Source organism: Janthinobacterium sp. BJB301 (assembly GCF_002735685.1).
Classification (GTDB): Bacteria; Pseudomonadota; Gammaproteobacteria; order Burkholderiales; family Burkholderiaceae_D; genus Janthinobacterium; species Janthinobacterium lividum.
The window spans coordinates 2,230,920-2,284,708 of the sequence record NZ_PDZJ01000001.1 but is presented as its reverse complement, the minus strand read 5'-3'; the positions used below and the strand labels follow the sequence as shown (position 1 = coordinate 2,284,708).

Here is a 53,789-nt window from a genome sequence, read left to right as displayed (position 1 = left end):
TCAGATGGCAAAGTCTCGGTGTACCTGTTCTTTTTGGCAGGTGGTTTTGCTCAGGCATCGTTCCAATTGATGGGAATGCAGATCGCTACCTATACCAGCCCAGTAGCGGTGGACACAGTGACTGGCACGCCAGTATGGGATAGTTCCGCAAGCCCATCGGAGCCTTTGTATCGCTCCCCTCGTTCGCGTGGTATGGGTAACGCCCCAACCACTCTGCAAGGTACGAGCTTTGACAGCATTGTCGAAGTGCGTGCGCAAGACGGTAACACGTCTTCAGTGTCGTACCTTGCAGGCGCGCCAAAAGCGCACTCAATGGCAGCTAAACAAGAGGCAGAAGCCCTTCGTATTGGTGTATCCGGCAATACGGGTATCTCATACGCCGGCTTCTTCAATGCTGTGGTATCCGTAGGTGAAAATGCCAGCCCATTTGCGCTGGGATACAAACTGACGCTAAAGGCTCGTGACGTGGGTTCGGGAAACTTTACCCCACCACTGTTCTCTATTACAGGCAATGGGCAGGTGTATGTACCCTTGCTGAAAGCAGGCAGTTCTAATACCTCGCAGCTAATTCATAACATTTCGTGCCCATCTACGTCTGCCACAAACGCGGAAATCATCTACATTGGCAAGGAAGGCGCTGGACAGCCGTGTGTTGGGATTCGGGCATCTAGCGGTGTAGGTGGTTGGGCCGGTTCGCCGTCGGTTTTCTATGTAGGCGTACATCCACCTACAGGCCGCAGTGGTAACTTTGCAGGTACTGTAAATACAGGCGGTAACGATTATGCCGAATACATTTTCAAAAGCCTGCGCTGCGGCGTTGTCGCCGCCGGCCAAATAATTGGCATCACTGCGGATAACCAGATCACCGACAAGTGGGTCGATGCCGTCATGTTCTCGATCAAATCGACCGCGCCCTCGTTCGTCGGTGGCGATTCCTGGGCCAGTGACGTAGGATCGCGCCCATCGCCCCAGGCAGGACCAGCGCCGACCCAACCCTTGCGGCGCGTCGACGTGCTCGCGCAGCAGCCAGTGCCCGGCACCAACCCACCGGAATATGAGGACGTGGTAACCGAACCCGGCGACACCGATGAAGAATGGGCGGAAAAGCACGCCGCCTACACCGCCGCGCTGGCCGCCCACAACATCGCCGTGCAGCAGGATGCCGAGGCCATGGCCACCTTCGACGCGGCGCTGGAGGTCGAGCGTCAAAAGGTCGACCGCATCGCCATCGCAGGCCGCGTACCGGTCAACGTGCTGGGTACCCAGCCAGGCGACTACATCGTGCCCGTGCAGGACGGCGCGGGCATCCAGGGCATTGCTGTGCACAAGGACGATATCACCATGAAGCAGTACCTGCATGCAGTCGGCCGCGTGATCTCGATCGAGCCGGATGGCCGGGCTTATGTGATGGTCAAGGCCGTGTGACCAGGCAGTAATCCCTCTCAAACCCGCTTCGGCGGGTTTTTTCATTTCCACCACCTGAAAGGCAACCATGGCCCTCGAAACCACCGCCGCCGGCGGCGCATTGATCAAACTGTTTGGCGTGCCCGTGCTGGCAGGCGCCGCTGCCACGTCGTTGGGCTTCATGTTCATGTGGCCCCAATCCACCAAGGAGGCATTTATCCGTTTTTGTTCCAGCATCATCATTTCCACCTTTCTCGGTCCCGTGCTCGTGGCCGCCGTGCTGTCGTGGTGGCCCAGCCTGTTCGACAGCGCGAAGACCGTGGCGGGCTTGTATGGCGGCGATCCGGCCACGGGGTTTTTATTCATCGCCGCGCCGCTGATGGTGGCGGCCGGCTTGCCCGCCTGGTGGGTACTGGGCGCCTGCGTGCGCTGGTTCGATAAGCGGCGCGGCAAGGATATCGGCGAACTGGCGGCTGATGCGGCCGCTGCCGTCAAGGATGTGCGGGGCATGCTGTGACAGGCGCCCAATTGATGCAGATCATGCCATTGGCCGGCCGCCGCGCTACGCTGTTCCTGGCACCTCTGAATGCGGCGATGGCCGAGTTCAGCATTGATACGCCGCAGCGCCGGGCGTCATTCCTGGCGCAGGTGGGCCACGAATCGGGACAGTTGCGCTATGTGCGCGAACTGGCCAGCGGCGCGGCCTATGAAGGGCGGGCGGACTTGGGCAATGTGATTGCTGGCGATGGCGTGCGCTTCAAGGGACGCGGCTTGCTGCAGGTGACGGGGCGCGCCAACTATGCCGCGTGCGGCGTGGCGCTGAACCTGGACTTGCTGGCGGCGCCGCAGTTGCTGGAGCAAACGACTGCCGCTTGCCGCTCGGCGGGCTGGTTCTGGCAATCGCGCGGCTTGAACCGGCTGGCCGACGCGGGCGACCAGGAGCGCGTTACGCGCCGCATCAACGGTGGCGTGAACGGCCTGGCCGAGCGCCTGGCTTTGTATGCAGCAGCACGCAAGGTGCTGGCATGAAGCCGCCCTTGCTTGTGCTGGCCATGCTGCTGTTGCTGGGGGCCGCCGTGTTTTGCGCCCAGCGCTGGGGGCATGAGGCGGGTCGTGCCGCATGCGCGGCACAGGTGCTGGAGGTGCAAGCCGTGTTGAAGCGCCAGACCCAGGCCCTGAATGCGATGCGGGAGGAGGGAGCGCGACGGTCGGCAAGTGCCCGGCAGGCATTGGCCAGTGCGCAGGCTGGGCAAGCAGACGCCCAGGCGGCAGCGGCGCGCATTCTGGCGCTGCAGCCGGATGATGATGCTTGCCAGGCGGCCGAGGTGCTGATCGCCAGTGAAATGGCTGGAAGACCCGCTGGCGGGACGCCATGAGGGCGGCAATGACGAGTGCGCCAGCGCTGCTGCGGGTCTGGGGCTACTTGCAGGCTTGTTTATGGGCTGGCGCACGGGCTTGCTCATCAGCCTGCTCACTGACCAATACACCGCCCCATTCACTGACCTGTTCATGGGCCTGTGTATTGGTCTGCGTGCTTGCTGGGCTGCTGGGTGGCTGCGCGGCCGGTGGGGCAAAGCTGGAAGCCGCGGCGGAAAGGCTGCCCATCGGCGTGCCCTGTATCGCCGTTCGTCCTGCGGCACCCGTCTTGCCAACCGTGCCGCAGCATGGCATTTTTGAACAAGTGCAAGCCTTGCTGGCGCGTGAACACTTGCGCGCGGCCTATGTGCGGCAGCTGGAAGCGCTGATGGATGGCTGTGCCGGCAGCTAGCGTCGATTGTTGCGCAACGACGTCGGCGGCTGCTCTACGGCTGGCCTGCGGCTGTTTGCAGTTGGCTTGCAGCTTGCTTGCGCCGCGCGTGATCCCCTGAGGTCGTCGCCTGGCGCCACTCGCCATGCCAGAGTCCCATAGACCCAGAGTCCCAGACCTTGATGCCGCTTCGTCGTGCCAGGTCTGGACGCCGCTTCCGATGCTGCCTTCTGGTGCGGCCGCGTGCCGGCGCGCCAGAAAACAGTGCACGGCAGCGCGTCCAGCCGCGGATTTTTTCAGCCGCGATGCTATTTCGGCACAATTCCTGTATACAATTTACCTGGCACGATGCATGCATGGTATTCCTTGGTCGTCCCATCCAAGGAGCTTCGCATGCATCATCCGCCGCTAGTGCGTTCCTGTCGTCCCGTTTCTCTCTTGCTTTTCCCTTTCATCTGCGCCCATCCGGGCCGCGGTAACCCAGGAAATGGAGCGTAAATGGCCACTCCCCATCTGAAATCCATCCACCGCGGCGTGCCGGGCGCCACGCCTGCCGTGCTATCGCCCGTCGATGAAATCCTGCCAGCCGGCAAGCTGTTCACCCTAGGTTTGCAGCATGTGCTCGTCATGTATGCGGGCGCCATCGCCGTGCCGCTGATCGTCGGCCGCGCCCTCAAGCTGCCGCCCGAGCAGGTGGCGGCGCTGATCAGTGCCGATCTTTTCTGCTGCGGCCTCGTGACCCTGATCCAGTCCCTGGGGATAGGCAAGTACTTCGGCATCCGCCTGCCCGTGATGATGGGCGTGACCTTTGCCGCCGTCAGTCCCATGCTGGCCATGGCGAACAATCCGGCCTTGGGCATCACCGGCATCTTTGGCGCCGTGATCGGCGCCGGCGTCGTGTCCATGCTGATCGCTCCCTTCATCAGCCGCCTGCTGGCCCTGTTTCCGCCCGTGGTCACGGGCAGCATCATTGCCGTGATCGGCGTGTCGCTGATGCGCGTGGGCGTCAACTGGGCCATGGGCGGGCCGCCGGCCATGGCCCAGATTGCCGATCCTGCCTTCGTCAAGATGGCCGCTGCCGCCACGGCGGCCGGCTTGCCCGCGCCAGCCGGTCCCGTGCCCATGATTGCCAACCCCGGTTATGGCGCGCTGGATAACATGGGCATCGCCTTCTTCGTGCTGGCTGTCATCTTGTTGGTGGCCAAGTATGGCCGCGGTTTCCTGTCGAATATTGCGGTATTGATCGGCATCATCGCCGGTACGGCCCTGTCGTTTGCCCTGGGCAAGGCCGATTTCGCCAAGGTGGCCAGCGCCAAGGCCTTTGCCATCGTCACGCCATTCCAGTTCGGCATGCCGACCTTCGACGTGGTTGCCATCGTCACGATGAGCCTGGTGATGATCGTCGTCATGATCGAGTCGCTGGGCATGTTTCTGGCGCTGGGAGAAATGACGGACAAGCACATCACGCAGGCCGATATCAGCCGCGGCTTGCGCGTCGATGGCCTGGGCACCTTGATTGGCGGCATCTTCAATACCTTCCCGTACACCTCGTTCTCGCAAAACGTGGGCCTGGTGGGCGTAACGGGCGTGCGCAGCCGCTGGGTCTGCGTCGCGGCCGGCATCATCCTGCTCGTCATGGGCGTGATTCCAAAGATCGCGCAGACGGCCGAAGCCGTGCCGGCGTTCGTGCTGGGCGGGGCAGGGCTGGTGATGTTCGGCATGGTCGCCGCCACCGGCATCCGCATCCTGGCTGGCGTCGACTACAAGAGCAACCGCAACAACCTGTTCATCGTGGCCCTGTCGATCGGCTTCGGCATGCTGCCGCTGGTGGCCGAGCAATACGCGCAGCACATGCCCAAGGCCCTGTCGCCGCTGCTACACAGCGGCATCCTGCTCGCTGCCATCGTCGCCGTTCTGCTCAATCTGTTCTTTAATGGAGTGGCGTCGCAGGAAAAGGCGCAGGAGCAGGCGCGCGCGAACAGTCATGGCAGCGATTGAGGAGCCATCCCGTACCGTGAATGCCGGTCAGCCAGGCGGCAGAATCCGCTGCACCACGCAATTGCGTCCCGCATCCTTGGCCTGGTACAGCGCGGCATCGGCCAGGCGCAGCAGGGCGTCCGGATCGGCGGCGCCCGGCGCCAGCTGGATCGCGATGCCGACGCTGATCGTCACCTGTTGCGTCTGCGTACTCGCGTGGACGATGCCCAGATCTTCAATGGCGCGCCGCAGCGCTTCGCCGATCTGCTGCGCTTCGTCCGTACCGGTATTTGGCAGCACGATAGAAAACTCTTCGCCGCCGTAGCGCGCCGTCAGGTCGCCCGCGCGCCGCATGCCGGCCGCCAGCGCCTGCGCGACTCGGACCAGGCAGGTATCGCCAGCCTGGTGGCCGTGACGGTCGTTGAATAGCTTGAAGTAGTCGACATCGAGCATGATGACGGCGAGGGGCTGGCCGACGCGCGTGGCACGCGCACATTCGGTGCGCAGCACGTCGTCGAAATGGCGCCGGTTCGACAAGCCCGTCAGGCCATCGGTGATGGACAGGGTCGCCAGTTTGCGGTTGGCGTCTTCCAGCTGTTCCGTGCGTTCGGCAACGCGCCGCTCCAGGCTGTCATGCAGCCTGGCGCTGGAGATCGAGATCATCGCCTGTGCGCCGAGCATGCGCAGGAATGCGACGCGTTCTTCCGTAAACGAGGCGTCGGCCAGCCGGTTCTCGAAGTACAGGATGCCGTCGATCTGGCCGCCGTGCCGTATCGGCAGGCACATGACGGCGCGCGGCCGCTGCAACTGCACGTACGGGTCGGCGGCAAAGCGCGAGGCGCCCGTGATGCAATCCTCGATCACCTCGGCGCCAGTGCGGATGACGTAGCGCAGCAACGACAGCGGAAATTGCGGATCGCTGGCGGCGTTCAGGTCGATCTGCCGGGATTGCAGGACGGTGGTGGCGTCGCCATCGAGATTGGCCTCCAGCCGGTAGCTGCCTTCGGATAGCAGCAGCAGGCGCGCTACCTGGCCGCCTGCGTTCTCGCACACGATGGAGATCAGGCGTGTCAGCACGTTGCGCAGGCCGACTTCGTTCGACAGGATTTGTGCCGCCTTCAGCAGCGATACCAGGTCGAGCGCTGAACTGCCGTGCGTGTGGGAGACGGAATGCCGCTGCGTGCTGCGGCCGTCCATCCTTGACAGCAGCGCGGCGTGGCGCCGCTGCAGCTGCGCCACTTTGCCCTCCGCGCCCCACTGGCCGTAATGCGCGATGGCGTCGCGGATGAATACGGCGGCCACGCGCGCCTGTCCCTGGTCGTGCCAGCATTCGCCGCATAGTTCGTTGCCCAGCGCTTGCATGTTGACGTAGCCTGCCAGGCCGGCGGCGTCGATCGCCTGCTGATAAAGGCGCGTGGCCAGCGGCAGATCTTCGCGGTAGCGTGCCATCTCGGCCATCACCAGCAGATGTTTGGCGTCGCTATTGTCCGAGCCTTGCCTGGCCCACCCGGTGAGACTCGCCTGCAGCGTGCCGATCACTGTCAGCATATCGCCCGTGTCGGCGCGCGCAGGAGCGCGCCGCAACGCGCGGATCAGGATCAGCGCGGCGTAGAAGCTGCATTCGGCAACCTTGGCCTGGCCGCGCATGATCTGCGTGACGATGCCCAGCTGGCCGGCCAGCAGTTCGGCGTCGGCGCCGTCGAACAGGTAGGCGTTGCGGATCTTCCCTTGCAGGAAGTAGGCGCGGTACAGGTGCGACTCGCCATATTGTGCGAGGAAGCGCGCCTCGCTGAAGGCCGCATCGTCGTAACTGTCATGGCGGGGCAGGAGGCCCATCAGGCACTTGATCGGCTGGACCGCGGCAGCGACGCAGCAATCGGCCATCGCCTGCTGGCCATTGGCGCGCATCAGCGCCAGGTCGTGCTCGATGTCGTGCATCAGGTGCGGCAGGTAGTCGCCGAGGATGATCCGGTCGGTGGCGCGCACGGCGGCCACCACGCCGACCTGCACGAAATCGGCGATTTCCAGCGCCCAGCCAAACGCTTCTTCGTACAGGGCGTCCGAGCCGCGCAGCGGTTGCGTCCAGTGGTTGCTGAGCGCGCCGAACATCAGGCCCGTGAGGGTGCGCGTCTGCAGGTTGGCGCGGCGCCTGGCCAGCGCCATCGCCATCGCGCCGAAGTGATAGCCGCGCGCGACGTCGCCGCTGTACAGCGCCAGCATCATCGCGTAACCGACATAGGCGACAGCGCTGAAATCGCTGTTCCCCCGCTGCATGGACAGGCGCGTCATCGACACCACCATCAGCGCGCTGAGATCCTGCTGGCCGGCATAGTAGCTGGCCATCCACAGGCCCTGCATCATCTGCATCGCGGCCACCGCATCCGGCTCGCACATGTCGCCGGCTTCCAGCAAGGTCGCGGGCGCATGCGCGCCTGGCTGCCGCCCGATATCGGTGAGAATGTCGGTGAAGCGCGCCTTCATGTGCGCCACATCGTGCGGAATGTCGATGTGCAGCAGCGCCAGGCCGTCGCGCTGCACGGCGATGGCGTCGAGCAGACGGCCCTGCAATTGATACTGGTGCGCCTGGATGGCAATGCAGCGTACCTGCTGCAAGGAGTCCAAGGCACGGGCGCGCACCAGTGGATAGATCGCCTCGGCGGCATCGAACTGGCCACACAGGTAGGCCGCTTCGGCCGCGCCCAGCTGCAGTTCGATCCAGAGGCCGGCGTGGACGTTCCATGCGTCCGCCGGCAGAAGGTCGAGACCGATGCGCATGTGTTCCAGGGTGGACTGGAACGCGGCAGAACGCCGTGCCTTGACGCCGGCCTGGAGATTGAGCGTCGCCAGCTGCGCGCGCTCGCCCGCATCGCCGATCAGCGCACGCCCCGCGTTGAGCTGCTCGACGATGTCAAACAGTGTCTCGTCCTGGCGCTCGGGTGCCGTATGCCGCAGGAGCAGGCGACCGATGAGAAGATGGTTGGCCACGCGCGTAGCGGCATCGGCGACCAGGTAGGCTGCCTGCTGCACCCGGTCGTGCAGGAAGCGGTAACTGACGCCGCTGTTGCCCGCAGCGGTGTCGCCATTGACGTATTTATAGCGCTCGTCGAGCGGCTGGATCAATCCCGCCCTGAGTGCTGGCCACAAGTCCTGCTGTGTTTGCCGGGGAGCGCGCTCCGCTGCCAGCGCAAGCGCGTCGAGCGTAAAGTGATTGCCGCTGGAGGCGGCCAGTTGCAGCAGGTGCTGCGTTACGCTGGGCAGGCGGCGGATTTTTTCCAGCAGCACCTCGACCACGTTATCTGTGTATTTGGCCTGTTCAATCGCGGGCAAGTCCCAGTCCCAGCAGTCGTCGGCGGCCCGGTAGCGCAGATGCCCTGTCTCATTGAGCGCAACGAGGAACTGGTTGAGGAAAAAGGGATTGCCGGCCGTCTTGCGGTAGCAGATGCTGGTCAGTGGCGCGCAATCGTGGGCCGCCACGCGCACCGTGGCCGATACCATTTGCGCCACCTGCGGCTCGGTCAGTGCGTTCAGCAATAGCGTCGACAGGCGTACGTCGCGGGCGAGCAGCTTGTCGCGCAGCGCGATGAGCGGGTGCGCGGCGCCTACTTCGTTGTCGCGGTAGGCGCCGATGACCAGCATGCAGCTCCTGTCGCAGGAGACCATGAGCCGTTCGATCATCCGCAGCGTGGCCGCATCGGCCCATTGCAGGTCGTCGAGGAACAGCACCAGAGGATGCCCGGCGCAGGCGAAGACTTCGACGAAGCGGGGGAACAGCCGGTCCAGGCGCAGCTGGGCTTGTGCCGGCGCCGATGCGGGCATCGCGTCGGTGGGGCCGACGATCAAGGCCAGTTGGGGAATCAGCTCGACGATCACGCCCACGCCGCTGCCCAGGGCCTGGTGCAGTTTTGCGGACCACTGCCGCAGCGTTTCCTCGGGCTGGCCGAGCAACTGGCGCACCAGCCCCTGGAAGGCCTGGATCAGCGAGGCATACGGCACGTCGCGCTGGAGCTGGTCAAATTTGCCCGACAAGAAACAGCCGCGCCGGGCGATGATGGGCTTTTGCACCTCGTTGACGACCGCCGACTTGCCGATACCCGAATGGCCGGCCACCAGCAGCATCTCGCACGTGCCTGCGGCACTGCGTTCAAACGCCGCCAGCAGCACGGCGATGGCATCCTCGCGCCCATGCAGCGTTTGCGGAACGAGAAAGCGGCCGTCGTGGTCGGACAGCTTGAGCGCTTGCGCCGGCTTGTTCGCGCGGCATGCTGCAAGGTCGCTGCGCAAGCCTTGCAGGCTCTGGTAGCGCTGATCGGCATTTTTTTCCAGCAGCCGCTGGATGATCGGCAGCAGCTGGCCAGGCAAGTCTGCGAACGCCGGGTGCGACCAGTCAGGACTGCGCGCAATGTGGCAATGCACGAGTTCCATCTCGTCGCCTGCCTCGAACGGCGCCTGGCCGGCCAGCAGTTCGTAGAAGGTGGCGCCGAGCGCATAGAAATCGGCGCGCCAATCGACTCGCCGGTTCATGCGCCCGGTCTGTTCCGGCGCCATGTAACGCAGCGTGCCTTCCAGCGTCTGGAGATTGACGATGCCATGGCTTTCAGAGGGCAGTTCACAGGCGATGCCGAAATCGATCAGTTGCAGCAGGCGCCGGGTACCGTTCCACACCAGATTGGAGGGATTGATATCCTTGTGGATCACGCCCTGACGATGGACCTCGTCCAGCGCCGCGCACAGTTGCAGCGCGATGTCGAAAAAATCGTCCAGCGCCAATGCGGGCTGCGACGGTGTCCTGCGCGCCGCCACCTGCGCGCGCAACACCTGGTCAAGCGCCAGGCCGCCGGCATCTTCCTGAATCATCGTCCAGTGCCCGCCGTGCAGCTGCAGTGCCAGCGGACGCGCCACGCCCGGATGGCGGCAGCGGCGCGCGATCGCATACTCGCGCTTGAACTGTGCCAGTTGCTGAAATGAGGGGAACGGCTGATTCGGCATCTTGACGATCAGCGCCGTGCCATCGGCGGCCCTGGCGCGGTAAACCCGCGAGCGGGCACCGCTGTGCAGCTGTTTGATGATCTCGTGGTCGAAAAGGGAGCGCATGGGCTGGGCTTGGCGGTACACAGACAGTTGCGGGAGCCCTGAGGCGCACATTACGGAATATTAGTTGATTGTTAGTATTATATCAGTAGGGAGTGTTGGAGTGAGCGCGGGCACGTGGTGCGATGGGCTGTGTTGTATAAAAGCCGGCAGGGCTGTGACGGCCGCATGCTGGGCTTCACGCAGCAGGCTGACCAGATGTTCGTTGCGCGTTGCGGCGATGGTTACGAATTCCGGCACTTCCACTACGCAGTGGTGCCGGCAACCGGCCTGGTCGATGGGTGCGCGTGCGACGCTTGCTTGTTTTACGGGCACGGCCAGGATGATGGCTTGGCCGGACAGGTCGGCGTTCATGCAATGCATGATGCCGACATTCGCGTGCGTACGCACACGGTGGCGGGGTGCTTTAGCTCTTTATCATCCTTACAAAGCCGATTAGGACAATGAAAAAGGCAATAAGGCTGATCCATTTATAGACGTTATTGGTTTTTGTAACGTTATCTAAAAGTTGATTGGCAGTTTGTGAATTAATGGCAATGGTCTTGTCGATCGAGGCTTGGGTAGCCGCATTCAACTCCTGTTCGTAGAGAGCGGAGAATTTTGATCCATCTTCATGCGGCAGAGTTTTGATGAAGGACTCTATTTCATCGCTTTGATCAAGGGCTAGTTGATGAGTATTCTTCCCAGCGATGGCGGCTGCCTGTAGCGCCTCAAAGTTTTTAACAGCCAGGTTTCTGACAAATGCTCTATCTACAGCAGGAGCGATGCTGCGATCGGCGGATGATGGCATTTCTTTTTCTAAATTCATACTTTCCTCAGATTGCTATTGTGAAAAATCATTATGTTTGCCGGCGCCTTGTCTTCCGACCATGCTTCGTCACAATGCCGATAGTGACCAGGCCTGTTCATCGTTTCAGAGCGTTGGATAATCCATATTGAGCGGAATCAATTCAAAAACGACTTCGCCGGTAGCAACTATGCCACGTTGCCTGTATTTTTTGAAGGTGACTTCCCCCAGGCCCATTTTTTGCGGTCAAATACTCGCCAGTTTGTGGTTGCCATTCGGGGGCGATACAAGGACGCAAAATCATCAGGCAGGAAATGGGCGACTTTGTATCGCTCGAAGGCTTGTTCACTATTGAGGGGGAGGCTGGGGCCTTGTGCATCACCTGGTCACAATCCTTGTTAGGGGAAGTTCAGGGGCAACATGCGAATCCGTAGTTGCGATCCGTTGTTTAAGCCCGAAGTGGCAATACTGAAGGGCAAAGGCCTAAATTTAGTGAGGCCATGAGATCGAATCGGTCGACGAGACGCAAATCCAGTATGTTCAGTTGTGGATTGCCGTCGGCCAGCGGCACGCGCTGGCCGGCCTCCCAGGCGAGAGCGGCCGCCTTTGTTTCAAAGGTGCCGGACACCCGAATACCCTTGACCATGAGGCGATGCCGCCAAATCTTGCCATTCTTGACCGGAGCTGCGATTTTGGTAAATCCATTGGTAAATTTTGGCAAATGGTAGCAGTATTTCGGTGCCCTATGCTGCATTTTGCGTTTCGTTTTCTACAGACGAAAAAAACCCGCTTCCCCTATGAAAATAGAGAAAAGTGGGTTTTGTACTACTATGCGATTTTTGTTCTGAGTGCGGAGCCGGAAACTCAACCTATTGAATAATGCGGCTTTCCGGGGCGTTGGCGTAATTTTGGCGTAAACGAAATTAATTCTTTTCTCGGTACGATTCGGCCCAGGCGATCACGTCCTTTGCATTATACAGGGGCTGCGCATGCCCCTTCGACGTTGGCAGCCGGATAGCTTTCGGGAAGCTTGGAAGGCACGCCATGCGTTCCCGCACGGTCCCCGGTTCGCGCTTCAAGTACTGCGCGATGGTGGCGATATCCCACAGGTCAATCGCCAGCGGAATGGCGGGGCGTTGTAATTTATCGATGGCCACAGCCAGTTTGGCGACGAATTCCGTTTCGTTCATATTCATTGTGTGCTCCTGGCTGCCGTAGTGGCAGCGATAGTGGTGGTGGGGTTCGGGAATGCCTTGACCGGATGTTGTTCTTTTGCAACGCTGGCGAACAGCGCATGTTCATTTCTTAAACCGCGCAGGATTTCGGCATAGTTCCGAAATGCGTTGCCACCCTCGTCCGGGGTGCGCGCTTCGGCAAATTCCTCAGCCATCAGAATTGCGCCATCGAGTACCGACTCATGCCGCGCGGCCAGGGCCATGTATCGCTGATCCGCATATCCAGCTATCGCCGACGCGAATGCTTCGGTTTCGGTGTGTTGCGGCACTTCTGCGCCGGGCTGGCGGTAGTCGCGCAGCCGGCAGAATTCCTTGTATTGATCCATTTTCGTAATCTCCTTCTAGTCCGTACATCCACAGTCAGTTAAAGCGTCGTCGAACGGGAACAGCTCCCCGTGATTCATCGCCATGTCATACATCGCCTGGTAGCTGGGCCTGTCCTTGCGGAACCAGCCGCCAGCACCCGATCCGGCCGTTTGGGCGTTCTTTTCCTGCTGTATCCACCACAGCGCGCGGCTGGGCTTTTCCCGGATCAGGGATAACACCTGGTTGCCGCCTTTCAGGAAGCACAGGTCGCAGTTGCCGTGCATCGTCTTGCCGCTCATATTCGGTAGGCCCAGGTCAAAATCTTGTGTTGCCCAAAACGCGCTGACATCGGCCACGGTCAGGCCGGCCGCCGCCAGGGGCGCTTCTTTCACTTCGTGCTTGCCGTAGTCCTGATTCGCCAGCCGCGCCACGCGCATGGGCTCGTCGGCGCGCATGCCGATAAACGTGGTCCACTCGACCAGGCCTATCGACTTCAAATAGCGCTGCATCGGCCTCACCTTGAGTTCTGCCGTGCAAAAGCGCGCCACAGGATTCGGGAGGAATTTCTTTTCGTCGTGCAGATCGGCGAACGGCTCGCCGTGGTGAAGTCCACGATGGCAAATTCCTTGCCGCGCGCTTCGTTGCGAGGACGGTTTTCTATCCAGACGATTGGAACGCCCCAGCGCTCGCCGCAGTCGCGCACAAATTCAAGGGTCGCTTCCTCTTCCTTGCCGGTGTTGGCGAAGCAAACCACCACGTTAGCCGGCAGCGTGCCGCCGTAGGCCTGAATCGTCATCCACAGCATCATGCCGCTGGTGCGGCCGCCGCTGAACGAAATGACGCCCGGGCCGTCGAACAGGAATGGGCTGTTCATGCGGGCACCATGCAGCGTCGCGCCAGGGAGACCAGCCAATGCGCCAGCTCGGGCGGCGTGTGTTCGCGTTCTGCCTTGCCACATTCCGGCCGCCAGCCCGGATCGCCTTTCCGGCGCCGCTCGCCGGCGCGGTTGCGGCCGGATGGGGCGATCACATGCGAGGCGTCGCCCAGGACGATGGGCATGGCCGGTATTTGAGCCGGCGCACAGCCGACGATGTACAGCAAGGTGGCCTTTTCCGCGCGGTGACCAAACGAGCTTTGGAAAATCGGCAACGTCCAGCCGCCAAATTTGTCCCGCTCGCCGATCGCTGGCAGGTTGCAGTGTGGCCAGAGGGTCGAGCGCTTCGGGTGCTCGAGCACGCCGCCGAACTTGCGGACTTGGGCGACGGCCCACACCGCGAGTTCCTTTTCGTCCGGGCGCGGCTTGGCCAGATGGCGCAGCGTGCCCCAGGAGCGGCAAGGCGGATGCGCCACCACCGGCACGCCACCTGGCCAGGCGCGGGCGTCGCGCTCCGCGTCCCAGGCGTCCACCGCCGGCATGGTCTTGTAGATCGAATTGGCGCGCACAAACAAGGCCGCCACGGCAGGTAATGAGCGTTCCGCTGTCATGTTGGGCACCCGACAGGCGCGGCTGATTTCTTGATCGCCTCGATGGCGCCCAGCGGCACCGCCCGGAACATGCCCGGCCACTGGTGGTCCAGTTCCACCCAGGCGTGCAGCTCGCCATTGCCCACGTCGCGTCGCAGGTCGTTGACGGTGCCGGCCTGGTAGCCTTCGTCGGTATCGAATGTCACGCGGTCGCCCAGGGCGATTTGCCGCGGTAAATTGGTCAGGGTGTTCAGCATTGCGGTGCTCCTTTCAGTTTGGCGGTAACGCCGCACACGCCGAAGTGGTCGAGGGCGGCCTGGATCGCGTCGCCGCTGGAAGCGGCAATCGCGGCGTATTCAAAGCGTTCGGTTTGCGTGCGAACGATCACGGCATAGGTGCTCATGTGCCATTTCCTTCTTGGGGTGGGGTGTCGGGGAGGATCAGCCGGGGCCACGGGCATGCGTTGACGGCCGCCCAGGCAGCAATCACGGCTGTTTTTGCCTCGTCGGGCAGGTCAGGCGCGGGCGCCGCCGACGGCGTGGCCGGGGCAGGGCGGTCGGGGTGCGTACAGTTATTTACACGAGTCCGAGGAACGGCAACCCCAACAGCCACCCCGCGCCCGCCTGTGGCCTGTACCGGCGTCCACGTATGGCGCACGGACTTGAAGACCACGCCTATGAGGTCGCTGCAGCGCACGCCGTAGGGCGTGGTGCGCAGCGTTTCGCCGTAGCGGCCGATGACGGTTTTTTCGTCCTTGGCCAACGTGACGACCAGTTCCTTGCGCGGCACCAGGGCGCCGCCCTGGGCGCGCAGGTACTCGGCCCAGCAGGCGCGCTTTTCGCCGTCGATCTTTTGCACGGCATCCCAGGCGCGGCGCATGGCGGCCGGGGCTTCGTTGAGCATGCTTTCCTCGATGCGGCGCAGTTCGCGCCACACGGTGACGGGCGCACCGCCCCATTGCTGGAATTGACGGATGCCCCAGCAGGCGGCCCAGGACTCGACGCGCGCCGATGGCGTCAGCTCGACATCGCCTTCGGTGTCGGCCGTGACGACATAACCTTCTTTCGTTTTGTGGTCGGCCACGCCGTCGATGTTCTTGGCCACGTACTTGGCGATGTAGCCGGCGGCGCTGCCCTTGGCCCAGTCGATGCGTTTGACGTCCAGGCGGCGCGCGAAGGCGCCCGGTTCGCCACGGTCCACGCGCCATGCGTAGCGCTTCATGATGCGGATGGCGCGGCCGGCCACGTCCTGCAGGTGGGCCGTCTTGTATTTCGCGGTGGGGCGCACGAACAGCAGCAGATGCCAGTGCGGGCAGCCATCGTGATGCGGCTCGGCGATGCGAAAGCCGTACAGGCCGATGCCCCGGCGCGCCAGCGCGGAGCGGCACAGCGACGTCATCTTGCCCAGGTAGGCATTCGCCTCGCGCGGCGTGGAACCGTCGAACTTGTCGTTTGGCTTGCCGCTGTGCTGCATGGCGTGAAAGCGCGATGGGCACGTCCAGGTGATAAAGATGCCCTGATCGCCGCATTCGCGGGCTATCTGCTCAAAGCCGTTGATGCGCAACATCAGTTCGCCGCGCCGTATGGCCTTGTTGGCCGTCGTTTTCTCGGCCAGCTCGGCGATGCTGAATTGCTGACCGTTCTCGTTTTGCACCAGGGTGGCGGCCAGCGCTGCCGCGTTGCGGCGGTTTTGCGCCAGGCGCGACAGCACGGCGTCGTTGCTGGCGTAGGGTTCGCCGCGATAGTTCACGTACCCCAGGCGGATATTGCCGGCTTCAAAGGCGCGCTTGACGCGCTTGCGCAACTGGCGGCGCCACCAGCGTGCATCCACCAGGCGGGCGATGGTGTCGGTCATCGTGTCGAATTCGGGCAGCTCGATGCCATACGAGGCGCATTCGTCTTCCATGATCTGCAGGGCGTGCGTGTCGGACACAGCCATCCACAGCATTTTAGTCACGCCGGCCGCCGCACGTTCGGCGGTGGCCACGATGTCGGCGTCGCTTTGCGACAGGTCGACGCCGGCTGGCACGTACTGCTCGGCGAACTCGCGCACAAAGCTGGTGGCGATGGACTCGTAAATTTTGTACCACGACGACCAGGCCATCTTGGCCATGGCGGCCGTGATGACGCGGTTGCGCCATTTGTAGGGAATGCGGGCCAGCTCGGGCGCGAACTGGGCGGATCGCAAGAACGCTTCGTGACGCTGGGCGTCAGGCAGCAGGATTTGTTTAGATTGCATTCAACAGTCTTTCGTACACACGGATAGCGGCAGAGGTGGCGGCGCGCAGTTCGATGCGCTCTTCCTCGGTAAATGAATGGATGGGCGATTCCCAGCGGTCGGCGTCCAGCCCGGCGGCGATTAGCACGGAACGGCGCGCGCCGCGCGGCGATAATCCCCATGCCTGGGCCATAAAGGGCGCCAGGTTGCGCGGCTTGATGCTGCGTAGCTGGGCCTTGGCTTCGGCGATGGCGGCCAGCGCATGCCCGGCGCCCGGTGGCGTCGGCAGGTCCTTGTCGCGTGCGGCCAGAATCTCGGCGGCAGGCTGGAAGGACAGGTGATTGTCGATAAGGGACGCCGGCATGGTTCAGTCCTTGATGAAGCCAATGGCCCGCAGCACGCCGGGGGTAATGACGATCAGGAGCGACAGCAGCCAGATGCCGCAGGTTTTGGCCAGGCGCCGCATCAGCGTGCCCCTGCCTTGAGAAAATGTTCTGCCCCGCACGGGAGCGTGTGCGATGTGCCGCAGCAGTGGCGGGAACCCGCTTCGTTGGCGAAAATGTAGTGCACCTCAATGGGCAGCTTGCCGACTAAGGCGCGCTGCTTGGCTGGCGCGAAAAAGCCGTCACGCTCCAGCGCCTGCGCATCGCTGACGATGAAGGTCAGATTGGCAGCGCCGTAGGCGTGATAGGTCTTGGCAATCTCATGGATGTGGGCGGTCAGCGTCGCGATGCCGATACCTGCGCTGGCCTGCAGCAGAAAACACGTTGGCGCCACGGGGACAATACAGTTTTGCAAGGTCGGGCGGATCGTGCTTGATGCCAAGAATTTGTCGGCATGACTGGGGGCGTGCAGCGTGGTTTCCATCGGTTTTCCTTATTTCAGGTTGAACGAATCCCGCACGCTCAAAAGGGAGCGCAGCAGGGCACAGCAAAAGAGGGGAGTTACGGCGGCCGGACTACGGCGGCGCGAGGAGTGGGATAGTCATCAGCAGCCCGCCGTCAGGTCCAGGGCCAGCTGGCTGGTGGCTGCCGCGCGCGCATGCTGGGACATCGGGATGCGGATATCCGGCTTTGGCATAGCGGAAAGCGAGAGGGTGCGCAGTACTTCCAGGCCTGCCACGAAGACGTGCCCGCAGTCCGGGTTCTGGCACATATAGGTGATTTCCTTGAACATGGCGGACATCATGCGGCTTTTGACGGCGCGGACGGTGTAGGTGCAATGCGGGCAGGGCAGGCCGATGACTCTCATTTCAGCTTTCTTTCCACTTGGTACAGGGCGCGACCGCGACCCGTCATGTTTTTCGACTGTATGCGTAAGCGCGACTTGACGAGCCATTCAGCCGCCTGATCGATACTTGCCAGCCCCTGGCGTTGGCGCACGAGTTCCAGCACCGCGCGCTCTTCGTCATTGAGGTGAATTTGATGGTCTGGCATTTTCTGTAACTTTAGAGTTGCTCAAAAGTGACTCGGTTTAAACGCTGCGACGCTGTACGCTGTCGATGGTGGCGTCATCCAAGGCGATCACGGCCAAGGCTTCACGCATCACGATCTGGCGCACCAGCACCGCAAGCTCTTCACCCTGGTAGTTGGCGATCGAGGAAACAAGCTGGTGCTCGTAATCGTCCAGGCGCAGCATGACGCGGTGGCTGCGGATACGTTTTGCATCGGGGTACATGACGTTGTCCTTAGTGAATGGATTTGGAAGCGAGTTCACGCTTGTAATCGGCGAGGCCGCGCAGGATCAGGAAGCGGAGGAACCATGCGCGGGACCGGTCAAGTTTCTCTGCGTAGCCTTCTACTTCGGCTACCTCATCAGACGTCAGACGGACGCCAAGGGGCTTAGTCGTGACGCCCTTAGCAATACGCCTGGCATTGGATACGTTTTTCATAATGTTATGATGTGTAATCGCTACAGGATGGCGTAACTATAGTGTCCAAAAACGCACTAGTCAACAAAAAGATGTGAGTATGAGCATGTTTGGTGAAAGATTAAAGCAAGAGCGTCAACGTTTGGGCATGAATCAAGATGACTTCGCAGCGGTCGGCGGGGTCAAAAAACGCGCTCAAATTTCCTATGAAAAAGATGAGCGTTCTCCCGATGCTGTCTACCTCTGCGCGCTGTTAGAAATTGGCGTAGACGTTTGGTATGTGATGACAGGCAGCGTTTCAGCTGCTGTACTTAGTGCAGATGAAAGTGAGTTAGTTTCTGGTTTCCGGAACCTAGATGCACGTGGACGAGCTGGTGTTCTTGGAATGATTGGCGGCATGCGCATGGCAACGCCCACAACATCTTCCGTAGGGAATACCCCGCACGTTGAAACCCACGGCAAGATTGGCCAAAATTTCGTGGGAAATATCATTGGGCCGCAGACTTTTAATGTGGCCGGCAGCGGACGGAAAAAGGAAAAATAGTCTGCAAATGATTCACCTTCTTATGCTTATTGTAATTGCTGCTTGTTTGTTCTGCATAATTTTCAGCAGCTGGAATCCTCGGAAGCGAGTAATTGACGCTGGCGAGCGGGGCGCCTTCCTTTGGAAAAATATTCAACTATGCATATCAAGCGCAAAGGTGAGAAAGCCTGCATGCCTAACCGAGCGGATTGCGGCTCCGCAAAAAATTCCTTCTGCTAGTGAGAGTGTTCCGCAACTCAAGCAAGTCGCAGTTGAGGTGCAGCCTGCTCAAGTTTCATCAGGCGCAAAGAAAAAGTCGAAGCGAGGGCCACGAGGCGAAGCAGGAGATGTCGACGAAATCCAGTTTTCGTATCCGAGGCGAGACGGTTTGGGCTATGAAACTCGGAAAGTCTCAGTATGGGCAGTTGATGCGGATTATTTGGAAGGTTATTGCCATGCAAGGCAGGGAAAACGAACTTTTTCTTTGCCGCGTGTTCGTGGCAAGGTGACTTCGCTAAGGACAGGAGAAATTCAACGTATCGGAACATGGGCGAGTGCAATGCGCCTCCTTCCCAATAACAGAATCGTTACTGATGGTGCCTCCCATCGCCCGGTTGGTATCAAAGGCTATCCAATGGATAAATCCAATCGAAAGCAATGGCAGACAGCGGCATATTTTGTAGGTTTTAGAGATGCCAAACGCTGCGAATTGGAGTCAATGGCTAGGGCGGCAGGTTGGCAGGTACACACGGGGTTTAGCCCTTCGCTGAATTTTCTGATTGCTGGACCGCTGGCTGGCACTACACAACTTAGCAAAGCTTATTCAATGGGGATTGGCGTTATTTTGGAATTGAATTTCAAGAAAATGATAGTGGAAAACCAACAATGGGGTGGGCGTAAGAGGCCATAGTCTGCCAACTAAGATCCCAGTCATAAGCAGCCATACACTTGGGAGAAGATACGGTATTTTTCAAAGCATCAATTCTCTAATGCTGGTGTGCGGTGGAATTCTTGCCAAAGTGCGCACTTAACGGCATGGTGCAGAAAACCAAATTCCCCCATAAAAAATCTATTTGCAAGTTTCTGAATTTTATCTGTGCTGTCATGCCGTATATTAAAGACGCCCTCGTGCGCAACTGCGTTCCTGATTTTATAGGATGCAGCGACGGCCTCCCAAAGTGTAATTCTTTCATCCGCAGGCATGAGTGAAATTTTTGCGCCTTCGATCTGACAGGCTGTTCCATCCAACATCCATTGTGTGATCGAAGAAAGTCCAGAGTTGCGGAGGTATGCATAAACTCTTCCCTCTTTTCGATTGGTATTTAAAGCCGTTCCGCTATTAAGTTTAATCTGTGTGCCATCACTATTAAATAGTGGATCTGAATTTGCTGAAACATTATTGTCCGCAATGGTCTCGAGTAACGACCATTGTCGAAATAACTGAAACGACCTATCTCTTTCGGCTACAGATTGAACATATAATTCCAAGACTAAACGCGAACGCGGTTGAGTTCTCACTATATGCAGATGTTCCTCTACGATGATTGACATTTCACTCATCGGCGGTAAAAAAGAGCCCCTAAAATCATGACCTTTTGGAATGGTTCGCCATGATCCGGTAACTTCATTGCGAATAAAGGTAAGTAACGGTAAAGGACGATCACCTCGATCAACTGCGATAAGTGTTGATATGTCGTAACTCAATTTGCTTGAATATTTTAATGCTTCTTCTTCTGAATTTGCCAAAACTTTGCAAAGTTCAACGGCATACAACGGTTGAATTAGCAACCCTTCAATGATACCGATTTCCTCAGGAAGCTGGGTGTCGTGGTGTAAGAAAATGAATTCCCTCACTGCTTCGAACGTCGCCTTGTTACTGACACCAGATGGAATTGGGTGAAAGCGAACTCCTTTCATCTCGCTTGGCATATGTATATCAACGCCTGTGAAAAATATTACTACGTTGAATGTCGTGCCTAGCGAGGGGTCTACATCGCCCACTATCCAAGGCGTCTCTTGGACTACCAATTGATTTGAAAAAATTTGATGAATTGTTGTTTCTGGCAAGTAGTGAACTGCGTCATTCTCTACTTTAAAATAAACCACAAATGGCAACATGTTAGGCCGGTGGATTAAATTAATCACACGGTCTTCGGTAAAACCGATGTAAGCTCCATATATTTCACCATCAACCAGATTGTTTATTGGTTCATTAAATATTTTTCCAATTTCTTCTGCTGATATTGAAGTGGACCAGACGCGGTCTTGACGTGCTTCAACAAAGTGAAATATATGAATTGCAACATAATTCATTCCTGCTGGAAGATTAATTGATACCTTTATTTTGTGGCCTCCGCCGTTGCCTTCGGGGTGGATTGATAGACTAGCTGGTTGCATAATCGTTTCCTCGATGTTGAATTTTTGCATAGGGGAAAAAGATAAAATTTTTATTTTCAGTGGTTATGTTTTTGATGGTGAATAATAATTTATGCAACCAATTGACGGATAAATTAAATTAATTATTTTTATTTGATTGAGTATGTGGATAAATGAATTCTATGGCGAGTGCAACTCTGCGAGTGTCTCCTACGTTCGTTTTCGATATTTTTCCTAAGCTGAAGTGATTTATATCGTATTTTTCTATATCCGTGTAGAGAATTTTCTGCATTATTGCACTTTATGTAATTTTAATTGCGAATTTTTAGGTGGAAAATTTCACCTGGCCATTCTTTGAATCCATCGCACATCGCTCTAAACTCTGGGTTGCGACCGGATGCTCGAAGGTTTGTAATGTTGTTGATAGATTCGTTCGGTAAGAATAAATGGTCCAATTTTATGCTGATTTCACACGACTGCCTGATTGGAAAGGAGCATTGATGGTTCCTCACTGTTTTCACGGATGATGTCCCGCACTTCCTCAATACGCTTCCACGCATGCAAGGCCGCCCGCTTGGCGCCGTGCTTGCTCTTGTAAAGATGCTCTAGCGTCTTAAGCGTGCCCTTGGCCCCGGCCTGCTCCTGCCCCGCCTTTTTCTTCTTCGCCGCCACGTCCTTCCACTTGGCCACCACACCCGTGATGCCTTCGTCCGGGTCTTTCTCTTCCTCGCGTTCGGCCTCCACCGCTTCCGTTTTCGTCTCAAACTCCACCCGCGTGGTAAAGCCGTTCCCGCCCAAGCTATGCGTGACTTTGACCGATAGCCACTCGGTGGCGTCGATCTCGGGCTTGAAGCCTTGCACGGTCACGGGCGATTGCGGGAATACGGCCGGGTTGCCCAGGGCCAGGCTCATTTCAAAAGTAGCCAGGCCGCGCAGGATGCGCTGCCATTCGGCGACGGCCGCCGCGCGCGCGTCCGTTTCATTGGCGAAGGTGGTGCGCAGGCGCTTGCTGTTGCCGGGCACGCCGGCCACCACGCTGCGGCGGCGCGCGTAGCGCTCGTCGTGCCAGAAGGCGCGCACGCCCGTATAGGCGTCGCTTTCGGCGCTGTGGTAGCGGTGGCCGTCGCCTAGAGCGCGCGTGATGGGAATCACTGCCAGCGCCTTGCCGCTGGCGGTGCGGCTCTGGTTGATGGGAATGAAGAGCAAGGTGTCGTTCTTGACGGTGGCCACCGCGTCGTATTTCCTGCCCAGCCGGCGCAGGAAGGCCGCATCGCTTTCGTGGGTCTGGTCGATGTGCTCGATGGCGGTATCGCGCAGGCGTGCCGACACGCCCGACGCCAGCTCGTTGCGGAAGGCGATGGCCTCGATGATGGCGCCCAGGGTGGTCTTGTGGAAGCTGTGTTCCTGCTGCTGTTTAAACGTGTCGATTAGGTTGGCCGACCTGGCGCGCAGGGTAATGGTGTCGGGCGCGCCGCTGTGCTCCACCTCGTCGACGGTGAACTTGCCCATGTCCACCAGGCCAGTGGCTTGCCAGCCCAACGCCAGGGCGATCTGCGCGCCGCGCGGTGGCAGGGCCAGCTTGCCGTCGCTGTCGTCCAGGGAAATGTCGAGCTGGTCGCTCTCGTCGCCACGGCACAGGGTCAGCGTTAAATTGATTAGCCGCGGCGAGACGATGGCGGTCAAATCCTTGTCCTCGATGCTGACCTTGAAGGCGGGGATATGCTCGCTCATTTGAACTTGTCCGCCGCACTGCCGATGGCGCCGCTGATGCTGCCGCCGATCTTGTCTTTCATCTCGCTGACGACGCCGCCATATTTCGACGTGATGCCGCCGACCACGTTGCCCACTACGCTGCCCACTGCACTCTTGGCTGCGCCCGCGATGGAGCTGGTCATGCCGTCGATGCTGAGCATATTTTTCAGGTCGCCGATGTCGCCCAGGCCGACCATGGCCAGCACGCCGTCGTCGTCGCGCTTGAGCGCAATCGAGAACTCCACGCGGCGCGCACCGCCGCTGCCGTCGAGGATGGTGCGGCCTTCAGTCATGCTCGTGATGCGGTAGGAGCCGAGGATGCGGCCCGTGCCCTGGATCAGAATCCACGATTTACCCGTGTCGGCCATCATGCGCAGCGCATCGAGCGAGTACAGGGAGCCGGTCAGTTCCGGCGCCACCCAGCCCGACAGGGTGATGGTGTCATCGCCTGGCCCCACGTACTGGTGCGCGTCGCGCAGGCCCACGCGGGCCGTGCTGGCGTGCTTCCATTCCGTTTGCCGCTGCAGCTCGTGGTAGGCCAGGGTCGGCAGGCTGAACACGAACATTCCTAAAATCATCATCATGGTTTGCTTCTTTCTTAATCGTGGTCGCGCAGGGACGAGCGGATGCGCGCCGCCTTTTCGCGGTCGCGCTGATCGAGCGCCACGCTGACAGCGCGGGCGATGGCCTGGGGATCGGTGCCGGCCTGCACGTGGAAGGTGATTTCGATCTTGTCGCCCTGAATCGTCATGCCGGCGCCGAACCCGCCCTGGGACAGCGGGGCGCGCGTGTCGAAGGCGCTGGCGGGTAGGGCCGTGGCCGTGCCGATGGCGATGCCGGCGCCCAGTTGCGTCAGGCGCTGCGCCAGGCCCGATACCTTGGCAATCGGCGCGCCCTCGCTGCGATCCAGGCCTATGGCCAGGCCCTGCATGGTGTAGTCGCCGAGCTGGGCGAACACGCGACTGGGGCTGTGGATCCCCAGCTTTTCCTTGAACCAGGCAATGGTGCTGGAACCGGCATTGCTGATGGCGTCCTTGACGGCGCCCATGGAACCGGTGATGCCGTTGACCAGGCCGCGCAGGATGTTGGCGCCGAACTCGGTGAACTGGGCCGGCAGCTTGATGCCGAACCAGCTCATGACGCCCGCGAACGCCTGGTAGAACACGCCGACGGGTGACCAGTTGATGATCAGGGCAGTGATACCGGCCATGCCGCCGCTGAAGGTGGTTTTCAGCTGCGACCACAGGCTGGCAATGAAGCCTGTCAGCGGCGCCAGTCCCTCGACAATGCTGTGCCGGATATTGGCGGCAAAGTCGGTGAACTTGGCCGGCAGCGCGATACCGAACCAGCCCAGCACGCCCGCGAAGGCGCGATAAAACAGGCCCAGCGGCGACCAGTTGGCAATCAGGCTATTGACGCCGACGAAGCCGCCGGCAAACGCAGTCTTGACGTCAGACCACAGGCCGCCAAAGAAACCCTTGATCGGCTCCCAATATTTATAGATCAGGTAGGCGGCGCCGGCAATGGCCGTGATGGCCAGGCCAATCGGATTGAGCATAAAGGCACGCCCCAGCCACAGCACGGCGCGGCCCACCCACATCAAGGCGCCGCCCAGGCCGCGCAGGATGGGCGTGAGCACGCCGCCGGTCACGCCCATCTTGGCGAACATGACGTGCAGCATGGCATACGGGCCGATCATGGCGGCAATGCCCAGCATCAGCGGCCCCAGCACCAGCAGCAGGCCGGCCAGCACGGCGAAGGCGGTAATCATGACCTTGGCCACAGTCGGGTTGCGCTCCATGAAGCCGTTCAGGCGCGTAACGGCGGAAATCGCCATTTCCAGCCCCTGCGCGTACAGCGGCAGAATTTTTTCGCCCATGGTGAGCTTGAGGTTGGCCAGCTTCGATTGCGCTTCCAGTTCCTTGCCGGCGGCTGAGTCGCGGCCCAGCTTTTCCAGCTGGCCGATGTTCGCGGCGCCACGGTTGAGCTTTTCGTTCTTGTGGATCTGCGCGCGCTGCAAGTACATCTGCGAATACAGGTTCGACGCCGTGCGGTTGGAAAAGATGCTGCCGATGGCATCGAGTACCTGCTTCTTTTCCGTGATGCCCTTCTTGGCCAGTTGCGGCAACAGCACCTTCTCCATCCACTCAAACTGATTTTCGCGGAACAGCTCGGAACCCAGCAGCGCACCGGGATCGAGGAAGGCAATTTGCCCGGCTTTATCTGGCGTGACCTTGCTTTTGTCGCCAATCAGGCCAAACTCGTCCAGCTTCCTGGCCGAGCGCTTCGTCGTGCGGCCCTGGTACAAGTTCTGGTAAGCGCTCATCAGGGACGTGCCGACGCGGTTGCCGCTCATTTCCTGCACCAGCGGTTCCATCTGGTAGTAAAAGGCGTCATCTTTCAAGCCCTTGGCCGCGATGCCGCCCGTCTTGATCATGTTCAGCCATTCATTCGGGCCGACGCGCCCGCCCGTGGCGGTGATGACCTGCTGCACGATATTGGCCTGGGCTTCGAACTTTTCCTTGCTCTCCAGGCCGCCGCGCAGCTCGATCACCTTGAGCATGTCCATGAACTTGCGTTCGTTGTCGGCGCCCTCGGCCTCGCCAAAGAAGGCGTGATTGGCAAACTTCATCTTGGCCAGGGTAGGGGCGACCATTTCCGCGTGATGGACGTCGGCAAAGGCGCTCATGCCGTCGCGCATGAGCTGCAGGTTGTCAAGCTGGCTGGTGCCGTAGGTCTTCATATTGCGCGCGAAGGCGACCGCCTCGGCCGATACCATGTCGCCCAGGCCAAGGGCGTTGACGCGGCCCACTTCCGTTTGATAGTGCTTGGCCTCGTTCAGCCCCTTGACGACGGGCGCGCCGATGACGGCGCCCGTGGCGGTCGCGCCTGCGCCGGCCATGGCCAGATTGCCCGCCTTGTTGCGCAGCTTGTCGGCGTGCTGGGTGGCATTGGTGACGCGCTGCTGCTTGGCGGCCGCGTTGGCCAGCTTCTGCTGCTGCAGCGTCATGGTTTTGTTGGTGGCCTCGATTTCGCGGCGCAAGGTGCGCTCGTGGTTGGCCAGGTCTTTGGTGCCAATGCCGGCGCCCACCAGGCGCTCGCGCATAACCTGCAGTTGCTGGGCCTGCTGCTGGCCTGCCGTCTTCAAGGCGCCGGCCGCTTTGACGGCGGCGTTAAACTCGCGTGTCATGGCGCGCGTGGGCGCCTCTGCCTGTTTCATCTTGGCGGCCAGGCTGGCCACCTTTTGCTGGGCCGCTTCCAGCTTGGTGCGGGTGGCGTCCAGGCCGCCATGCAGTTCGCGGAAGTTGCTGATGTTTTTCTGCTGGGCATTCAGATCACGCAGGCGGTCGCTGGTCGCTTTCAGCGCCTTGGCCGTATCGCTGGAGCCGCCCATGATTTTTTTCAGCGGGCCGGTGATCTTGTCCAGCGCTGCAAACACTACCTGTAACTTCAAATCCCGACCAGCCATCTATTCCGCTCCGCTTCGCCGCCTGGCGCGTTCGCGCCAGGCCATCAGTTCATCAATCGTAAAACCGTCCATCGCTGCCGGCGTCCAGTGAAAGACGCCGGCAATGTCGGCCATGGCGTCTTCTACTTCGCCGGGGATACCGAAAGGCGATCGGCTTTGCTCGCCAAAAAACCGGCAACCTCGGCACCCACGGCCAGCAGGTCGGCCGGGTCCATGTTGGCGATGTCGTGCGCGGTCAAGGTCGGCTCGGTGATGCGCGGCAGCACGATCTGCAGGGCCGACACGTTCAGGTTGGCCAGCTCGATCAGGGAAATGCCGCGCAGGGCGCCCGCCTTGGGCTTGCGCACGGTCAGCGAGGTGATGAGGGTGTCGCCGCGCTTGATCGGTTCGTCCAGATCGATGACGGCGCTGTTTTGGTTATCGTTGTTCATGGTGTTGTCCTTGTAGGGTAGGGGTGAATAAAAAGGGGTTACAGGCCGATGGCCTTGCGGATGGCGGCATTGGTGTCGCCGCCGCCGAAGTTCTCGGTGCCGCTCATGAAGTCCAGTTCGATGACGGTCGCGCCGTCGATCATCAGCTTGTAATAGCTGCACGTCATCGTGTATTTGTGGGTGGTGTCGTCGCCCATCTTGGCGCCGCCCATATCGATTTCTTTGTAACGGCCGCGCACGACGACCTCGACGGCGGCGACCGTGCCGTCATCGTCTTCCTGGTAGGCGCCGGCAAAGCGCAGTTGCACGGCGCCGTGCGAGTGCGCGCCGTACTGTTTTAGGGCTTCGGCGATCAGACCGCCCGCGCTCCATTCCAGCGACAGCGCCTCATTGCCGAAGTCGACGGACACGGGGCCGCTCATGCCGCCCGCGCGGTACTCTTCCATCTTGCGGCTCAGCTTCGGCAAGGTGACTTCGGGCACCATGCCCATGAAGGACACGCCGTTCTGGAACAAGTTAAAATTTTTCAGTTTGCGGGGCAGGCCCATAATTTCTCCAGTATTTCAATGCGCCCGCGCTGGCGCGGGCAGGATGGTGATTGGACAGTTACGCGGCGATGCGCGAGGCGAAGTCGGCCAGGTAGCGGTCGGTAATGCGCTGCTGGAATTTCAGGTTTTCCAGCGGCGGCACGGGCGTGTAGTCGTAATCGATGGCCAGCTTGCCGTCTTTCAGCGCCGTCTTGTCGTTGTATTGCTCGTCATACCAGGCGTGGCCGTCGATGATGTAGCCCTGCAATTTCAAGTCGCGGAACTTGGCGTTGATGCTTTCCAGCAGATCGCGCACCAGGGACGGATGCAAGGGCAGGTCGACAAAGGCGAAATGCGCCTCGGCGATGGTGTCGGCCAGCACCTGGGCCGTGCGCGTGTAGCTTTCGAAATAGAAGAAGCCGCCCGGCGCCTCGCAGGTACGCGAACCCCAGAAGCGGTAACCGCCCATGTTAATCAGGGTGGTGACTTCCTTGGCGTTGAGCACGCCGGCATCGGTAGCAGGGTCTTGCAGGTCGAAAAACACATCCTTGGTGATGCCGGTCGGGCCATTCACGACGACGTTGGACAGCGTCTTGTGCCAGCCCGTTTCCTCGTCGATCTTGGCGCGCAGGCCCATGGCGTAAGCGACGGCGGAAATGCTGGCCTCTTCATTGGTAGCGGTATTCCAGTTCACGAAGTCGGGCCAGATCATCATGATTTCACGCTGGCCGAACTGGCCGCGATAGGTGGTGGCTGCCGTGACGGTGGCGCAGCCATAGGCCGACGCATACACGAAGCCGCGCAGGCGCTGTGCCACGCTGGCCAGGGCATTGGTGACGGCCTGGGTGTCGAGGCCAGGCGCGCCCAGGATGCGCGGTTTGACGCCCAGTTTGCTTTGCGCGGCCAGCAAGGCTTTCACGCCCAGGTACTTGCCATCGGGCGACACGCCGCCCACGGCATTGGTCGTGGTTTCCGCTTCCGTTTCGCCCTCGGCCACGCGCACCACGACGGTCAGGGGTTTGGTCTGCGCGGCGATGGCCGCCAGACTGCGGTACAGGGTGCCGGTCTTGCCGGCCTTGCCCATGGCGGCCAGCACGTTGGTGACGAGCACGGGCGTGTCGAGCGGGAAGGCGGCCGGGTCGGCATCGTCGGCCGTGGCGATCAGGCCCAGCACGGCGGTGGACACGGTGCGGATGGGGCGCGAGCCCTCGTTGATTTCAATGACGCGCACGCCATGGTGGTAGTCGGTGGCCATGTTGTTCTCCTGGTAGGTGGTGACTAGGGTGTGAGTGAGGTATTACAGGGTGGCGGGTGGCACCACGTTTAGCGCAGGCGCAATGCCGGCGTCTTCAAAGGCGCGCCGGGCCTCCTGCGGCAAGGTGTCGGCAATGCGCTGGAATTCGATGCTGACGGCCGCTTGCAGCTCGTCCAGATCTCGCGCGGCGGCCACGGTCGGGCAGATGGTGATATCGAGCAGGCAGGTGCGCGCCGCGATGATCGCTTGCACGGTGTCCGTGTCACCACTGGCCACGGCGGCAAAGCCGATGCCGGCCAGGCGGTTGAGGATGCCGTCGCGCGTCTTTCTGACGCCGACCAGGAAGGTGTCGCACAGCACAAGGATCGGCGTCGGGGGCGGCGCGGTGATGACTAGCCGGCCGTTCTCAAATTGAAAGGAATGGCCTGCCGGCCTGCCCATCGCCGCCGCATAGTCTTCGTCATCCACCTCGATCAAGTCGTCAGGCAGGTGCGGATACTCAATGTGTTGGGGATAAAAATTGCCTGTCGAGTAAGAGTAATGAATGGTCATTTCACTTGCCTATGGAAATAATGAAAACGGAAACGTTGCTGTTGGTGTAATTGTTCTGCGCCACGCCACCATTGATGGACGTCGGCATGGCGGCGACAAACGCATTGGAGTTGGGCGTTGCACCGATGCCCAGGACGCTGGCCGTGCAGCCGAACGCCGCTTCCTTGAATGCAATCGGGAAGGAGAAATTCTTCGTTGCAATACCGTTTGATGCGACGGGCACATCGACGGTTTGCCATTGCATGATGAAGTCGTCCGGCAGGAATTTATGGCCGCTACCGGCCAGCACGCCTGAAAATGCGGCATTGCGGCTCAGTTCGGCGGTGGAATCGATCACGCGCCACACCTGATCCGTGGTCGCCATCAGCGTGAGCGACTGGCCTTTTTTGACCGTGATGCTGTTCGTTTCATCGGGCGCCATGAGAAAGGCGCCTTTGGCCGGCATGAGCCGTCCGCTTTGCGGGCCGGTGCAATGGACGCGCACGCAGATGCCGATATTGTTAGGAATGCCCAGCGACAGGGGAGGGGGCAGAGTGAGCACCATTGCTGCGCCGCCCAGCAAGAGCACGGAACCGGCGTCGTCGGCGGTCAGCGAACGGTCGGCCTCCACGCGGGTGTAACCCGTCATGTTGCCTTGTGCGCGGCGGACAAACTCGGTGGTTGCAATGCGTGGCCCGCTGTTGAATTGCTCAGGGGTTGGCGCGACGTTGCCGAAGTAGCTTTTGAACGCTTCCACATGGCGCAGTTGTGCCGAGCCATTGACACAGACCCAGTTGCCTAGACCATCGCTTTCCACGGTCAGCGATTCGCCAGCATTGACCTCGATGCTTTGGATGGCCACAGCGCTTGCATACAGCAGGTCACCCTGGATGACATTGATCTTCATGCCAGGGCTGACGCTGACAACGCAGAAGAATTCGATGCGCGTACCGCGTTTGCATTGCCTGGAGCCGGGTAGCGTGAATTCCGCCAGGCCAAGGCCCGATACGCCATTGTTGATGAAGCTCGCGCCGGCATCTTCTTTCGACAAGGGATACTTGCCGGCACCGATCACGACCATTTTGGACGCCTGCATGCCTATCCGATTGGCGTACTCGGTCGTGGCGATCTTTGTGCTGCTGTCAAACTGGGGCTGCGTCGGGGCCGTGTTGTTGAAGTAGTCGGCAAAATCGACGTTGCGCTGCATTTCGGCCGTCGCGTCGATGACTTGCCAGACTTGGCCGGCCGTCGCCATCAAGGTGAGGAACTGGCCCTGTTTGATGACAATATTTTTCACATCGCTGACGTCATAGGCAATGACCACGCCAGCAGCGGACGCAATCGTGCCGGTGGCCTGGTTCCGGCCGAAGAGTTTGAAGTATTTTCCCGAATTGCTGGGAATGCCCAGCGAGTCCGGGCTGGGAATGGTGAGCGTCAGGCCAGGGGCGGTAAAGTACAGGGCGGCACCCATGTCGTCCGCCGTCAAGGTGCGACTCGCACCCACGCTAACGAATTTGACCATGCTTCCCTGTGCCTGCTGGACAAACTCCGCATTGACCAGCTTCTTCGAGGCGTCAAATTTCTTGAGCGTCGCCACCTCTTTCATGCTGTATTGCGGGTGCGGGTCAAGAGCGGCAAGGTGCCTGCCCAGTTGCGCATCGCTATAGGCGCGCACGGTAATATCCTGGTCATCCACATATTTGCGCGTGGCCAGAATGACGGACGGATCGATTTTCAGTTCGATGGCGGCCGTGCTGGCGACGATCAGCACGATGCGTACCACTTGCGTGCGCGCGCTGCCCTCGGCCATCACAGGTTTGTAGCTCGGCGGGCAGTTGGCCACCGCGCACAGGTCGCCGGCTTCGTCGTAGATACCGATTTCGCGTATCCACCAGCCACCCACGTTCTCGGGCAGCACCTGTTCGACGATGATCTGGCTGGTGTTGGTCGGGTCGACGGTCAGCTGATTCAGGCCGGCACGGCGCACTTCATGCACCAGCGCCTTTTGCGTGCGCGATGGCATGGGCAGATTGCCGTTGCCGTCGCCCACGGCCATGTTTTTCAGTTTCAGGGTTTGACCCAGGGCGATGGCGTTGGCCAGCTTGGCCTCGCCCACTTCGGTCAGGATGGCAAAGTATGTGCTCATGGATAGATGGTCAGGGTGTCGATGGTATGGGATGCGCCGGCCTGCAACAGCATGCCGCGCACTTCGATGGTTTCCGCGATCCAGGGATACACGGTCATGCTGTCGCCGTGGTAGGCGCAGGCGCCCGCGTAGACGCTGCCGCGACTTTCCAGATAGATGGCCAGACCTGTCATGTGGCGGCTGACGGGCTTGGCGTCGGCGATCAGGCGTTCCATTTCCAGGAACATGGCGTCCGTGATGCCCGAGTCCAGCACGCCCACGTCGAGGCGGAAGGTGCCCGGCACGCCGGCCGGCGTGGTCTGCCACCACTCCGTGATGCGGATCAGATAGCCCAACGACTCCACCACGCGGCGCACGGCGGCAATCGTGCCCTTGTGCTTGTGGATGAAGTAGGACGCCTTGATCGTGCCGCGCTTGATCGATTCGGGCCAGGCGTCATCCCAGCGGTCCACGGAACAGGCCCAGGCCAGGAACGGCAGTAGATTGACGGGGCAGCGGTCGGCGCTCCACAGGTCGCGCAGCGGCACGGGCACGTTGACCAGCTCGGCGCAGGCCACGGCAATGGCGCGTTCCAGCGCCGTGGTGTTGGGCGGCAGGGTGGGCACGGTCCTATTCATCGCGCACCACCACATTCAACTTGATGGCCGTGCAGCGCGCGGCCTGGGTGGCGTTCAGCTCGATGTCCACCGCCGGGCTGGTCAAGACGACCTTGCGCACGCCTTCGACGTGGACGGCGGCGCTGCAGGCGGAACGGTAGATGCTGTGGCCTAAGGGGCGGCGCGGCTGCGACACGCGCACGGCGTTGGCGCGCGCGGCGTCCAGCAGAATCGGCACTTCCGGGCCGACGCCGATAAACAAGGTGGCCTCGATCTGGTACTCGATGACCTGGGCGGCCTGCACGCTCAGGCGGTCGCCGATGGGGCGTACCTCCTCGGCGTTGAGCGCGCGCGCCACGGTGGCCAGCAGCGTGGCGTCGGCGATGCCCGTGTCGTTGTTGGCCAGCACCGTGACGATGACGTGCGCAGGCGCGGGGCTGGTGGCGCTCGCGTCCTTGACTCGGCCGTCGCTGCTGCGGGCGTGGAATTCATACGACGCTTTCGGTCCGGCGACGGACAGGCCGTCCGGCGCTTCCTGGATGCGCAGGCGATAAGCGTCGTTGTCTTCCATGACGGCGGCCACGGGCGGCAGGGCGTTCGGATTGGCCGGCGTGATGACCAGGCGCGCCACGTTGACGTTGGCGCCCAGCTGGTCCAGGTCGCCATCCAGGGCAAAGGCCAGCATGACGGCCTTACCCGCCTCGTTGACGCGGTTACGCAAGATGGTTTCCTGATACGCGTTTTCTTCCAGCAGCTTGGTGGCCGGCTCCGATTCCAGCTCCAGCAGGGCCGTGACGGCGGCGCGCTCGGCTTCCGGCAGCAGGCTGACCAGGTGGGCTTTGCGTGTGGCGAGGATGGCTTCGAAGTCCAGCACTTCGACCACGCTGGGCGCCGGCAATTGTGTCAGGTCGATGGGCGTGCTCATACGGCGCCCCCTTGCTTGACAGGCACGGCAAGCGTGATGCCCTGGCCATTCGCCGTGCCATCGAGCAGCAATGTGATGGCGCCGTCCGTGTCGCGCGTGAGCTGCACGCTGGACAGTTGCAAACGCGGCTCCCACCGGCGCAAAGCAAAGGCGGTGGCGGCGTAGATGCGCAACTGCGTGGCGCTGTTCAAGGGCTGGTCGATCAGTTCAGGCACTTCGGAACCATAGCGGCGGCGCCGGATGCGCGAACCCATGGGCGTGGTGATGATGTCGGCCACGGACTGGCGCAGGTGGTCCAGGCCCGTCAGGCTGCGCCCGCTGGCGGCGTGCATGCCCATCATGATTGCGGCCCGCCCGACTGGTCGCCACCGGCCTTGACGCCACCATGCGCATGTTTGGCCAGGCTGATGGCGCCGGCCAGCACGTCCTCGCTGGCTTTGACAGTGCCTTGCACGGCCATGGCCACGCCGCCAGAGGCACCGGGCTTGGCGTTCACGCCACCGTTCAGTGCGGTGGCGCCGTTGACGATCAGGTTTTTCATGACGGTCAGGTCGCCCGTGCAGATGGTGCTCGGTGCGTTCGATGTGACCTTGTCGGCCGTGATGGTGGCCGTGCCGCCTGGCAGGGTGGCAGTCAGGGCGTGGGCCGCGTGGTCGTACTGCACCACGGCGCCGTCGGGGTAGTGCGTGGTGTGGATGCTGTCGCTGGTTTCGGGCGCGTCAAATTCCTGGGAGTACAGCGCCGGCAGGATGATGCCGCGTGTCAGGTCGCCGCCCGGGGAAAAGACAATGAATTGTTCGCTCACGGTGGGCGCCGACCAGGTGCGGGTACTGCCGGCGCGTGGCGTGGCCCATTTCAGCCATTCGGTGGTGAGTGTCGGTCCGAGCCGCACCCGCGCCTTGGCCCCTTTGACCTCGGCGATGGTGCCCAGGCGGATCAGGTTTTGCAGCAAGCGGAGGAGGTCGGACAGGTCGGCGTTCATGCAGTGCATGTTGCCGAAGTCCGCGTGCGGATGCACGCGGGGGCGGGTTGATATGCGACTTAGTGACTATGGCGGTCCGTGACGTATAAACTTACATTTTCCAAGTAGGGGCGATGTGGCGGGTGTGTGCTTTCGCCCATGGCGGACGGTCGAATTTATTGCCTAGGCTTCAATATAAAGTCGTCTTTATCGAAATCTATCTTTTTTGCGCTCCTCCTCGGCGTATGAGTGAAATGTAGGATGTATTTGCCAGCTATACTGCTGAAGATCATTAAATTTTGCTATATCAATGATATTTGGATATTCGTTGTAATTTAAATGATCATAATTATCATCAGGTCCGATTCGTGGATTGATAAAGCAAGCCATATGCAAAATTCGAAGAAGTGCAATGGCAAATTCGTTAGTGGGCTGCATTCCTATGCCGTCAATAATGGTTGCACGACGACTTGGAACTTTTTTCAAGATATCGATCATTTCCACAAACGAATAAATATTTTTATTGGAGCAATCATTAATTACCTCGCGAATCTGCGGGCAAATTTGACCATACTCATCAACAATATTTTCCACTCTTTGTCTGCCAAATTCCAATAAAATAGAATGTGCGTGTTTATCGCCAATTATGTCCCCGTCTTCCTTCGCTGCGGTTATCAGCATTTGAACAGATTTCACTAAATCCCGTGGCCGAAAACGTGCGCTCTTAGCTAACCACTGATCCCAGCTTCTTTGAGTGGCTTTTGCGCCTGGTAGTGTAATATTCTGTTCTTGAAAAAATGTCGAAATTCCCTTTGTGGAATTCGCATCAATATTAGCAAGCTCAATTCGCTTATTAAAAATACTGCGCAATTCCGCTTCACTGAATTTCAATTCATGAATTTGTCCCAGCTTGTCTTTTCGCTCACTTCCATGCCCATGGGTTCTTGTCATTAAGTGCCAAATATCAGATCTCACCGAAATCACGCATTTTAGTGAACCAATATCCTCTGAAAGTTCGATGGCAGCTGAAATAATAGCCCAGCAGGCACTATAGTCAAATAATCCCTTTGAATTTTTGGCGCCCGCCTCATCTATATCATCTATGAAAAGCCATAAATTACGGCCTCTATCTACGAGATATTTATCTACTATGTCAGTTAGATTGTTTTTTGTAAGAGCATTTGATTGATCAGATAGTAGTGCTTGGGCAACCACTTTCCCATGAGGCGTAATTTTCGCTAACAACTTTGAAAACTTTGAAATTAAGTCTTTTTTTGTATAGCCTTCTTCAATAGCCTGCTTTTGCAAGGCAACGACATCGCCACTTATTGCTATTTCATTTTCATTCGAGTACTTGCCAATTATGCCGGAAACAGATTTTAGTATTTGGCCGTAGGCAGCACTTTTTCTATCTGCAAGTGATTTTTTTGATAGTATCGAATCGCATTCCAGGTCGTCCGGGGTTATTAAAAGTGATATTTCATCATTTTTCAGGTACGCTTCATTTAATACATTTACGAAAATTGACTTTCCAACTCCTTTATTCCCAAGTAAAATAACACTTGAGTTAAAATCAAAGCTTAGTAAGGAATTTAGATTGCCTGGCGGTATAAACACAGCACCCCTAATTTCTTTCTCTTGCTCAGCACTTCCACCTTTAAAATATTTTGTAAGGCTTTTTAATTTACTCATGAACACCCCCTATTATTTAGTTCTATAAGTATTTTCAAATTATTTATTCACTGCAGCTTCTGGTCGGTTGCGGTCAGTTCCATGTGACTCTAACTCATTTGGCAACTAATGTCAGTTGAAGTTTACGTTGAAGCACCTTGGTTTTTTTCCATGTGACGCAACAAGGATTCGCGTATCAACGTCCGATGCGGTTCACTCAAGCCTAGCAGCGGCCGCTCCGGGTACTTGTAGGCGGGCCCTTTTTTGGTAACGCGGTCTTGCTGGCCAAACTGATGTACCCGTGCCATACGGGCCACGCGGCCAACGAAACCTATTTCGATCTGCTCGCCGGTCGCCTTTACTTTCAGGTGTTTGGCGGTGCGAATCTTGGCGAACATGGCCGCCTTCTGCCGCTTGATCCGCCCGTTCTTCCCCTTGAATTCCTTGCGCCGCTTGCGCGCCGGATAGGCTGCGCCATCCGGCCCCTGCTGCGCCTTGATGCGCTGGGCCTGGCTACGGCGCAGGTCGATGGCGACCTTGTGATTGATGGCGCGGCGCTGGGCCGGCTGCAGCTTGGCCAGCAGGGCGCCGGCCCAGGCTTCCAGCGCGTGCAGGTCGTCGCTCATGGCGTTGCCTCCGGCGTGCGCCATTCGGCCAGCAGGGTGTCGCCTGCATACAGTTTCCAGAATTCGTCCGCGTAGGCGGGCGTGTGCTGTATCTCGGCCAGGTGCTTGATGTCCAGGCGGCCCGCCTCGCCGGTCTTGACGGCCACGCGCTCGGTCAAGTCCAGCTTGATGGAAATGTCGACCGTTTCATGGTTGTTGAAGTCCACTTCGAAGGCAATGCCGTGCTTGCGGGTTTCCTCGTTGGCCATCAGGTCGAGCTGGTGCACTTTGAGCCAGGCGATCAGGGCCACCATGATGGCGTCGGCGTCGCCGGCGTAGTCGGTGACGATCAGGTTGAGCTTGAAGCGGTATTCGAAGGAGAGGGAGGCGGTGGCCGACGCCACCACGTTGCCCTCATCGGCGAAGACCAGCAGGCGGTCGGGGTCGCGCTGCAGGTCGGGGATGGCGGCGGCCAGGTGCTGGCGGAGGCTATTCGGTTTGTACATGGTAGGTGTCTCGCACGGTGTTGTAGGCGTCGATGCAGGCGTTCAGCTGGCGGGTGGCGTCGTCGCCGTCGCCGGCAATGGCGTCAAGAGCTGCCGCAGTCGCTGGGTCAAGTTCGGCGCGCGTTTCGCGCCGATGGCCTGCGGCAGCGGTGGAATCTGCAGTGGCGGCGCACTGGCCGCTGGCGACGGGGATTGACAGGCGCACAGCGCCGCTGCGCACGTCAGCATTGAAACGGTCGCGTTCAGTTTTCGCATGGGTTTGGTCCTGGGTGAGGTGGTCGGCGCGCTGCGCCAGGGCGGCGCCGGCCGCGCGCTCCAAGGTGAGAACGCGGGCGGTGGCCTGGGCCAGCGCGGTTGCGGCGGTGGATGTTTGGATAGCGGCCGCCCGCTGCAGTGCGGCGATGCTGGCATCCTTGCGCCAGCCCTGCGACGTCCAGCCTGCGAAGGCGCCGCACAGGAGAACGGCGGCCAGCGGGCGCCAGGTGGTCGCGGTCACATGGCCACCCGTTCCTTGATCCAGCCGAACAGAAAACGGCGCTGGGTCTTGTTGGCCTCGGTGATTTCCAGGTAACGCGCCGCCTGCAGACCGTTCAGGGCGCGCAGCAGCACGGTGGCGCCATCCTGGCCGCGCCATTTCAGGAAGGCGGCCAGCGCACCCAGCGACTGCGCGCCCAGGCGGCCGTCGACGAACAGGACCGGGTAGCGGGTGCCCGTCTCGTTGAAACCGTTCAGCCAGCGCTGCAGGAACTCGGCCGCGCGGGGCGGCCCCATGTTCACGCCCGTGTCGATCAGCTCGGCGCCGATGCCGGTATGGATGGCCAGCACCTGGTCGAACTTCGGTTCCGTGATGTAGCGCGCCGTGTAGATGGCGCGCGCCATTGTCACGGGTAGATCGCGCATCGGCCCCGCGTAGCCGTTCGCGCGCGCCACGGCCACCGTGATGCCGAAATTGGTTTCGCCGCCCTTGTCTTGCGGGTCATTCACATAGCCGCCTTCGGCGCGCAGGATGGCGTCGATGGTGCGCGCGATCAGCGCATTTTCTGGGGTGACCATCAGTGCTCCTTCGCGTCTTTGACCAGCTCGGCGATGTCCTTGTCGCTGCGGCGCTGGAACCACAGGGCCACGGCGCGCGATACCCACCAGCCGGGCGCGCCGACGATCAGGTCGATGGCGGAAGCGTTGACCATGGCGCCGATGGCGGGGAGTTGGGCGCACAGCAGCTGGTACGCGGTGCCGCCCAGGAGGCACGAGAACACGCCCGCGCAGGCCAGGCGGGCGACGAATTCGCCCTTGTTGAAGGTGCCGTCGCTGTTCAGCGGCGGCAGCACGATGTACAGCATGGCGGCGCCGACCATGCCCAGCGCCGCCTTGAAGCCGTATAGTTTGACCAGGGTGGCGAAACCACCAAACGATTCTGCGGACATTGCTTGATTCTCCGGGGTGAGGTTAGACAGATTTTTCATGATGGTAAAAAGGTGGATTGCTGCGTTAATCCCAAAGCTGGACGATGTCCGCGGCCTGGCCCATGCTGGGCGTCTGCTCGGGCAGGGTGACGACCAGGCCGGCCGGCAGCACGGCGCCGTGGCGCGCCAGCGCGGGATTCATTTCCAGCGTTTGCTCGACGTATCCCGCTCCGTCGCCCAGGTAACGCCACACGAGGGCGTCTACCGTGTCGTGCTGCCGCGTGCGTACCTGCATCAGATCAATTCCACGGTCAGGTGCGTGCGGCCGACCATATCGGCGATGGCCCATTGCGCGTTGCGCCGCTGCGCGCCGGGCGCTTCGTCCAGCCACTCCATGCTTTTCTTGTCGCTGACGGAGGTGGCGGTGCTGTCGTAGTCGCGGTAACGCTCGATCAGATCGGCTTTCGCCGTGCTGTAGACGGCGCGACGGTACTGCGCCAACAGGCGGGACTCGCGGTTGATGCGCGTGGCCGGCACGTCCACCAGGGCAGGGAATCCGGCAGCGGCCTGCTTGCCCTGCCAGTCGGCCAGCTCGCGGTTGACCTGCAGGATGGCATCGACCACGGCTTGCACCAGGCGCGCATCGGTGACGGTGCCATCCAGGCGCATGGCATCGCGCATATCGGTGAGAGCAATATTGGGAAACCAGCCGTCGTTTTCGATGATGCCGGCGGCCGGTGCTGGCGGCGCGGGCGTGGTGCCGGGCGGGATGGACGAGGGCAGGGCCATGAAGGACATACGGGGCGCTTTCAAAATGGGGCGGTGGACGGGGTTCATCTGGTCGCTGATTTGGCCAGAATCCCCCCGTGCCGCCGTGCTGCGGGGGATGCTCTTTACGTGGAACCGGCCGCGCGCTTGATGCGCCGCTCCAGCCGTTCCATATCTTTCTTGACGCCGCACGATTCCGACAGGGCGCGGGCGCGCTTCAACTGGCCCATGGCCGTTTCCGCCTGCGCCACCAGCGCCGGAGCGATGTCCGTGTCGTCGGCCTGGTCCAGCACGGCGATCATGGCCAGGCCGATCGCCTTGTGCAGCTTGGCGCGCGCCTGGTCGGGCGCGTCGCTGGCAGCCGTCAACTGTTCGACGGTGCCCAGCACCTGGGCCGCATGCTGCGGATCGCTGGCCAGCTTGCCGTGCAAATAGCCTTCGGCGAATTCGTCCAGCATCAGGGTGGCGATGTCGCGGCTGTAGGTGTCGGGCAGCGTGAACTTGTGTTCCAGCGCGTAGCTGGCCATGACCAGGGCGCGCGCGTATTCGCCCGTGTCGATGTGCCACACCAGCAGTGTGGCGAAGACGTCATCCTGCGCACCCTTGCCGCCGGCCAGCACGCCGTCGATCCATTGCGCATAGTCGGGCAGCAAGGTGGCCTTGACCTCGATCTTGCGTTCCACCGACTGGATGGATTTCAGGCGCCGGCGGTCGTCGGCCAGCTTGTAGAGCATCATTTCGTAGGCCGTGCCGGTGGTGACGCCTTGCGGCGCGGCGGCGCCGGCCGTGCGCTCGGCCAGCATGCGCGCGCGGTGGCGCAGGGCGGGGGATTGGTTGGCCATCACTTGTCTTTCAGCTCGATGTTTTCCACCAGCGCGGCCAGGCCCAGGTCTTCGATCACATAGGCGTCATTCGACGACTCGTAATTTTCGATGCGGTCGCGCTTGGGCTCGTCTTCCACGCGGCGGCGGCGTGCGCCGTCCTGGAAGTACACCGACAGATTGTCGAAGCGGGTAATCAGGATGGCGTTGTCCGGGAAGAACGGTACGCGCGCCGCTGGCACGCCGCCGATGCGTTTCTGGCTGATGATGATGTCGGCCGCCAGGGTGTCCGTGGGCGATTGTTTGGTATTGACCAACGGGAAATACTTGTCGTTTAACAGCTTGCGCCCGACGATGGCCACCAAGCCCGTGTCTTCTTGATACCACGGGTCCAGCAGGTTGATAGCGTCCGCTACGGCCGCGTCCAGGTTGGCATAGTCGGCGCCGGCCACGTCGCCGATGATGACCTTGCCCGGCATGCCGTTGGCCACCAGGCCCAGCACGCGCTCGGGCGCCAGCTCGCGCAGGTGCTGCAGCCAGCCCTTGTTCACGTCCTGCAACAACGGGTTGGCGTCCAGATCGGTGTCTGCCATGGCCTTGACGCCATTGAAGCCGATGACGATGCGGTCGAGCGCCTGGCGCGTGAGAATGGCATTGGCTACGCGCGATTGAAAGTCTTGGAACTTGGCCCAGGCGTCCAGCTTGGCATAGCTCAAATGCGTGTCAAAGTTGGTCTGCTCGCAGCGGTACTTCGTGCTGTCCATGGTGGACAGGTCGCGCGTTTCGCGTTCCTTGTCCTTGGTGTTGGTGCGGCTGGCAATCGGGCCGGAGACGCCCAGGCCCAGCTTTTCGCCTTCCTGGTCAGTCACGCCGATGATGTTGATTTTCGAAAGGAACTCGCTCGATTCCTGCATCTTGTTTTCCAGCTTCTGCTGCACGCTGGGCGTGACGCTGAACGTCTTGGCCACGTTGTCCGTGTCGTTCAATTGGCCCAGGCGGGTTTCATACTGGGAAAAGACCAGGCGCGTTTGTTTTTTCATGGTTCGGTGCTCCGTTGTTGAATGGGGTGTGGTGGATGGCGCGGGTGCTTAAAACTCGGTCTGCACGGCGCCATCGCCGCCGGTGGCGGCAGGGCGGCGCGGGCCGTTGCCGGGCGCTTCGTCCATCTGCGCCTTGAAGGTGGCCAGCTCCTCCTGTGTGGCCTTCAATGTCGTTTCGGTTTTCTCCAGGCGCGTCATGGCGTCCGCATAGTTGTCGTTGGCGGTGACGACGTGACCGGCCAGCGCCTGCACGGCTTCGCTGATGTCCGCGAACTGCGCGGCGTCGCTGCCGGTTTTGGTCGAAAAGCGCGACAGCAGGTTTTTCACGGCGTCGGCCAGCTTGATGCCCTGCGGCTCGTCAAATTCCAGCGTCACCTCGACGGCGGACGTGAACAGGTTGGCGCTTTGCTGCTTGCGGCTGGCGGAGAATTTCAGTGCATCGGTGCCCAGGCTGGCCGGGCTGTCGGTGACGCCCAGGCCGACCAGGTAGGGCTGCGACGAGTCGGCAAAGTCGGGCTGGATTTCCAGGCTGGTGTACAGCTTCTGTTTCGCCTTGTTGATGGCCACCAGTTCCGGCGTGGGTTCGATCTGCGCGAACAGGGCCAGTTTCTTGCCGTTGTCGGTGTCCACTTCCGCGGCTTTCACGGCGATCACGTCGCCGTAAGCCTTGAACGGGCCGTCGGGCAGGATGCCGCGGATGTGTTCCAGCCAGATGCGCGCGCCGTAGGTTTTCGGGTTGTAGGTGGCGGCGATCTGCTCGATGGTGGCGCGGTCGATGTTGCGGCCGTCCGTGGTGGCGCCTTCGGTGGCGACGCGGAAGAATTGGGATTTAGGCATGGTGGCGTGTCTCGGTTGATCAGATAACGCCATGGTCAACGTCTTGGCGCTGCGATTCAATGCGCTGCGGGTTGCTATGGGCAATAGCGACTTTTGCCTTTCCCCACTCCGCGCGCGCGCGGCCTACGCTGGCGGCATGCTAATCATCGAGAAAAAATGCGAACAAACGGCGGACGAGAAAATCGCCGAACTGGCCGTGCCCGAATCCGAGCCACGCCGCGCCGCGCGCGCCCTGTACTGGAAAGGCTGGCGCATTTCGTCCATTGCCCGCCACCTGGGAATCAAGCGCAGCACGATCAATAGCTGGAAAGAGCGCGACGAGTGGGACAAGGCGCAGGCCATCGAGCACGTCGAGGCGTCGGCCGAGCTGCGCCTGGTGAAACTGATCGAAAAAGAGGTCAAGAGCGGTAGCGATTACAAGGAAATCGACTTGCTTGCGCGCACCATCGTGCAGATGGCGCGCGTGCGCCGCTACGAGCAGCCGGGCGGCAACGAGGTGGATCTCAACCCCAAACTGGCAAACCGCAATGCCGGGCCGAAGAAGAAGCCGACGCGCAACGACTTCAGCGAAGAACAGAAAATCCAGCTGCTCGACGCCTTCCAGGATTCGCTCTTCGATTATCAAAAGGTCTGGTATCGCAACGGCGACCAGCGCACGCGCGCCATTTTGAAGTCGCGCCAGATCGGCGCCACCTGGTACTTCGCGCGCGAAGCGCTGGCCGACGCCATGGCGACGGGCCGCAACCAGATTTTCCTGTCCGCCTCAAAAAGCCAGGCCCACGTCTTCAAGCAATATATCGTGCAATTCGCGCGCGAGGCGGCCGGCATCGAGCTGACGGGCGACCCCATTGTGCTGCCGAACGGCGCGCACCTGTATTTCCTGGGCACCAATGCGCGCACGGCGCAGGGTTACCACGGCAATTTCTACTTCGATGAATTCTTTTGGACGCAGAATTTTCAGGAACTCAACAAAGTGGCCTCGGGCATGGCCATCCACAAGAAGTGGCGCAAGACGTATTTTTCAACGCCATCCTCGACCACGCACCAGGCCTATCCATTCTGGACGGGCGAGCTGTTCAACAAGCGCCGCGCCAAGGCTGACCAGGTGAATATCGATGTGAGCCATGGCCGCCTGTCGTCCGGATTTACGGGCGAGGACAAGATCTGGCGCCAGATCGTCACCATCCTCGACGCCGAGCGCGGCGGCTGCAACCTGTTCGACATCGACGAGCTGCGCAACTTCGAATACAGCCCGGACCAGTTCGACAACCTGCTGATGTGCAACTTTATCGACGACTCGGCCTCGGTCTTCCCCCTGGCCGAGCTGCAGCGCTGCATGGTCGATTCCTGGGTCGAGTGGGACGATTACAAGCCCTTGCTGGGCCTGCGCCCGTTCGGCAACCGGCCCGTGTGGATCGGCTACGACCCGGCCTTGAACGGCGACAGCGCCGGCTGCGTGGTGTTGGCGCCGCCGATGACGGCCGGCGGCAAGTTCCGCATCCTGGAGCGCCACCAGTGGCGCGGCCAGAGTTTCGAGGATCACGCCGACGCCATCCGCCAGATGAGCCAACGCTACAACGTCGAATACATCGGCATCGATACCACGGGCATGGGCATCGGCGTGCTGCCGATTGTGCGCGGCTTCTTCCCGGCCGTGACGGCCCTGAACTACTCGCCCGAAGTCAAAACGCGCATGGTCTTGAAAGCCAAAAACATCATCAGCAAGGGCCGGCTGGAATTTGACGCCGGCTGGACGGACATCGCGCAGTCCTTCATGGCCATCCACAAGACACTCACCCCAAGCGGGCGGCACGTGACGTATGTCGCCGGCCGCAGCGATGAAACCGGCCACGCCGACCTGGCGTGGGCCTGCATGCACGCCCTCGATCACGAACCGTTCGAAGGCACCACCGACAACCACCACTCTTTCATGGAGATTTATTCTTGAGAAAAGCACGACACTTGCGCGCGCGCGGCCGCCAGGCCCAGGGCGCACTATCAACAGCGGCCACGGCGCCGGCCGCCGCCGGCATCGAGGCGTTTTCCTTCGGCGACCCGACGCCCGTGCTCGAGCACGCCGATATTCTCGACTGCTTCGAATGCTGGAAGAACGGTCACTGGTACGAGCCGCCCGTCAACCTGGCCGGCCTGGCCAAGTCGTTCAACGCGGGCGTGCACCACAGCAGCGCCATCCACTTCAAGGCCAACGTGCTGACGTCCACCTTGATGCCGACGAAATACCTGTCGCGCGATGGATTCAAGCGCATGGCCCTGGACTATCTGACCTTCGGCAACGCCTACCTGGAAGACCGCCCCAGCCGCAGCGGCAAGGCACTGGCGTACCAGCATGCGCTGGCCAAGTACATGCGGCGCGGCGTCGATCTGGATACCTATTATTTTGTGAACGGCTACCAGGCCGTGCACCAGTTCGACAAGGGCCGCGTGTTCCACCTGATGGAACCGGACGTCAACCAGGAGCTGTACGGCGTGCCGCAGTACCTGAGCGCCCTGCAATCGGCCTGGCTCAACGAGGCGGCGACCCTGTTCCGCCGCAAGTACTACAAGAACGGTTCGCATGCAGGTTTCGTGTTCTACATGACAGATGCCGCGGCGAACACGCAGGACGTGGACAACCTGCGCCAGGCCATGCGCGACAGCAAGGGGCCGGGCAACTTCCGCAACCTGTTCATGTATGCGCCGAACGGCAAGAAGGACGGCATCCAGATCTTGCCGGTGTCGGACGTGGCCGCCAAGGACGAGTTTTTCAACATCAAGAGCGTCACGCGCGACGACCAGCTTGCCGCGCACCGCGTGCCGCCGCAGCTGATGGGCATCTTGCCGAACAATGCCGGCGGCTTTGGCGCCGTGGAACCTGCCGCGCGCGTCTTCGCCCGCAATGAACTGGTGCCGCTGCAGGCGCAGTTCATGGCGATCAACGAGTGGGCCGGCGTGGAAGTGGTGCGCTTCGCCCCGTATGACCTGGGCCTGGGCAAGGAGGGCGCGCAATGAGCGACCACGTCGACAACACCGACAAGATCATCTTTGCAGAGGTGGCGCGCGGCTTGGCCGCCGTGCGCGGCCGTCCCGCCCTGGTGGCGCACGGCTGCTGCCACTACTGCGACGAGGCGCTGGCGCCCGCGCTGCTGTTCTGCAATGCAGACTGCCGCGATGACTACGACAAGGAGCAGGCGGCCAAGGCCCGCGCCGGCCGCACAGGATGACCGCCACGCCGCGATAGCCGGCAGGGCGGGGCAGCGATAGCCCAGCCGTGCCAGAGCACCCCAGCCACCGCACAAGCCGCCCACGAGGCGGCTTTTTCACGTCCCGAAGAATGATGTTGCCATAGATGCAAGAGAAAACCCCATTTCGGCCCGGCGCGCGCAGTTGTCCCCCCTCCACACCTGCCCGCTATATAGGGCTCTTTTGACTCAAATGTGCGCCACGGCCGAAGGCGCATGAGGACTGGCGCGACGGGGCGAAGAGGGGGCATGCGATTTGACGCATTTTGACGCACTTTGAGCGCTTTTTTACACGGGTGGTGCTGCGATGTGGGAACGGTGTTGTTTTCGCGCCGCGCCGCGTCCTGGCGCGGTTCTGGCCTATGTGTAGGTGTCTCTATCCTGAGCATCATTTAACCTCACGCCAATGCATCATTGTCGGGTATTGCGACCTTAAGAACACTTGATATACTGTATGCATATACAGTATTTTATTCAGGTGTTACTATGATTGTTAAAATGTTAAAGATGCGCCTCGCTGGCGTGGAGGTGCCCAAGCGACGGCTGCATGATCGCTTCCATTTAGCGCGGCCCGGCAAGCTGGAAGTTGTTGAAACGACAGACCAGGGCTTGCACCGCTTGGTGAAGCTGGCTCGCTTCACTTACGGCGAGAGTGGAAACTACGTTGATACACTGTTCGATGTCAATTTGCTCTGGTATCGGGATGGGCGCATGGTGTTGTCAGGGTTCGAGCGCAGCAAACAAGACATGCAATTTTGCGACTATGCGCAGTCCTGGCTATGCTTTGTCGGGGCGGAGCCGCCGCCAGTGCCCGAAGGGAGGTAGAATAATTTGCATGTGCGCCGACTATACCCCCAGCCGTAGCGATCAAATCGAACAGCATTTTGCTGTCCGCTCCCCTCAATTTGACCTGCCGCCGGAAGCTTGGCCAGGGTATATGGCGCCGATCATTCGTGCCTCGCACGACGTGCCCGGTGAGCTGGAAGTCGCGCCGGCATGTTTTGGAATGGTGCCCCATTGGGCCGATATGAAGCTGGCGCGCCAGACCTACAACGCCCGCACCGAAACGGTGGCGCAGAAGCCGTCCTTCCGCAATGCATGGAAGCGAAAACAGTTCTGCATTATTCCTGCCGCCGACTTCTTTGAACCTTGCTATGAGACTGGCAAGCCAGTTCGCTGGCGCATCGAGCGCGCCAATGGCATGCCGGCCGCCATCGCCGGGATATGGGAATTCCGGCCGCAAGACTTGCTGTTGTCGTTCTCGATGCTGACGATAAACGCCGATGGCCACCCGCTCATGCAGCGCTTCCACAAGCCGGATGATGAAAAACGGATGGTGATGATCCTCGACCCGGACCAGTATAACGGCTGGCTCGATGGTTCCCTTGTGAACGAAGAGGATTTGTTCCAGCAGTATCCAGCAGAGCGCCTTATTGCTGTAGCTGATCCGCTTCCGCCGCGTGTGAAAAAATAAGCACGAACTGGCGGTTTGCGAGCGAGGGGCAGGCATGACAATCGGACAAAAAATCAATAGCTTTGTGTTTCAAAGCAGGGTGAGTTTTACTACGGCGCTTCTATAAAGGCTGAGGCCGTGTCTAGATGTCAGACCCCTAACCCTGTTCAACCTGACCCCGCCCCGATGCGGATAGAACCAGGGTTCACCATTTCGACATAACCTCACCATGCCGATGGGAATTCAGCTATAAGTCATCGCAACGAACCTTCTCTAAATGCATCCTCCTCATAACCCAGTTCCATAGAGAATTTACTGGTGTCAACATTTACCGTAAATTCGAAACGTGTCCATGCAGGCTGATTATTAGCAACCATAAATTTCTGATGTGCTGCAGCCAAGTAATGGAGTTTCATCGTATCTGAATCACTGATGGAAAACTCGCTCTCATTGACTCCGTTGTTCGAATAAAATTCAAACTGACTGACATCGCCCTCGGGAGAGAATGCGGCAATCATCAAAATTATTTTTGTATCCTCTGGTGCAATTCCATACAAACATTGTCCAATCTCCTTGGATATTTCAATATCCTTCGATTCCATTTTTCACCCCTTTACATAGTTTTCAAAAAAAACGCTTAAACACCTTATTTCCAACGCTATACTCCAGCATAAACGAAGTAGGTATAAGTAACCCCGACAATCCCCCCATTTTAGATCGTGCTAAAAATAGAGTTTATGCGGCCATGGCAAGCTTCTGTTTTGGCGTAATACCGCCAAGTGCCATGTTGGGCCGGTCGTGATTGTAAGTTCACAACCAGCGGGTGCAAAATCCTGAATCTCATCGAGCGTTTCAAACAGATGATGGGCCATCCGTGGGTACCGGCCAGTTCCGATCCTGGCAATAACTGGGGCGCCATCCAGCGCAACGGGCTTCAGTATGAGCATATACGCGACGTGTATCCCATCAATATTTTCAGCCTGTCTAGGGCTCGACACGCTACCGCCGGAGCGTCAACAGGCATTGCGCAAGGCGATGCAGGCATATGGCAGCAGTAATACGCAAGACGGCAGGACGCATTGGATTCTAAGCGGCGAGGAACAGGCGACGGCCCGTAAGCTGGCTATCATTCGGGCTGAACCATGAGCGTACAAATCCCGCTATGGGGAGACCTCCGGTAAAGCAGAAAACAGGTCGGCTTTAACAATCTCAGCACAGCCATTTACAAACTCTTCTTTGGCAGAAGGATTATCCATGTGCACGTTCTTGAACGCATCAGACATGACTTTGATATAGTTTGTCCTACCCAAGCGGCGCGCGGAAATAAATTTGAAACATTCATTTTCGAACTGGCCAATCGACATTACGCTGATCATGCCTTGAACTTTTGGCAGGGGACAGCACAGATTGCCGCCATCGGTGCCAGTGTCTAGATTCGAGAACACTACGCTCCTGGTAACGCCGTCGGGAAAAGGGCACTGCACAGTCAACCTGCCAAATAGGTGTGCATACGAGTGAACTTCTGCAAAGGCAAGTCCATGCTTCATGATGTTCTGGCCGTTTTTTGGAGGGTCATACTTGAACAGATCGCTGTGGGACCAGAGGTGGTTGGCTAATTCCAAGGCGCGATAGTCTTCCGGCAGCAGCGCCTTCAATGCAAATCTCAACAGATCGATTTTTTCGGGACTTGCAACGTAAAAATTTCCCTGAACTATATCGAAGAGCAACTTTGCACGCTGTACTCCTAAAGATTTTTCCATCATTCCCGCGATGAATTCCTGTTCGTTAAGCGCCGATAACTGCAACAGTATCTCCTCGGGGGGCACGCCAGTATTAAAATCCATATTCGCCTCGCCAATCTATTCTTCAAGGAATTAAACATTTCCAATTTAACATATTGTGGCTTGGCTGTCCTGCGCGGGACACGGGGGCAGCCTCCCCCTAGAGGCGGTGGCCAAGGGCGAGCTGCGGCCTTTGCGCAAGCCAGCCAGCGACGAGTAGGCCGGCGAACGCGGCCTTGCCCTGCCGTTCTTGTTTTTGAAATGCATCGCCACCCTGCTTGTCAGCAACCTTCTTGGCGCCGCGCCCCCCGTATTCTGGATACTCATTGCTCCAGTAGTAACAATCATTTCCGTATCAAATTTATCTTGTGGCGGAATTCAAGCGTTACAGGGTGGCCTAGGAGTTCTCGTTGCGGAATGAAGTCGAGTGTAAGTTTTTGAAATAAAAGAATTATTTTGAAGACTTGAAAACTAGAGTCTGCGAGTTGTCTCAGATCGATGATGCACTGGCATCATCGATCAAGCACAAATGACCGGCTACAGGCGAAAAAAAAGGCTGTCATTTTGTTGTCATTCCTAGGCTAAAACAGCCCAAAAACAACCCAAATAATGACAGCCTTCTTCTTGCTAACTACTTGATTCTAAACAATTCAGTGGTGGAGACGGCGGGAATCGAATCCGCGTCTATCATCGAGTGAATTCGTCTGCTCCAGCAAGTGTAGATTGCCAAAATTTTGTTGGCTCATCAGCATCAGGAACATCCGTCACTAAATGCCACAGCGTTTTTATGGTTGGGTTTTTCTGGTCATTGACAATTTGGCCCGCCCACGTGGTTATCGATCCGCCTGGCCACATCACGACGAATGCCGCTCTATCTCCCGCTGCATAGCCCTTTAAGGGGCCTTTAATTGGACCGCCGGCACTGCTGCTGCTTGACACGTAGGTGCCAGACAAGTCAGAACCGTTCAACTGCAATTCCATCGTGGAGCCCATCTGATTTTTCCAATGACCGATCCAGACGGAGTTGTTGACGTTGTTATTTTCTGTACTCACCGCAGTTGTGAGCGCGAGTTCATGTGACATAGTGCCCTCGTGGAAAAATTGGAGTTGTAACCAACTCCATGGTACAACTTTACTAACCGTCGATTCTTGCCAAATGTCACGAGAGTGCTTATTTTAGGGCGGCTTTTCTAAGGAAGTTCGTTCTCCCTGAGCCGTCTATGCCGCCCACTTCGTTTTCATATGGCCGCGCCTATCCGAGCTTGGCCGCCATATCCTCGGCGCTCTCGTTGTAATAGACCTGGAGCATACGCAAATCCCTGTGGCCGACCATGCGCGCCAGGTCCAGCACGTTCAATTTTTTGGCCAATCGCGTGATGGCCGCGTGCCGGCTGTCGTGGAAGGTCAGTCCCTCGATGCAGGACCGTTCGCGCGCTTTGCGGAACAGGGCATCGAGCGAGGCCGTGGAAATGCCGAACAATGGGGCCTCGCCGGAGTCTGGCAATAGCGACAGGAGTTCAAGCGCGCGCCTCGATAGCGGCACGTCTCGTCGCACACCGTTCTTATTGATCGAGGCGGGAAGGCGGGCGACGGCGCCATCAACCCAGGCTGGCATCAGTCCGCAAATTTCCCCGGCCCGCATCGCTGTCTCGATGGCGAAGAGGTAGGCGACCGCCACGGCCTGGCTCTTCGTCGTCACAGGCTCGTCGGCGAAGCCAAGTGCGTTGCACAGGCGCTCGATTTCATCCTCGGTAGGAATGCGTTCGCGTGAGGCGGCGGGCTTGGGGCGGCGCACGTCGCTGGTCGGACTGGCCGCAAGCCATTTCCATTCCCTGCGCGCAGTGCTGAAGACGTGCGACAGCAAGTTCAGCTCGCGATTCACGGTGGCGCCAGTGACCTTGCTTTCCCCAGTCATGCGCTGATCGCGCCAGGCGCCGAGCAGTTCAGGTGTCACGTTGGCCAGCTTGATATCTTTGATTTTCACGCCGCCAATGATCACTTCGCCGATGGCGTTGAGGCGCAGCCTTTCCCAGCGCTCGCCGCGCTTGTGGATGGAGACTTCTTCCAGATACCTGTCGAATGCGTCGCCGCAGCTTTTCCCGATGACGATGCCACTGTCGGCGCCGCGTCGGATTTCGGTTTCGCGTTCCGACGCCCAAGCCGCAGCCTCTGCCTTCGTGCTGAATGTTTTAGATTCCCGTGTGCCGAGGATGGCGATCTCTGCCCGCCAACCGCCAACCCGTTTCCTGAATGAAGCCATGCATCCCTCTCGTTGAGGCGTAATCATGGCGTAAATTTGGCGTAATCGCTACTGGTTTTTGTCGGGTTTAATCTGGATTAAGGGAAATGTTGGGGCGTAAAAAAAGCCACTAACCCGTTGATTATATTGGGTTTAATGGCTTTTTCGATGTTTCCAAATTCTGTGCGCTGGTGCCCGGAGCCGGAATCGAACCGGCACGCCCTTACAGGCGGGAGATTTTAAGTCTCCAGTGTCTACCAGTTTCACCATCCGGGCAGCGCGGCGAGATTCTAGCACAGGTGATGCTCATAACGCCATCTTGGGACTGAACCATGCTGTCCGGTTTGTACCGGACAGCATGGTTTATCTACCCGCCATCAGAACGTCGCCTTGAACTGCACCCCATACGTGCGTGGTTCGTTGATGATGCCCGTCAGGTTGTCGAAATCGATGGCGCCCAGCGACTGGATCTGGTTGGTGATGTTGCGCCCGTACGCGGACAGTTCATAGCGATCCCATTTGTAGCCGACGCGTAAGCCGCCTTCGAGCAGTTCCTTGGCCTTGTATTCCTTCGCTTCATACAGGAAGAAGTTATAGCTGGTGCGGTAGGCCCAGTCCGTGTAGGCGTAGAACTCGCCATTGGCGAGGGGAATGCTGTATTTCAGGGTGAAGTTGGTTTGCCATTCCGGCGCGCGCGGCAGCGGGTTGCCGTCGATGTAGGCCGTGCCTTTGAACGGGCCCAGCGGGTCGGTGACGGTACAGCCGCTGGCCGGGTTGTTTTGCGCGTTGCCGCAGCTTTGTACGAACAGCTTCTTGTCCTGGATTTCCGTGTGGTTATAGCTGCCGCCCAGGGTCATGCTGAGCGAGTCGCTGAGGTTCGCCTGGAAATCGAGTTCCACGCCACTGCCCGTGGCCTTGTCGGCGTTGATCAGCTGGTTCATGTTGACGGCGCCACTGCCAGCCGTCAGCTGCTTGTCTTTTACACGATACTGGAACACGGCCACGCTCAGGCGCGCGCGCTTGTCGAACAGGTCCTGCTTGATGCCGGCCTCGACGGACAGCGCTTTCTCGGCGCCGGCAAACGAGGGGCGGTCGGCCAGGCCGTTCAGGCGTCCCTGCATCGACGGCGCGCGGTAGCCGGTGGCGATGCGCGCATAGGCATTGGTGGCCGGCGTCAGCACATAGGTGCCGCTCACGTCCCAGCTGATGTTGTGCGAGGTGTCGTTCAGGTTGAAGGGGCCAGCCGTGGTTGCTTCCACCCGCTTGGCGGAGAAATCCTTCTTGTCGGTCGTGTAGCGCAGGCCGGCGCGCAGTTTCAGGGCGTCCGAGACCGTGTAGTTGAGCGAGCCGAAGGCCGCGTACGACTTCGAACTCTGGTTTTGCGTGGCGTAGGCGCTGTTTTGCGGATTGCCGGGCGCCAGGCTGTCAAAGCTGATGCTGTCGATCTGGATATCTTCCTTGAAGTAGAACAAGCCGGCTATCCATTGCAGCGGGCCGCGGGCAGACGATTCGGCGCGGAATTCCTGCGAAATCTGCTTGTGGTTGGGGATCACGTCGGCCGTTTCCACGACGAAGGGGATGAAGCCCGGGCCCATCGGCGGGGCATACACGGCGCCATAGCCGCCGTCGACGTCGGCGCGGCTGAAGAAATCGAGTTTTTCGTAGCCGGTGATGGAATGCAGGGTGACGCCGGGCAAGTCCCATTTCAGGCGCATGCTGCCGCCCTTGGTTTTCAGGTGCTGGCGGTTGATGCCGTCGGTCGGGTAGTTATCGTAATCAAAGCCGTCGACCAGGTCGTTGGTGCCTTGCTTGAGGATATTGGCGCGGAAGAGCGTGGCCGTGCCGTCGAGGTTGCGCGCGTGCACGTTGAACAGGGCGCTGAAGTCGCGCGTGGGCTTGACCAGTACCTGCAGGCGGCCTGCGCTGTCTTCATAGCCTTCGAAGTCGCGCGTGCCGGTCGGGCGCGGGTTGTGCACGCGGTCGTCGCGGCGCTGCGTCTGGCCGGAAAAGCGCAGGGCCACCGTGTCGCTGACCGGCACGTTGAAGGCGCCTTCCAGGTTCTTCATGCCATCCTTGCCGAAGCCGCCGCTCAGGTAGCCCTCGGTCTTGAAGACGGGCTTGGCGGAATCGAACTTGATCACACCGGCTGGCGAGTTGCGGCCGAACAAGGTGCCTTGCGGGCCGCGCAACACTTCGACCTGGTCGACGTCAAACACGGGAAAACCTTTCAGCATGGCGTTTTCCTGCACCACGTCATCCATCACCAGGCCCACGGGCTGCGAGGCATTCAGGTCGAAGTCGGTATTGCCCAGGCCGCGAATATAGAAGCGGGGAAAGGTGCGGCCGTAATCCGATTCGACGGACACGCTGGGCGATCGGCTGTTGAGGAAGCGGATGTCGGCGCCGCCGGCCGTCAGGGTGTCGAGCTTATCGCCTTTCAGGGTGGCGATGGACATGGGCACGTCCTTGATGTTTTCCGCGCGCCGCTGCGCCGTCACGATCACCGTTTCCAGCTGGCCAGGGCCGGCCTGTGCCGCCGGAGCCGCAGGCGCGTCGGCGGCTGGCGCCGGGATGCTGTCCTGCGCCATCGCCTGCAGGGGGAAGGCGGCAGTGATTGCCAGGGCAATCAGGGTGTGGCGTATTGTGCTGGCGCGTGTGCTGGCATGCGGTGTCATCATGAAACGGCTCCTGTCGGTGAAGGTTGTTGGGACGCTGCAAGCTGGCGCTGGCCAGCTGGACGAAAAATCATGCTAGCACGGAAAGTTTTGGTATTCATGCCATTTTCCAGCGACGGCTATTCATATCCGTTTCGACTGAATACACGAATAAAATCGTATTTGTCGTCAATATCTGGCGGGTGCATAGTGGAGTGCCGCCAGGCTTGCGCGAGCGCAAAATTGGCCTGGCATGGGGATGGGGTTTCCTGCGGGAGCGCAAAAAGAGGGATGGTTTTTGCCGTGCTGCCCATGTCCGGACAGTGGAAATACAACAGCTGCCGTGGATTTTTTCGGCAGGGGCGTGTTGTTGCTGCGCGACAGGGGATGGTGCCGGTGGCGGCTATCTCCTGCGCGCGTCACGGGGGCACGCGTGGCGGCATGCCCATATCGGTTTAACGCTTAAAACTCTTCCCAATCGCCGTTCGTCACGGTTTCCGCTTGCGCCGCACGGTGTTTTGCCGGCGCTGCCTGGCGCTTGACGGTGCTGCTGGCCGGGGCCGGGACCAGGCGCAGCGGCTTGCGGCTGGCGCGCGCTGATGCTGGCGTGGGCGCCGCCACATGGCCGTCGTGCGTCTTGAAGATGCTCACCGTCTGCACCAGGTGGCTGGCCTGGTCGCGCAGGGATTCGGCTGCCGCCGCCGCTTCTTCCACCAGCGAGGCGTTTTGTTGCGTGACGCTATCCATCTGGGCCACCGCCTGATTGATCTGCTCGATGCCGGTGGTCTGTTCCTGGCTGGCCATCGTGATGTCAGCGATGATGTTGCTGACGCGGGCGACACTGGCGACCACCTCGGACATCGTCGTACCCGCTTGCGCCGCCAGCCTGGCGCCCGCATCGACGCGGCTCACGGAATCGTCGATCAGCGTCTTGATTTCCTTGGCCGCGCTGGCGCTGCGCTGGGCCAGGCCGCGCACTTCGGTGGCCACGACGGCGAAGCCGCGGCCCTGTTCACCGGCACGCGCCGCTTCCACGGCGGCATTCAGGGCCAGGATATTGGTCTGGAAGGCGATGCCGTCAATGACGCTGATGATGTCGACAATCTTGCGCGACGATTCGCTGATCAGGTCCATGGTGCCCATCACTTGCCCCACCACGGCGCCGCCCTTGCTGGCGACGTCCGA

62 protein-coding genes, 1 tRNA gene and 1 pseudogene (2 of these 64 cut by a window edge) are annotated in these 53,789 nt (G+C 60.0%); 13 read left to right on the top strand and 51 right to left on the bottom strand.

The features are described 5' to 3' along the window. From CSQ91_RS28630 to CSQ91_RS10050, 6 genes are all read left to right on the top strand, one after another. On the top strand, positions 1–1,425 hold the 3' portion of the coding sequence (locus CSQ91_RS28630; protein WP_143450998.1) for a hypothetical protein. 465 nt of this gene lie to the left of the window's left edge; 1,425 of the gene's 1,890 nt are visible here — the last part of the coding sequence; its start codon lies beyond the left edge, outside the window; its stop codon occupies positions 1,423–1,425. Positions 1,426–1,492: 67 nt separating this feature from the next. Beyond that, on the top strand, positions 1,493–1,921 hold the full coding sequence (locus tag CSQ91_RS10065) for a hypothetical protein (RefSeq protein WP_034785835.1): 429 nt from the start codon (positions 1,493–1,495) through the stop codon (positions 1,919–1,921). Between the two features lie 14 nt (positions 1,922–1,935). Continuing rightward, complete coding sequence (locus CSQ91_RS10060; RefSeq protein ID WP_099388165.1) at positions 1,936–2,433, top strand: glycoside hydrolase family 19 protein; 498 nt, start codon at positions 1,936–1,938, stop codon at positions 2,431–2,433. After that, on the top strand, positions 2,430–2,780 hold the full coding sequence (locus tag CSQ91_RS10055) for a hypothetical protein (RefSeq protein WP_099388164.1): 351 nt from the start codon (positions 2,430–2,432) through the stop codon (positions 2,778–2,780). The genes CSQ91_RS10060 and CSQ91_RS10055 overlap by 4 nt, the downstream gene beginning before the upstream one ends. 155 nt (positions 2,781–2,935) lie before the next feature. Next, entirely contained in the window at positions 2,936–3,172 is a 237-nt protein-coding gene (locus CSQ91_RS28625; RefSeq protein WP_143450997.1) for a hypothetical protein, read from the top strand. Positions 3,173–3,649: 477 nt separating this feature from the next. Next, positions 3,650–5,149 (top strand): nucleobase:cation symporter-2 family protein, encoded by a 1,500-nt coding sequence (locus tag CSQ91_RS10050; protein WP_257217281.1) that lies wholly within the window; start codon positions 3,650–3,652, stop codon positions 5,147–5,149. Positions 5,150–5,176: 27 nt separating this feature from the next. Here CSQ91_RS10050 and CSQ91_RS10045 read toward each other — a convergent pair whose 3' ends face one another. From CSQ91_RS10045 to CSQ91_RS28615, 18 genes are all read right to left on the bottom strand, one after another. Then, the gene (locus CSQ91_RS10045) at positions 5,177–10,219 is read right to left on the bottom strand and encodes a diguanylate cyclase domain-containing protein (RefSeq protein WP_180278390.1); all 5,043 of its coding nucleotides are present in this window, start codon (positions 10,217–10,219) and stop codon (positions 5,177–5,179) included. A 60-nt stretch (positions 10,220–10,279) separates the two neighbouring features. Next, the gene (locus CSQ91_RS10040) at positions 10,280–10,570 is read right to left on the bottom strand and encodes a hypothetical protein (protein ID WP_099388162.1); all 291 of its coding nucleotides are present in this window, start codon (positions 10,568–10,570) and stop codon (positions 10,280–10,282) included. Positions 10,571–10,622: 52 nt separating this feature from the next. Next, positions 10,623–11,024 carry a hypothetical protein gene (locus CSQ91_RS10035; RefSeq protein ID WP_034785839.1) on the bottom strand — a complete coding sequence of 134 codons (402 nt, stop codon included), beginning with the start codon at positions 11,022–11,024 and terminating at the stop codon, positions 10,623–10,625. A gap of 427 nt (positions 11,025–11,451) precedes the next feature. Next, the gene (locus tag CSQ91_RS28620; RefSeq protein WP_143450996.1) at positions 11,452–11,757 is read right to left on the bottom strand and encodes a hypothetical protein; all 306 of its coding nucleotides are present in this window, start codon (positions 11,755–11,757) and stop codon (positions 11,452–11,454) included. 169 nt (positions 11,758–11,926) lie between these two features. Then, complete coding sequence (locus CSQ91_RS10025) at positions 11,927–12,199, bottom strand: hypothetical protein (protein ID WP_257217279.1); 273 nt, start codon at positions 12,197–12,199, stop codon at positions 11,927–11,929. Continuing rightward, a complete protein-coding gene (locus tag CSQ91_RS10020) occupies positions 12,196–12,564 on the bottom strand; it encodes a hypothetical protein (protein ID WP_099388159.1) in 369 nt (122 codons plus the stop codon). The genes CSQ91_RS10025 and CSQ91_RS10020 overlap by 4 nt, the downstream gene beginning before the upstream one ends. Positions 12,565–12,579: 15 nt before the next feature. Continuing rightward, positions 12,580–13,053 (bottom strand): hypothetical protein, encoded by a 474-nt coding sequence (locus CSQ91_RS29215; protein ID WP_257217278.1) that lies wholly within the window; start codon positions 13,051–13,053, stop codon positions 12,580–12,582. 5 nt (positions 13,054–13,058) lie between these two features. Beyond that, positions 13,059–13,418 (bottom strand): hypothetical protein, encoded by a 360-nt coding sequence (locus CSQ91_RS29210; protein ID WP_257217277.1) that lies wholly within the window; start codon positions 13,416–13,418, stop codon positions 13,059–13,061. Further along, positions 13,415–14,029: a hypothetical protein gene (locus CSQ91_RS10010; protein ID WP_217494653.1), complete on the bottom strand. Its 615-nt coding sequence runs from the start codon at positions 14,027–14,029 to the stop codon at positions 13,415–13,417. Before CSQ91_RS10010 ends, CSQ91_RS29210 begins: the two co-directional genes overlap by 4 nt. Continuing rightward, complete coding sequence (locus CSQ91_RS10005; RefSeq protein ID WP_099388158.1) at positions 14,026–14,265, bottom strand: hypothetical protein; 240 nt, start codon at positions 14,263–14,265, stop codon at positions 14,026–14,028. Before CSQ91_RS10005 ends, CSQ91_RS10010 begins: the two co-directional genes overlap by 4 nt. Next, positions 14,259–14,411, bottom strand: a complete 153-nt coding sequence (locus CSQ91_RS28895) for a hypothetical protein (protein ID WP_162995787.1) — start codon at positions 14,409–14,411, stop codon at positions 14,259–14,261. Before CSQ91_RS28895 ends, CSQ91_RS10005 begins: the two co-directional genes overlap by 7 nt. After that, on the bottom strand, positions 14,408–16,246 hold the full coding sequence (locus tag CSQ91_RS10000) for a replication endonuclease (protein ID WP_099388157.1): 1,839 nt from the start codon (positions 16,244–16,246) through the stop codon (positions 14,408–14,410). The genes CSQ91_RS28895 and CSQ91_RS10000 overlap by 4 nt, the downstream gene beginning before the upstream one ends. Next, the gene (locus CSQ91_RS29205) at positions 16,236–16,589 is read right to left on the bottom strand and encodes a hypothetical protein (protein WP_257217276.1); all 354 of its coding nucleotides are present in this window, start codon (positions 16,587–16,589) and stop codon (positions 16,236–16,238) included. The genes CSQ91_RS10000 and CSQ91_RS29205 overlap by 11 nt, the downstream gene beginning before the upstream one ends. A 101-nt stretch (positions 16,590–16,690) precedes the next feature. Then, the gene (locus CSQ91_RS09990) at positions 16,691–17,092 is read right to left on the bottom strand and encodes a hypothetical protein (protein ID WP_099388156.1); all 402 of its coding nucleotides are present in this window, start codon (positions 17,090–17,092) and stop codon (positions 16,691–16,693) included. Between the two features lie 120 nt (positions 17,093–17,212). Beyond that, the gene (locus CSQ91_RS09985; protein ID WP_099388155.1) at positions 17,213–17,476 is read right to left on the bottom strand and encodes an ogr/Delta-like zinc finger family protein; all 264 of its coding nucleotides are present in this window, start codon (positions 17,474–17,476) and stop codon (positions 17,213–17,215) included. Further along, positions 17,473–17,661: a hypothetical protein gene (locus CSQ91_RS09980; protein ID WP_035825591.1), complete on the bottom strand. Its 189-nt coding sequence runs from the start codon at positions 17,659–17,661 to the stop codon at positions 17,473–17,475. The genes CSQ91_RS09985 and CSQ91_RS09980 overlap by 4 nt, the downstream gene beginning before the upstream one ends. A gap of 37 nt (positions 17,662–17,698) precedes the next feature. Continuing rightward, the gene (locus tag CSQ91_RS09975; RefSeq protein ID WP_035820909.1) at positions 17,699–17,902 is read right to left on the bottom strand and encodes a hypothetical protein; all 204 of its coding nucleotides are present in this window, start codon (positions 17,900–17,902) and stop codon (positions 17,699–17,701) included. A 10-nt stretch (positions 17,903–17,912) separates the two neighbouring features. Then, positions 17,913–18,116 carry a ribbon-helix-helix protein, CopG family gene (locus CSQ91_RS28615; protein ID WP_143450995.1) on the bottom strand — a complete coding sequence of 68 codons (204 nt, stop codon included), beginning with the start codon at positions 18,114–18,116 and terminating at the stop codon, positions 17,913–17,915. A gap of 79 nt (positions 18,117–18,195) precedes the next feature. On the opposite strand from CSQ91_RS28615, the gene CSQ91_RS09965 reads away from it, so the two are divergent. Both CSQ91_RS09965 and CSQ91_RS28610 read left to right on the top strand, forming a co-directional pair. Continuing rightward, on the top strand, positions 18,196–18,639 hold the full coding sequence (locus CSQ91_RS09965; protein WP_099388153.1) for a helix-turn-helix domain-containing protein: 444 nt from the start codon (positions 18,196–18,198) through the stop codon (positions 18,637–18,639). A 7-nt stretch (positions 18,640–18,646) separates the two neighbouring features. Further along, positions 18,647–19,528 carry a BRCT domain-containing protein gene (locus tag CSQ91_RS28610; RefSeq protein ID WP_143450994.1) on the top strand — a complete coding sequence of 294 codons (882 nt, stop codon included), beginning with the start codon at positions 18,647–18,649 and terminating at the stop codon, positions 19,526–19,528. Positions 19,529–19,596: 68 nt separating this feature from the next. On the opposite strand, the gene CSQ91_RS28605 is transcribed toward CSQ91_RS28610, so the two are convergent. The 25 genes from CSQ91_RS28605 to CSQ91_RS09845 form a co-directional block, all read right to left on the bottom strand. Next, positions 19,597–21,015 (bottom strand): hypothetical protein, encoded by a 1,419-nt coding sequence (locus CSQ91_RS28605; RefSeq protein WP_143450993.1) that lies wholly within the window; start codon positions 21,013–21,015, stop codon positions 19,597–19,599. A gap of 447 nt (positions 21,016–21,462) precedes the next feature. After that, positions 21,463–22,725 carry a phage late control D family protein gene (locus CSQ91_RS09955; protein WP_099388151.1) on the bottom strand — a complete coding sequence of 421 codons (1,263 nt, stop codon included), beginning with the start codon at positions 22,723–22,725 and terminating at the stop codon, positions 21,463–21,465. Continuing rightward, positions 22,722–23,330, bottom strand: a complete 609-nt coding sequence (locus CSQ91_RS09950; RefSeq protein ID WP_099388150.1) for a phage tail protein — start codon at positions 23,328–23,330, stop codon at positions 22,722–22,724. The genes CSQ91_RS09955 and CSQ91_RS09950 overlap by 4 nt, the downstream gene beginning before the upstream one ends. Positions 23,331–23,344: 14 nt before the next feature. After that, positions 23,345–26,200: a phage tail tape measure protein gene (locus CSQ91_RS09945; protein ID WP_143450992.1), complete on the bottom strand. Its 2,856-nt coding sequence runs from the start codon at positions 26,198–26,200 to the stop codon at positions 23,345–23,347. A gap of 15 nt (positions 26,201–26,215) precedes the next feature. Next, positions 26,216–26,329 carry a GpE family phage tail protein gene (locus CSQ91_RS09940; protein WP_099388148.1) on the bottom strand — a complete coding sequence of 38 codons (114 nt, stop codon included), beginning with the start codon at positions 26,327–26,329 and terminating at the stop codon, positions 26,216–26,218. Positions 26,330–26,337: 8 nt separating this feature from the next. Beyond that, positions 26,338–26,646 (bottom strand): phage tail assembly protein, encoded by a 309-nt coding sequence (locus tag CSQ91_RS09935; protein WP_099388147.1) that lies wholly within the window; start codon positions 26,644–26,646, stop codon positions 26,338–26,340. A 38-nt stretch (positions 26,647–26,684) separates the two neighbouring features. Further along, the gene (locus CSQ91_RS09930; protein ID WP_099388146.1) at positions 26,685–27,194 is read right to left on the bottom strand and encodes a phage major tail tube protein; all 510 of its coding nucleotides are present in this window, start codon (positions 27,192–27,194) and stop codon (positions 26,685–26,687) included. Positions 27,195–27,252: 58 nt separating this feature from the next. After that, positions 27,253–28,428, bottom strand: coding sequence for a phage tail sheath protein (locus CSQ91_RS09925; protein ID WP_099388145.1), 1,176 nt, complete (start codon positions 28,426–28,428; stop codon positions 27,253–27,255). Positions 28,429–28,470: 42 nt separating this feature from the next. Next, positions 28,471–28,980, bottom strand: a complete 510-nt coding sequence (locus CSQ91_RS09920; RefSeq protein ID WP_099388144.1) for a hypothetical protein — start codon at positions 28,978–28,980, stop codon at positions 28,471–28,473. Position 28,981: 1 nt separating this feature from the next. Then, on the bottom strand, positions 28,982–31,105 hold the full coding sequence (locus tag CSQ91_RS09915; RefSeq protein ID WP_099388143.1) for a phage tail protein: 2,124 nt from the start codon (positions 31,103–31,105) through the stop codon (positions 28,982–28,984). Then, a complete protein-coding gene (locus CSQ91_RS09910; RefSeq protein WP_180278389.1) occupies positions 31,102–31,722 on the bottom strand; it encodes a phage tail protein I in 621 nt (206 codons plus the stop codon). The genes CSQ91_RS09915 and CSQ91_RS09910 overlap by 4 nt, the downstream gene beginning before the upstream one ends. Then, complete coding sequence (locus CSQ91_RS09905; protein ID WP_099388142.1) at positions 31,715–32,626, bottom strand: baseplate assembly protein; 912 nt, start codon at positions 32,624–32,626, stop codon at positions 31,715–31,717. Before CSQ91_RS09905 ends, CSQ91_RS09910 begins: the two co-directional genes overlap by 8 nt. After that, positions 32,623–32,967 carry a GPW/gp25 family protein gene (locus CSQ91_RS09900; RefSeq protein ID WP_099388141.1) on the bottom strand — a complete coding sequence of 115 codons (345 nt, stop codon included), beginning with the start codon at positions 32,965–32,967 and terminating at the stop codon, positions 32,623–32,625. Before CSQ91_RS09900 ends, CSQ91_RS09905 begins: the two co-directional genes overlap by 4 nt. Continuing rightward, entirely contained in the window at positions 32,964–33,608 is a 645-nt protein-coding gene (locus CSQ91_RS09895; protein ID WP_099388649.1) for a phage baseplate assembly protein V, read from the bottom strand. The genes CSQ91_RS09900 and CSQ91_RS09895 overlap by 4 nt, the downstream gene beginning before the upstream one ends. A gap of 186 nt (positions 33,609–33,794) precedes the next feature. Beyond that, on the bottom strand, positions 33,795–35,279 hold the full coding sequence (locus CSQ91_RS28600; protein WP_143450991.1) for a P-loop ATPase, Sll1717 family: 1,485 nt from the start codon (positions 35,277–35,279) through the stop codon (positions 33,795–33,797). A gap of 122 nt (positions 35,280–35,401) precedes the next feature. Continuing rightward, on the bottom strand, positions 35,402–35,884 hold the full coding sequence (locus CSQ91_RS09890) for a phage virion morphogenesis protein (RefSeq protein WP_099388648.1): 483 nt from the start codon (positions 35,882–35,884) through the stop codon (positions 35,402–35,404). Then, complete coding sequence (locus tag CSQ91_RS09885; RefSeq protein ID WP_099388140.1) at positions 35,881–36,369, bottom strand: phage tail protein; 489 nt, start codon at positions 36,367–36,369, stop codon at positions 35,881–35,883. The genes CSQ91_RS09890 and CSQ91_RS09885 overlap by 4 nt, the downstream gene beginning before the upstream one ends. Then, the gene (locus CSQ91_RS09880) at positions 36,353–36,865 is read right to left on the bottom strand and encodes a lysis system i-spanin subunit Rz (protein ID WP_099388139.1); all 513 of its coding nucleotides are present in this window, start codon (positions 36,863–36,865) and stop codon (positions 36,353–36,355) included. Before CSQ91_RS09880 ends, CSQ91_RS09885 begins: the two co-directional genes overlap by 17 nt. Further along, on the bottom strand, positions 36,862–37,422 hold the full coding sequence (locus CSQ91_RS09875) for a glycoside hydrolase family 108 protein (RefSeq protein ID WP_099388138.1): 561 nt from the start codon (positions 37,420–37,422) through the stop codon (positions 36,862–36,864). The genes CSQ91_RS09880 and CSQ91_RS09875 overlap by 4 nt, the downstream gene beginning before the upstream one ends. Further along, positions 37,422–37,793, bottom strand: coding sequence for a hypothetical protein (locus CSQ91_RS09870; RefSeq protein WP_099388137.1), 372 nt, complete (start codon positions 37,791–37,793; stop codon positions 37,422–37,424). Before CSQ91_RS09870 ends, CSQ91_RS09875 begins: the two co-directional genes overlap by 1 nt. A 64-nt stretch (positions 37,794–37,857) precedes the next feature. Next, entirely contained in the window at positions 37,858–38,067 is a 210-nt protein-coding gene (locus CSQ91_RS09865; protein WP_099388136.1) for a tail protein X, read from the bottom strand. Then, positions 38,067–38,570 carry a head completion/stabilization protein gene (locus CSQ91_RS09860; RefSeq protein ID WP_099388135.1) on the bottom strand — a complete coding sequence of 168 codons (504 nt, stop codon included), beginning with the start codon at positions 38,568–38,570 and terminating at the stop codon, positions 38,067–38,069. The genes CSQ91_RS09865 and CSQ91_RS09860 overlap by 1 nt, the downstream gene beginning before the upstream one ends. 95 nt (positions 38,571–38,665) lie before the next feature. Continuing rightward, the gene (gene gpM / locus CSQ91_RS09855) at positions 38,666–39,382 is read right to left on the bottom strand and encodes a phage terminase small subunit (RefSeq protein WP_099388134.1); all 717 of its coding nucleotides are present in this window, start codon (positions 39,380–39,382) and stop codon (positions 38,666–38,668) included. Continuing rightward, positions 39,382–40,401 (bottom strand): phage major capsid protein, P2 family, encoded by a 1,020-nt coding sequence (locus tag CSQ91_RS09850; RefSeq protein ID WP_099388133.1) that lies wholly within the window; start codon positions 40,399–40,401, stop codon positions 39,382–39,384. Before CSQ91_RS09850 ends, gpM begins: the two co-directional genes overlap by 1 nt. Before the next feature lie 48 nt (positions 40,402–40,449). Further along, positions 40,450–41,238, bottom strand: a complete 789-nt coding sequence (locus CSQ91_RS09845) for a GPO family capsid scaffolding protein (protein WP_099388132.1) — start codon at positions 41,236–41,238, stop codon at positions 40,450–40,452. A gap of 136 nt (positions 41,239–41,374) precedes the next feature. Between CSQ91_RS09845 and CSQ91_RS09840 the strand changes: the two genes are divergently transcribed. From CSQ91_RS09840 to CSQ91_RS09820, 5 genes are all read left to right on the top strand, one after another. Next, positions 41,375–43,186: a terminase ATPase subunit family protein gene (locus tag CSQ91_RS09840; protein ID WP_099388647.1), complete on the top strand. Its 1,812-nt coding sequence runs from the start codon at positions 41,375–41,377 to the stop codon at positions 43,184–43,186. Next, positions 43,183–44,247, top strand: a complete 1,065-nt coding sequence (locus CSQ91_RS09835) for a phage portal protein (protein WP_373630442.1) — start codon at positions 43,183–43,185, stop codon at positions 44,245–44,247. Before CSQ91_RS09840 ends, CSQ91_RS09835 begins: the two co-directional genes overlap by 4 nt. Next, positions 44,244–44,459, top strand: coding sequence for a hypothetical protein (locus CSQ91_RS09830; RefSeq protein WP_099388130.1), 216 nt, complete (start codon positions 44,244–44,246; stop codon positions 44,457–44,459). The genes CSQ91_RS09835 and CSQ91_RS09830 overlap by 4 nt, the downstream gene beginning before the upstream one ends. 504 nt (positions 44,460–44,963) lie before the next feature. Then, on the top strand, positions 44,964–45,302 hold the full coding sequence (locus CSQ91_RS09825; RefSeq protein WP_099388129.1) for a hypothetical protein: 339 nt from the start codon (positions 44,964–44,966) through the stop codon (positions 45,300–45,302). A gap of 10 nt (positions 45,303–45,312) precedes the next feature. Then, positions 45,313–45,951: an SOS response-associated peptidase gene (locus CSQ91_RS09820; protein ID WP_099388128.1), complete on the top strand. Its 639-nt coding sequence runs from the start codon at positions 45,313–45,315 to the stop codon at positions 45,949–45,951. 233 nt (positions 45,952–46,184) lie between these two features. Here the strand turns inward: CSQ91_RS09820 and CSQ91_RS09815 are convergent, their stop codons facing one another. The 8 genes and pseudogenes from CSQ91_RS09815 to CSQ91_RS29360 form a co-directional block, all read right to left on the bottom strand. Then, complete coding sequence (locus CSQ91_RS09815; RefSeq protein WP_099388127.1) at positions 46,185–46,532, bottom strand: hypothetical protein; 348 nt, start codon at positions 46,530–46,532, stop codon at positions 46,185–46,187. 133 nt (positions 46,533–46,665) lie between these two features. Further along, positions 46,666–46,820 (bottom strand): annotated as a pseudogene (locus CSQ91_RS29200) (integrase core domain-containing protein); the annotation flags it as partial. A gap of 270 nt (positions 46,821–47,090) precedes the next feature. Then, entirely contained in the window at positions 47,091–47,774 is a 684-nt protein-coding gene (locus CSQ91_RS09810) for a hypothetical protein (RefSeq protein ID WP_099388126.1), read from the bottom strand. 624 nt (positions 47,775–48,398) lie between these two features. Beyond that, a complete protein-coding gene (locus CSQ91_RS09805; RefSeq protein WP_099388125.1) occupies positions 48,399–48,794 on the bottom strand; it encodes an avidin/streptavidin family protein in 396 nt (131 codons plus the stop codon). A gap of 169 nt (positions 48,795–48,963) precedes the next feature. Continuing rightward, positions 48,964–49,971: a tyrosine-type recombinase/integrase gene (locus CSQ91_RS09800; protein ID WP_099388124.1), complete on the bottom strand. Its 1,008-nt coding sequence runs from the start codon at positions 49,969–49,971 to the stop codon at positions 48,964–48,966. A gap of 168 nt (positions 49,972–50,139) precedes the next feature. Further along, positions 50,140–50,226, bottom strand: a tRNA-Leu gene (locus CSQ91_RS09795). 101 nt (positions 50,227–50,327) lie between these two features. Then, positions 50,328–52,625: a TonB-dependent receptor gene (locus tag CSQ91_RS09790; protein WP_099388646.1), complete on the bottom strand. Its 2,298-nt coding sequence runs from the start codon at positions 52,623–52,625 to the stop codon at positions 50,328–50,330. A 441-nt stretch (positions 52,626–53,066) separates the two neighbouring features. After that, positions 53,067–53,789, bottom strand: partial view of a methyl-accepting chemotaxis protein gene (locus CSQ91_RS29360; protein ID WP_099388123.1) — the 3' portion only. It continues 1,002 nt past the right edge of the window; 723 of the gene's 1,725 nt are visible here — the last part of the coding sequence; its start codon lies off the right edge, out of view — the gene reads right to left on this strand; its stop codon occupies positions 53,067–53,069.

What these genes read in the sequence shown, in the direction of transcription:
- CSQ91_RS09955 (WP_099388151.1), bottom strand. Translation starts at nt 22,725, where the DNA reads ATGAGCGAGCATATCCCCGCCTTCAAGGTCAGCATCGAGGACAAGGAT.
- CSQ91_RS10010 (WP_217494653.1), bottom strand. Translation starts at nt 14,029, where the DNA reads ATGACAGCGGAACGCTCATTACCTGCCGTGGCGGCCTTGTTTGTGCGC.
- CSQ91_RS10065 (WP_034785835.1), top strand. Translation starts at nt 1,493, where the DNA reads ATGGCCCTCGAAACCACCGCCGCCGGCGGCGCATTGATCAAACTGTTT.
- CSQ91_RS09860 (WP_099388135.1), bottom strand. Translation starts at nt 38,570, where the DNA reads ATGTCCTTCATGGCCCTGCCCTCGTCCATCCCGCCCGGCACCACGCCC.
- CSQ91_RS09930 (WP_099388146.1), bottom strand. Translation starts at nt 27,194, where the DNA reads ATGGGCCTGCCCCGCAAACTGAAAAATTTTAACTTGTTCCAGAACGGC.
- CSQ91_RS10060 (WP_099388165.1), top strand. Translation starts at nt 1,936, where the DNA reads ATGCAGATCATGCCATTGGCCGGCCGCCGCGCTACGCTGTTCCTGGCA.
- CSQ91_RS09980 (WP_035825591.1), bottom strand. Translation starts at nt 17,661, where the DNA reads ATGCCAGACCATCAAATTCACCTCAATGACGAAGAGCGCGCGGTGCTG.
- CSQ91_RS09935 (WP_099388147.1), bottom strand. Translation starts at nt 26,646, where the DNA reads ATGAACAACGATAACCAAAACAGCGCCGTCATCGATCTGGACGAACCG.
- CSQ91_RS29215 (WP_257217278.1), bottom strand. Translation starts at nt 13,053, where the DNA reads ATGCAGCGCTATTTGAAGTCGATAGGCCTGGTCGAGTGGACCACGTTT.
- CSQ91_RS09940 (WP_099388148.1), bottom strand. Translation starts at nt 26,329, where the DNA reads ATGGCCGACATTGCCGGCGTCTTTCACTGGACGCCGGCAGCGATGGAC.
- CSQ91_RS09925 (WP_099388145.1), bottom strand. Translation starts at nt 28,428, where the DNA reads ATGGCCACCGACTACCACCATGGCGTGCGCGTCATTGAAATCAACGAG.
- CSQ91_RS29205 (WP_257217276.1), bottom strand. Translation starts at nt 16,589, where the DNA reads ATGCCGGCGTCCCTTATCGACAATCACCTGTCCTTCCAGCCTGCCGCC.
- CSQ91_RS28610 (WP_143450994.1), top strand. Translation starts at nt 18,647, where the DNA reads ATGATTCACCTTCTTATGCTTATTGTAATTGCTGCTTGTTTGTTCTGC.
- CSQ91_RS09965 (WP_099388153.1), top strand. Translation starts at nt 18,196, where the DNA reads ATGAGCATGTTTGGTGAAAGATTAAAGCAAGAGCGTCAACGTTTGGGC.
- CSQ91_RS09900 (WP_099388141.1), bottom strand. Translation starts at nt 32,967, where the DNA reads ATGATGGGCATGCACGCCGCCAGCGGGCGCAGCCTGACGGGCCTGGAC.
- CSQ91_RS09870 (WP_099388137.1), bottom strand. Translation starts at nt 37,793, where the DNA reads ATGTCCGCAGAATCGTTTGGTGGTTTCGCCACCCTGGTCAAACTATAC.
- CSQ91_RS09820 (WP_099388128.1), top strand. Translation starts at nt 45,313, where the DNA reads ATGTGCGCCGACTATACCCCCAGCCGTAGCGATCAAATCGAACAGCAT.
- CSQ91_RS09845 (WP_099388132.1), bottom strand. Translation starts at nt 41,238, where the DNA reads ATGCCTAAATCCCAATTCTTCCGCGTCGCCACCGAAGGCGCCACCACG.
- CSQ91_RS09850 (WP_099388133.1), bottom strand. Translation starts at nt 40,401, where the DNA reads ATGAAAAAACAAACGCGCCTGGTCTTTTCCCAGTATGAAACCCGCCTG.
- CSQ91_RS09830 (WP_099388130.1), top strand. Translation starts at nt 44,244, where the DNA reads ATGAGCGACCACGTCGACAACACCGACAAGATCATCTTTGCAGAGGTG.
- CSQ91_RS09910 (WP_180278389.1), bottom strand. Translation starts at nt 31,722, where the DNA reads ATGAATAGGACCGTGCCCACCCTGCCGCCCAACACCACGGCGCTGGAA.
- CSQ91_RS09890 (WP_099388648.1), bottom strand. Translation starts at nt 35,884, where the DNA reads ATGAGCGACGACCTGCACGCGCTGGAAGCCTGGGCCGGCGCCCTGCTG.
- CSQ91_RS09800 (WP_099388124.1), bottom strand. Translation starts at nt 49,971, where the DNA reads ATGGCTTCATTCAGGAAACGGGTTGGCGGTTGGCGGGCAGAGATCGCC.
- CSQ91_RS10050 (WP_257217281.1), top strand. Translation starts at nt 3,650, where the DNA reads ATGGCCACTCCCCATCTGAAATCCATCCACCGCGGCGTGCCGGGCGCC.
- gpM (WP_099388134.1), bottom strand. Translation starts at nt 39,382, where the DNA reads ATGGCCAACCAATCCCCCGCCCTGCGCCACCGCGCGCGCATGCTGGCC.
- CSQ91_RS10005 (WP_099388158.1), bottom strand. Translation starts at nt 14,265, where the DNA reads ATGCTGAACACCCTGACCAATTTACCGCGGCAAATCGCCCTGGGCGAC.
- CSQ91_RS09875 (WP_099388138.1), bottom strand. Translation starts at nt 37,422, where the DNA reads ATGGTCACCCCAGAAAATGCGCTGATCGCGCGCACCATCGACGCCATC.
- CSQ91_RS29210 (WP_257217277.1), bottom strand. Translation starts at nt 13,418, where the DNA reads ATGAACAGCCCATTCCTGTTCGACGGCCCGGGCGTCATTTCGTTCAGC.
- CSQ91_RS09975 (WP_035820909.1), bottom strand. Translation starts at nt 17,902, where the DNA reads ATGTACCCCGATGCAAAACGTATCCGCAGCCACCGCGTCATGCTGCGC.
- CSQ91_RS10045 (WP_180278390.1), bottom strand. Translation starts at nt 10,219, where the DNA reads ATGCGCTCCCTTTTCGACCACGAGATCATCAAACAGCTGCACAGCGGT.
- CSQ91_RS10035 (WP_034785839.1), bottom strand. Translation starts at nt 11,024, where the DNA reads ATGAATTTAGAAAAAGAAATGCCATCATCCGCCGATCGCAGCATCGCT.
- CSQ91_RS28895 (WP_162995787.1), bottom strand. Translation starts at nt 14,411, where the DNA reads ATGAGCACCTATGCCGTGATCGTTCGCACGCAAACCGAACGCTTTGAA.
- CSQ91_RS09950 (WP_099388150.1), bottom strand. Translation starts at nt 23,330, where the DNA reads ATGATGATGATTTTAGGAATGTTCGTGTTCAGCCTGCCGACCCTGGCC.
- CSQ91_RS10000 (WP_099388157.1), bottom strand. Translation starts at nt 16,246, where the DNA reads ATGCAATCTAAACAAATCCTGCTGCCTGACGCCCAGCGTCACGAAGCG.
- CSQ91_RS09920 (WP_099388144.1), bottom strand. Translation starts at nt 28,980, where the DNA reads ATGACCATTCATTACTCTTACTCGACAGGCAATTTTTATCCCCAACAC.
- CSQ91_RS09990 (WP_099388156.1), bottom strand. Translation starts at nt 17,092, where the DNA reads ATGGAAACCACGCTGCACGCCCCCAGTCATGCCGACAAATTCTTGGCA.
- CSQ91_RS10040 (WP_099388162.1), bottom strand. Translation starts at nt 10,570, where the DNA reads ATGAACGCCGACCTGTCCGGCCAAGCCATCATCCTGGCCGTGCCCGTA.
- CSQ91_RS09905 (WP_099388142.1), bottom strand. Translation starts at nt 32,626, where the DNA reads ATGAGCACGCCCATCGACCTGACACAATTGCCGGCGCCCAGCGTGGTC.
- CSQ91_RS09885 (WP_099388140.1), bottom strand. Translation starts at nt 36,369, where the DNA reads ATGTACAAACCGAATAGCCTCCGCCAGCACCTGGCCGCCGCCATCCCC.
- CSQ91_RS10020 (WP_099388159.1), bottom strand. Translation starts at nt 12,564, where the DNA reads ATGGATCAATACAAGGAATTCTGCCGGCTGCGCGACTACCGCCAGCCC.
- CSQ91_RS09865 (WP_099388136.1), bottom strand. Translation starts at nt 38,067, where the DNA reads ATGCAGGTACGCACGCGGCAGCACGACACGGTAGACGCCCTCGTGTGG.
- CSQ91_RS10025 (WP_257217279.1), bottom strand. Translation starts at nt 12,199, where the DNA reads ATGAATATGAACGAAACGGAATTCGTCGCCAAACTGGCTGTGGCCATC.
- CSQ91_RS09805 (WP_099388125.1), bottom strand. Translation starts at nt 48,794, where the DNA reads ATGTCACATGAACTCGCGCTCACAACTGCGGTGAGTACAGAAAATAAC.
- CSQ91_RS09985 (WP_099388155.1), bottom strand. Translation starts at nt 17,476, where the DNA reads ATGAGAGTCATCGGCCTGCCCTGCCCGCATTGCACCTACACCGTCCGC.
- CSQ91_RS28605 (WP_143450993.1), bottom strand. Translation starts at nt 21,015, where the DNA reads ATGCAACCAGCTAGTCTATCAATCCACCCCGAAGGCAACGGCGGAGGC.
- CSQ91_RS09915 (WP_099388143.1), bottom strand. Translation starts at nt 31,105, where the DNA reads ATGAGCACATACTTTGCCATCCTGACCGAAGTGGGCGAGGCCAAGCTG.
- CSQ91_RS28600 (WP_143450991.1), bottom strand. Translation starts at nt 35,279, where the DNA reads ATGAGTAAATTAAAAAGCCTTACAAAATATTTTAAAGGTGGAAGTGCT.
- CSQ91_RS09790 (WP_099388646.1), bottom strand. Translation starts at nt 52,625, where the DNA reads ATGACACCGCATGCCAGCACACGCGCCAGCACAATACGCCACACCCTG.
- CSQ91_RS28615 (WP_143450995.1), bottom strand. Translation starts at nt 18,116, where the DNA reads ATGAAAAACGTATCCAATGCCAGGCGTATTGCTAAGGGCGTCACGACT.
- CSQ91_RS09810 (WP_099388126.1), bottom strand. Translation starts at nt 47,774, where the DNA reads ATGGATTTTAATACTGGCGTGCCCCCCGAGGAGATACTGTTGCAGTTA.
- CSQ91_RS09895 (WP_099388649.1), bottom strand. Translation starts at nt 33,608, where the DNA reads ATGAACGCCGACCTGTCCGACCTCCTCCGCTTGCTGCAAAACCTGATC.
- CSQ91_RS10055 (WP_099388164.1), top strand. Translation starts at nt 2,430, where the DNA reads ATGAAGCCGCCCTTGCTTGTGCTGGCCATGCTGCTGTTGCTGGGGGCC.
- CSQ91_RS09815 (WP_099388127.1), bottom strand. Translation starts at nt 46,532, where the DNA reads ATGGAATCGAAGGATATTGAAATATCCAAGGAGATTGGACAATGTTTG.
- CSQ91_RS09825 (WP_099388129.1), top strand. Translation starts at nt 44,964, where the DNA reads ATGATTGTTAAAATGTTAAAGATGCGCCTCGCTGGCGTGGAGGTGCCC.
- CSQ91_RS09840 (WP_099388647.1), top strand. Translation starts at nt 41,375, where the DNA reads ATGCTAATCATCGAGAAAAAATGCGAACAAACGGCGGACGAGAAAATC.
- CSQ91_RS28620 (WP_143450996.1), bottom strand. Translation starts at nt 11,757, where the DNA reads ATGCAGCATAGGGCACCGAAATACTGCTACCATTTGCCAAAATTTACC.